This is a genomic window from Nocardia sp. NPDC006630 (assembly GCF_040611495.1).
GTDB lineage: Bacteria > Actinomycetota > Actinomycetes > Mycobacteriales > Mycobacteriaceae > Nocardia.
In genome coordinates this window covers 285,170-342,840 of record NZ_JBEXOK010000003.1, presented here as the reverse complement: position 1 = coordinate 342,840, position 57,671 = coordinate 285,170, and the positions used below count along the sequence as shown (strand labels likewise).

The window sequence follows — 57,671 nt, the reverse complement described above, 5'->3', positions numbered from 1 at the left end:
CTCCCAGGGCGGGCCCGAAGAGGTGCTGATGGCGGCCATGACCGCCTGCACGCTGCTCGGCGATATCGAAAGACACGATCTGGCAAGCCGATACGCACAGCTGCTGATCACCGAGGGCGAGGGGCACGACGAACACCGTGCCTACGGCTACTACGCCATCTGCGGCGCCATCGAACACGGCGTCGGGGGACACCTGGTCGATATGCTGCGCGGCGGCCACGACTGGCTCACCGCCCACGACAGTGAATTCGCGCGCGAGGCACTGGGATACCTGGAGAACTCCCCGACCGTGCGGAACGCGGCGTCGAGCTTCCCGCCGCCCGCCGAATTCCCGCCCCCGGTGGACCTGTTGCCGCCCGCCGGATTCCCGCAACCCGTGGACCTGCTGCCGCCCGCCGGATTCGCGCAACCCGTAGATCCGTTGCCCCCGGTGGACTTCTCTCCGCTGCTGGACCCGGCCCAGACCGCGCTGCTGCAGGTCTCCGACACCGGCATAGCAGCCGTCTCCGGCCCCAAACAGCCACCCGCCGAACAACTCGCGGGCGGCGAGACGGCGGACGCCCTGCTCGAGGCGCAGCGCCCCGCGGTCGCGGCGGCCGCCTACCGCGCCCTCATCGACGAGGCCATGTCCACCGGCAAACCCGATCCGCTGATCGTCGGCAAATCGGTGCTGGGTCTGCTCATGTCGCTCATCTTCGACAATCAGGTCGGCGAGGCGCACTCGGTGTGGATCGACGAGCAGGGGCCGACCTACCTCGGTGTGTGGGCGCTGGAGAACGGCCAGACCTCCGTGCACGACTCCATTGCCTACAACCTGGTCGCGGCCTTCCTGCACTCGCTCAGCACCGGCGATCGCAATGCCTCCAACCACGCCGTCGACACCCTCATGGGCCGCTGCGTGAACTGGGCCTTCGACAAGGACGCACAGGTGGTGCCCGCCATGCTCAATACCTGGCGCCGGCACCTGTTCGAAATCCACGAGGGCGAACCCGCGCCCGAATACCGCTGGGAGCTCACCCAGGCCGAACAGCGCTGGGGCGGGCCGCTGCCCGAATCCGGTCTGTACTGGATGCGCCCGTACCGCTGGGTCGTCGACTGGGTGTGAGGGCCGGAATCGCTAGGCTGCGTCCCATGGCAACGGAAATCTGGCACAACCAGAAGTGCTCCAAGAGTCGTGCAGCCAAGGCGGTGCTCGAGGAGTCCGGCGTCGACTACGTCGAGCGCCGCTACCTCGACAATCCGCCGAGCGCCGTCGAAATACGGGATGCGCTGGGCAAGCTCGGCCTCGAACCGTGGGAGATCACGCGTACGAGCGAGGCTGAGGCCAAGGAATTGGGCGTATCCGCGTGGGGGAGGACGGCCGCCGATCGGGAGCGCTGGATCGAGGCGCTCGCTGCACACCCGCGCTTGATTCAGCGGCCGATCGTCTTTACGGCAGACGGCAGGGCTCTGCTGGTCCGCGATGACGAAACTCTCGACACGCTGCGCTGACTGAAGTCAGTTCAGGGCGAAGACGGGGAATCCCGGTGCGATGGCGATCAATTCGGCATCGGTGGAGTTCTTGGTGATGCCCTCGAAGAAGCGCCCGACCTCCCATCCCCACCGCTCCAGGTAGGCGCGCAGCACCGGAAGCTTCTCGGCATCGGGGAGTTCGGTGGCGGTGAAGGTCTCCACCTTGCGACCCAGGCGCAGCTCACCCGAACCCGCGACCCGCAGGTTGCGCACCCACTGGGTATGCCCGCGCGGGGCGACCAGATAGCGGGTGCCGTCCGCGGTGCTGAGCAGGTTGACCATGGTGGTGCGCCATTCGCCGCTCTTGCGTCCGCGCACCGCCAGCAGTCGTGAGCCGGCGACACTGATGCCCAGCTTGGGCAGCATATTTGCGATGCGATTCATGATCGGGTCGAGGCCGGTGGGTGTGAGGTAGCGGGTGGCTGTGTCGTTCATAATCTCTTCCTAACTGGATTCGAGAGCGGTGCTCTCTGCTGAGATCAGTGTGCGCGTGAGGTCGTCGAAGTGTCAAGAGCAGTGCTCTCGAATTGAGGCGGTGCTCTGGAATATGGCAGACTGTTCCCATGAGCGTGCCGCGCACCGCCCGCGAACGGGCCCGAGTCGAGATCACCCGTGAGATCACCGATGCGGCCCGGCGTCAGCTCGCCGAATCCGGGGCGCCCGCGCTCTCACTGCGGGCCATCGCGCGGGAGCTCGGCATGGTGTCCTCGGCGCTCTACCGCTATTTCCCGAGCCGGGACGAGCTGCTGACCGCACTGATCATCGAGGCGTACAACGCCATCGGCGCCGCGGTCGAACATGCTGTCGCCGAAGGTGATTCACCCCGGGCGCGGTGGCGTGCGGCGGCAGTCGCGGTGCGGGACTGGGGGATTGCGCATCCACACGAATACGCGCTGCTGTACGGCTCTCCGGTGCCCGGCTACGTGGCCCCGCAGACCACCGTCGGCCCTGCCTCCCGGCTCCCGATCGCCATCGTCGCCATCGTCCGGGAAGCATGGGAGAGCGGGACTCTCACGGTGGCGGGCGACGTGCTGTCCGCCGAACTCATCGCGCAATCGGACGGTCTCGCGGCGCTGATCGCGCCCGGCATGCCCGCCGAGGCGATAGCGCGCAGCGTGGTGGCGTGGACACAGCTGTTCGGCATGGTGAGTTTCGAACTGACCGGGCAGCTCGTGGGCAGCATGGACCCGGCCGGTCCGTTCTTCGACTATGCCGTGGAGATGATGGCCGACGTGGTCGGCCTGCCGCGCTAGCGACTGTGAATCTCCGCCTGTTCCATGGGGAATGGCGGTGTGCCGACGCCGACGATGCGCAGGTTGCCCCACGGGTCGCGCTCCTGGAGCACGCCCCGCGCAGGTGTGCCGCCCGGCAGGGTCAGGAAGACCTGAGTCCGCCCGGGATCCGGCAACTGGACGCCCTCGGGCGCGGAAACCCTGCCGTACCAATGGAAATTGCCGTCGATCGGGTCCAGATGACCGCTCAGGCTCACCGATACGGCGAGTTCCGCACCCGGGGCATCGAGCAGGGCCGGTCCCGAATACTCCGGGGCGGGTGCGGGATCCGGATACTCGCTGTCATCGGGCAGCGGTCTGCGCGAACGCCTCACAGCAGCCCCCGACGCCGCCAGATGCGCTTGCCGAGCGGGCCGATCAGCCCCTGCTTGTCCAGGAACGCACCGAGATTCGCCGCGCCGATCCCCAGCGTGCGCTGAGCGTGCGGATTGGCGCGCGCAATGCGCCGGGCCCCGCGGCCGTCCTCGATGCCCGCGCGCACGTACATGTGCCAGTTGGTCATCAGATGCACGAACAGCGGTGCGGCAATAGCGACACAGAGACGCGTGTACGCCAGTTCCGCCTTCGACATGGTGGGCACCCGGCGCACGAGCGCATCCCGGGCGAAACCGATGTGGCGCGCCTCCTCGGTCACGTGAATCCGCATGGCGCGGGCCACCACCGGCTGCAGTTCGGGATCGTCGAGGGTCTGCCGCTGGATGGCGTCGAAGATCTCCTCGCCGACCAGCGCGCCCACCCACACCATCGATCCGCGCAGGAAGATCTGCAGCGAGCTGATGACCAGACGCTCATAGGGGTTGGGCCAGTACGGCTTTGCCTCCACCTGCTCGATGAGCTTGCCGAACATCATCATGTGCCGGCATTCGTCACCCATCTCGGTGAGCGTGTAGTGCGAATGCCGCGAGGTCGGATTGCCGGACATGAGCTCGCGCAACAGCAATCGATTGAGCAGGTTCTCGAACCAGATGCCCACGGACAGGACATTGGCCAGTTCCTGGCGCGAAAGCTCGCGCTGCTGTTCACGACTGAGCGATTCCCACAGCGGCGTGCCGTAGAGGGAGACGACCTCGGCCGGGAGGAAGAGCTTGTCCGGATCCAGCGGCGCATCCCAGTCGATATCGACGACCGGATCGTAGAACTTCTTCACATGCCCCGTCAGCAAACGCTGAGCGAAGGAATCCTGGGGAAGCAGTGTGGCGTCGTTGCCCATGTCAGCATCCTGATTCATATTACTGGTACACGCTGTTACACTCAGATTAGTGGTACAAGGTGTAACGGTCAATAAGCAGGTGGGTATCGTGAACCGGGTGACCGGAACCAGCGCACGCACACCGCCCGCGACCGCCGATGGCCGCAGCACCCGCTGGAACGGCCACAAAGCCCGCCGCCGCGCCGACATGCTGGATGCCGCACTGAGTGTCATCGAGGCCAATGGCACCGAGATCTCGGTGCAGCAGATCGCCGATCGGCTGAAGGTGCCGCGCCCGGTGGTCTACCGTCACTTCGACGGCCGCGCCGATCTGGACGAGCAGATCCGCCGTCACATCTTGGATTCGCTACTGGCCGAACTACTTCCGCGACTACACCCGGACGGCACCGTGCGTGATGCGGTACGCGGCGCGGTCGGCACCTATGTGGGATGGGTGGAGCGGCACCCGAATCTGCACCGCTTCCTGGCCGCCGGCGATCCGCACGGATCCTCCTCGAGCGCCCTGGCCGGAGCGCGCGATCGCATCGGCGCGCAATTGGCGGACCTGTTCGCCGACACCCTCACCAGTTTCGGTCTCGATCCGAATCGCGCCCGCCCCACGGCCTTCGGCATGGTCGGCTTCGTGGACGGTGTGGTGAACAGCTGGCGGGCCGACGGTGTACTCACCTCCGAGCAGGTCGAGGGCATTCTCACCGAATCCATGCTGGCGCTGATCGAGGGCAATGCGCGCAGTCTCGAGGTGCCGCTCACCCGTGACACCGTGGTCGCCGATCTGGTGGCCCGCACGGAAGCCGCCCGCGCCTGAATTTTGCCGCTGAGGAAATATTGCCATCACGGCAATAATCTGTACGCTGGGTGAGGTGAACGATGGCGACCTCGGGTTGCGGGAGCGGAAGAAGCGGGAAACCCGCCTCGCGCTGAGTCTCGCGACCATCCGGCTCAGTGTGGAGCGCGGCTGGGACAATGTGACGGTGGACGATATCGCCGCCGCGGCGAACGTCTCCGTGCGAACCTTCCGCAACTACTACTCCAGCAAGGCCGAAGCGGTGGCCTCGCGGCATCTCGAGCGCATGCAGCAGGTGGCGGAGGAACTACTGGCGCGCCCGGCGAGCGAATCCCTCTGGGAGGCAATGCCGGCCGCGGTCATCGACCGGTTCGCCCTCGGGCAGGACGTGAGTGCGGCGCCGCCGCAGGACGAGCAGTGGATGGCGGGCATTCGGCTGATGCTGAGCGCACCGGCGGTGCAGGCGGCCATCATGGAAGCCAATGCCGTTGCCCAGCAGGAACTTACGGTAGCCGTGGCCACGCGTACCGGCACCGATCCGGAGCGGGACCTGTATCCGAAGCTGGTGGCGGCGGCGGTCATCGCCGTCTGCGCCGTTGTCATCGATCACATCCAGCGCACCGATCCGCCCGGATTGCTGCTGCCGCTGCTGCTGGAGGCATTCACCGAGCTCGCGGCGGGACTGCCGGAGCCGTAATTCGAAACCTGCTGTCTGTCAGGAGAAGTCATGACCTTCGACGTGATCGTCGCCGGTGCGGGGCCGGTCGGCCTGATGCTGGCGAGCGAGCTCAGCCTGGCCGGAATCCGGCCGCTGGTGCTGGAGCGACTCGACGCACCGAGCCTCGAACCCAAGGCCAACGGCCTGGTCGGCCAGGTGGTGCCGATGATGGACCGGCGCGGTCTGAGCGAAGCGCTCAGCGGTTTTGCCGGAGCGCCGCAACCCAATTCCGCCTACTTCATGTTCGGCGCGCTGGCCCTGGATCTGAGCCTGCTCGAGCACAGCCCCGTCTACAATATGGCCGCGCCACAGCCGCGCATCGTGTCGGTACTGCGCGATCGGGCCGTCGAACTCGGTGTGGAAATCCGCTGGGGCACAGCGATCAGCGGCCTCGCGCAGGACTGTGACGGTGTCACGGTGGATGTTTCGGACTCCGGCGGCACCCATCGACTTCGCGCCCGCTACCTGGTCGGCGCGGACGGTGGGCACAGTCTCGTCCGCAAGATGTCCGGAATCGACTTTCCCGGAATCAGTTACGACCGCACCACCGGTCGCACCGCGCATGCCGCCGTGCCCGCGGACTGGCTCGATCCCGTCACCGGCGCACTGCGCGTACCCGGCTACGGCCCGATCCGGCCGTTCCTGCCGGTGCGCACCGAGCGCGGCGGCTTCGTGTACGCGCCGCTGCCCGGCAATGCGCCCCTGATCAATACCACCGAGTGGGATCAGCCCGAGCCTGCCGAGCCCATGAGCCTCGAGGAAGTGCGCGCCAGCGTCAATCGTGTACTGGGCGCGGATATCCCGATCGGACCGCCGCCGGGTCCGGGGCCGCATCTGCTGCGCCGATTGATCGGCGGCAACACCCGATTGGCCGAACGCTTCCGGGACCGGCGGGTATTGCTCGCCGGGGATGCGGCGCACGTGCTGGTCTTCGGCGGCGGCCCCGGGCTCAATCTCGGCCTGCAGGACGCCATCAATCTGGGCTGGAAGCTGGCCGCCGAGATCAACGGTGACGCACCGGCGGGACTGCTGGACACCTACGACACCGAACGGCGTGCTGCGGCAAGCAGATCCGTGGTCTCCGCGCAGGCGCAGGCGGCGGTGCTCGCACCCGGAGCCGACGTCACCGCATTGCGCGAGGTCTTCGCCGAACTCCTCACCGATCGGCAGACGGTCCAGCGCCTGGCCGATCTCATCGCGGGCTCGGATGTCCGCTACGACATGGGCGATCCGCACCCGCACCCGCTCGTCGGCTACTGCGCGCCCGAACTCGAACTGCACACCGGCGCGGGCACCGTCCGTCTCGCCGAATTGACCAGAACCGCAAGGCCTTTGCTCCTGGACCTCACCGAGGAAGGCGCACTCGCGGATGCCCTGCCGGAGTGGCGCGACCGCGTCGATATTGTCGCGGCCCGCACTTCCGGTGAGGAATCACCCCGAGCGCTGCTACTCCGGCCGGATTGCTACATCGCCTGGGCATCCGACTCAGCCCGCCCCGACGACACCGAACTCGAAACGCTGCGAACAGCTCTCACCCGCTGGTTCGGTGCGGCCTCGCGCAGCGCGACGCCGGTCGGATGATCGCTTATCCCGCTTCCCAGCGCCCCGCCGCGTCCGCGGGGCAACTCGCGCGGCTGCCACGCCTGGTCAAGGCGTGGTAGCTGGTATTCCACAGCCACTCCACCGGTCCGCGCTCGAAGCGGCGCAACCAGAAGTGCGCGAACGCGAGCATGAGGGCGGAAACGATCAAGTAGCAGGCGAGGGTGAACAGCACGCGGGTATCGGGGGAGACCAGCGCGGTGATGCCCAGACCCCAGCCGTAGCAGATGAAGCCCGCCACCAGATTCTGAAGAATGTAGCAGCTCAACGCCATTCGCCCCACCTCGGCCAAGCGGCGGCCGGCGAAGCCCGGAGCGGGGCGGCGGGCGTAGACGTGCGCGACCAGGCCCAGGATGCCCAGCGCCACGAAGGGCGCGATGCCGTAGCGGGTGAGCAGGATCAGATCCCCGCCGCGCATGCCGACGGTGAGATCCAGCGGGGTCGCTACCACGAAGCCGATGATCATGAGCCACTTGCGGATTCGCGCACCGGAGGGCTCGAAGACACCGGCCCGGAACAGGCGCGCTCCCAGCAGGAACAGGGCGATGGACAGGAAGATGATGAAGACCGGTTCCAGGCGGAACAGTGCCGCGTGCTGTACCCGGAACACCACCAGATCCCAGAACGAGCCGTCGGCATAGGGATTCGGATCCAGCGGCGGCGGTGTGGGCGAATGAGGTTTGGGGCGGCTCGATTCCATGCCGATCGCCAGGAGCGTCAGCATGCCGACGTGCACGGCGGCGGTCGCGATCAGCCAGCGCCGCTGCACCCGCGGGCTCGTCGCCAGGATGAATGCCACGATCAGGCCGGTGACCGCATAGCCCATCAGCACATCGAATTCCGCGACGAACAGGAAGTTCACCAGCCCGTCGAGCAGCAGCAGACCCGCCCGCCACGGGTAGGGGCCCGGCCAGGCCCGTCCGGCCCGCACCGCCGAGCGCTGCTGAATAGCCAGCCCGATGCCGAACATGATCGTCAACAGGCCCAGGAATTTGCCCTGCGCCACCTGCTGCAGCGTCCGCTCGACCCAGAACCACACACCCTGCGGCTCATCGTTGCGTGAGATGTAGCCCACCAGCCCGGCGCCATTGGTGAAGATCCAGATATTCGTGCCGAGCGTGCCCAGGATGGCAATGCCGCGCAGCACGTCCAGCGCGGGCAGACGTGTCGAACGCGGTTCGGCCGGAACGGGATTCGCGCTGCCGGCGAGACCGCGCGGTCGCCGCGGCTGCGATCGGGATACCGGTTCGGCCATGGCTGTCATTGTGTCTTCCGGGCAGGTCAGCGCGGATCGACCGCGAGAACGATGCCGGGTACGACCAGCGAATGACCCACCCTGATACCTGACCCGTACCCGGTCGCGCCCGATTCGCGGCCGCGTCGCCTAGGCTCGGGGCATGCAGCGCATCATCGGAATCGAGGTCGAGTACGGCATTTCGACGCCTTCGGAGCCGTCGGCCAACCCGATCCTCACGTCGACCCAGGCGGTCCTCGCCTATGCCGCAGCCGAAGGCGTGCCGCGCGCCAAACGAACCCGCTGGGACTACGAGGTGGAGTCACCGCTGCGCGATGCGCGCGGCTTCGACCTCGGACGCCTCAACGGACCCGCACCGGTCATCGACGCCGACGAGGTCGGCGCGGCCAATATGATCCTGACGAACGGGGCCCGCCTCTACGTGGACCACGCGCACCCCGAATACTCCGCCCCCGAGGTCACCGACCCCCTGGACGCGGTGATCTGGGACAAGGCCGGTGAGCGGGTCATGGAGTCCGCCGCCCGCTTCGCCTCCAGCGTGCCCGGCGCCCCGCGCATGCAGCTGTACAAGAACAACACCGACGGCAAGGGCGCCTCCTACGGCACCCACGAGAACTACCTCATGAGCCGCGATACGCCGTTCAACCAGATCATCATCGGCCTCACCCCGTTCTTCGCCTCCCGCCAGGTGATCTGCGGTTCCGGCCGCGTCGGCATCGGCCAGAACGGCGATACCGCCGGCTTCCAGCTGTCCCAGCGCGCCGATTACATCGAGGTCGAGGTCGGCCTCGAGACCACGCTCAAGCGCGGCATCATCAACACCCGTGACGAACCGCACGCCGACGCCGACAAATACCGGCGGCTGCACGTCATCATCGGCGACGCCAACCTCGCCGAATGGTCCACCTACCTGAAGGTCGGCACCAGCGCCCTGGTACTGGACCTCATCGAGGCCGGCGAGGACCTCTCGGATCTGCAACTGGCCCGGCCCGTCACCGCCGTGCACACCATCAGCCACGACCCGACGCTGCGCGCCACCGTCGCGCTCGCCGACGGCCGCGAACTGACCGGCCTTGCGCTGCAACGCATCTACCTCGACCGCGTCGAGAAGTACATGGACCGCATCGGCAATGACGACGCCCGCGTGCAGGACGTCATCGAGAAGTGGGCCCACGTCCTGGATCTGCTCGAGCGCGACCCCATGGAAACCGCGGACCTGCTCGACTGGACCGCCAAACTCCGCCTGATGGAAGGCATCCGCAACCGTGAGGGCCTGACCTGGGCGGCCCCCAAGCTGCACCTGGTCGACCTGCAGTACTCGGATGTCCGTCTCGACAAGGGCCTCTACAACCGCCTTGTGGCACGCGGGTCCATGCAGCGCCTGGTCTCCGAACAGCAGGTGCTGGACGCAATGACCAACCCGCCCACCGACACTCGCGCCTACTTCCGCGGCGAATGTCTGCGGCGTTTCGGCGCGGATATCGCCGCCGCCAGCTGGGATTCGGTGATCTTCGATCTGGGTGGCGATTCTCTGGTTCGCATCCCCACCCTGGAACCGCGCCGCGGTACCAAGTCGCATGTGGGGAAACTGCTCGACGGCGTACAAACTGCCGCTGAACTGGTGCAACAGCTCACACACTGAGGTTTTTTTCGTCGGGTTCCAGGGGCTCGCCCCTCGTTCTTCCAGGGGTCCGGGGGCGGTGCCTCCGAGGCCTCTGGGATATAGCGGGACGACGTCAATGCGGTTAATCCGGCGTGTTGTCCGTATGGCTGGGTAGTGTTGGGGGACGGGCATCGGATTTTCTCCGGTGCTCGCCGATGATCACAGAGGAGGTCGGCTGCTATGGCACAAGAGCAGACCAAGCGCGCCGGTGGTGGCGACGAGGATGAGGGTCCAGTCGAGGGCGGTGCTGCGGGGCAGGAGCGTCGCGAGAAACTGGCTGAGGAGACCGACGACCTGCTCGACGAGATCGACGATGTCCTCGAGGAGAATGCCGAGGACTTCGTGCGTGCGTATGTTCAGAAGGGCGGCCAGTGACCTCAGGCGACCCCTTGCGTCTCCAGACGGGGTACGCCCTCTCGTCCTTCTCCGAATACCTGCGGCTCAACGCGCCGGAACTGTTGCCAGGCAATAATTTCCGGACCGACGGCGCGCACCCCCTGGGGAGTGCGCCGTCGGATATCGCACCGCACGGCACCACCATCGTCGCGGTCTCCTACCGCGGCGGTGTGCTGATCGCCGGCGACCGCCGGGCCACCCAGGGCAACCTGCTGGCCAGCCGTGACATCGAGAAGGTGTACATCACCGACACCTTCTCCGCGGCGGGCATCGCGGGCACCGCGGGTATGGCCATCGAGATGATCCGGCTGTTCGCGGTGGAGCTCGAGTACTACGAGAAGATCGAGGGCGTCTCCCTCACCTTCGACGGCAAGGCAAACAAGCTCTCGAAAATGGTGCGCGACAACCTGCCTGCGGCCCTGCAGGGCCTGGTCGTGGTGCCGCTCCTGGTCGGCTACGACCCGGACGCCTCCGATCCGGACAGGTCCGGGCGCATCATCTCCTACGACGTGGTCGGTGGCCGCAGCGAAGAGCGATTCGGTTATACCGCTGTCGGTTCCGGCTCCCTGTTCGCCAGGTCCTCGCTCAAGAAGACCTACCGCCGCGGCATCGATCAGGACCAGGCCCTCAGCATCGCGGTCGAGTCCCTGTTCGACGCCGCCGACGACGACACCGCCACCGGTGGTCCCGACACCATGCGGGGCATCTATCCGACGGCGATCGTCATCGATTCCGAAGGCTCCGTTGAGGTGTCGGAGGGTCGGCTGGCCGAGATCACCCGTGAGATCGTGGCCACGCGCGCGGACGAAGAAGGGGGTGCCCGGGCATGACACTGCCGTATTACGCGTCCGCCGAACAGATCATGCGCGACAAGACCGAACTTGCGCGCAAGGGCATCGCACGAGGCCGCAGTGTTGTGGTGCTGGTGTACGACAAAGGTGTGGTGTTCGTCGCCGAGAACCCTTCGGCCACACTGCACAAGGTGAGCGAGCTGTACGACCGCGTCGGCTTCGCCGCCGTCGGCAAGTACAACGAGTTCGAAAGTCTGCGCCGCGGTGGCATTCTGCAGGCTGATCTGCGCGGTTACCAGTTCGACCGGCGCGATGTCACCGGCCGATTCCTGGCCAACCTGTACGCGCAGAGCCTCGGCACCATCTTCACCGATCAGCTCAAGCCGTTCGAGGTGGAGATCTGCATCGCCGAGGTGGGCTATCCGGGGGCAGAACCGAACTCGGTGCTGTACCGGATCAACTTCGACGGATCGATTGTCGATGAGCGCGAATTCGTGGTGATGGGCGGCAATACCGACCCGATCGTCACCGCGCTCAAGGATTCCTACCGGCCGGGCCTGGATCTGCACTCCGCAGTGACGGTGGCAATGCAGGCCCTGCAAAAGTCGGCGCCGGAAAACGCCGACAAGGACAAGAAGCCGACGGGTGGGTCGCAGCTCGAGGTGGCAACCCTCGAGCAGGCCCGGCCGCGGCGGGCGTTCCGCCGCATTACCGGCGGCGCACTGCAGGAGCTGATCACCGGTAAGGCGCAGAGCGCCACCGCGACAGCCGAGGCCGACAAGCCGTCGGCCGGAGATCCCTCGCAGGCCTAGCAAAATCCCGGAATCCCCGGTCACCCACCGCATGTGGGCGATCGGGGATTTCTTTTTCCGGCAGTATCCAGCGCCCGCTGCCACGTTGCACTCGGACCCTCCGAGTGTTTGCACTCTGTACAGCAGAGTGCAAAGGGGCCTTGCTTTTTCGCTGTCTACGGCCGGTGCGACGTTGCACTCAGTGCTAAATCGTTGTGAATACGTTTGCATCGCATGTCCGACACCACCCTTATCGGGCACTACATCGCTGTAATGTCGATAGGGTGCAGCGACGAATCATGGGGATCGAAACCGAATTCGGGGTGACGTGCACCTTCCACGGTCACCGTCGGTTGAGTCCTGACGAGGTGGCCCGGTACCTTTTCCGCCGGGTAGTTTCCTGGGGCCGTAGTTCGAACGTGTTCCTCCGCAACGGTGCCCGGCTCTACCTTGATGTCGGTTCACATCCGGAGTACGCAACGGCCGAGTGCGACAGCTTGGTGCAGCTGGTCACTCATGACCGCGCCGGTGAACGGGTCCTGGAGGATCTGCTCATCGACGCCGAACAGCGTCTTGCCGAAGAGGGCATAGGCGGTGACATCTATCTCTTCAAGAACAACACCGACTCCGCGGGCAACTCCTACGGCTGTCACGAGAACTTCCTCGTGGTGCGTGCGGGCGAGTTCTCCCGGATATCGGATGTGCTGCTGCCCTTCCTGGTGACCCGTCAGCTGATCTGCGGGGCCGGAAAGATCCTGCAGACGCCCAAGGCCGCCACGTTCTGCCTCTCGCAGCGCGCGGAGCACATCTGGGAGGGCGTCTCCTCGGCGACCACGCGGTCGCGGCCCATCATCAACACTCGTGATGAGCCGCATGCCGATGCCGAGAAGTACCGCCGCCTGCATGTGATCGTGGGCGATTCGAATATGGCCGAGCCGAGCACCATGCTCAAGGTCGGCACCGCATCGCTCGTCCTGGAGATGATCGAGGCGGGGGTCGCGTTCCGGGACTTCGCTCTGGACAACCCGATTCGCGCCATTCGTGAGGTCTCGCACGATCTCACCGGACGCCGTCCGGTGCGGTTGGCGGGCGGCCGGCAGGCCAGCGCCCTGGAAATCCAGCGCGAGTACTACGCCCGCGCCGTCGAGCATCTGCGTAATCGCGATCGCGATCCGCAGGTCGACGCGGTGGTGGATCTGTGGGGCCGCACCCTCGATGCCGTCGAGGCGCAGGATTTCGCCAAGGTGGACACCGAGATCGACTGGGTCATCAAGCGCAAGCTGTTCCAGCGCTATCAGGATCGCTACAGCATGGAGCTGTCCGATCCCAAGATCGCGCAATTGGATCTGGCCTATCACGACATCAAGCGCGGCCGCGGCGTCTTCGACCTGCTGCAGCGCAAGGGTCTGGCCAAGCGCATCACCGAGGACGAGGCGGTCGACGCCGCGGTCAATACGCCGCCGCAGACCACCCGCGCCAAACTGCGCGGCGATTTCATCACCGCCGCACAGGAAGCCGGCCGCGATTTCACGGTCGACTGGGTGCACCTCAAGCTCAATGACCAGGCGCAGCGCACCGTGCTCTGCAAGGACCCGTTCCGTTCGGTGGACGAGCGCGTGGATCGGCTCATCGCCTCGATGTAAGACCGCTATTGCGAAGGGCGGCCCGGCATGTCCGGGTCGCCCTACGCGCGCGAGGGTGGCACACACTACTCTCTAACGGGTGGCGATATCCAAGGTCGAGCGGTTGATGAATCTGGTTATCGCGCTGCTGTCCACCCGCCAATTCCTGACCGCCGAGCGGATTCGGGACAGTGTGGCCGGGTACGAGGAGTCCGCGAGTGATGAGGCTTTCAGCCGCATGTTCGAGCGCGACAAGAACGAGCTGCGCGATCTGGGCATACCCCTGGAAATCGGCCCCATCAGCCGGTATTCGGGCGCTGAGGGCTATCGCATCAATCGCGATGCCTACGAGCTACCCGATATCGATCTGACCAGCGCGGAGTCGGCTGCCGTCGCGGTGGCCGTGCAGCTGTGGGAATCCCCGGAACTGGCCGCGGCGGCCGAGGGCGGACTGCTCAAGCTGCGCGCCGCCGGCATCCATCTGGAACCCGATGCGGGTTTCGCCTCGGTGCCCGCGGTCCCCGCCCGCACCCGTGGTTCGGAACCGGTGCTGAGCAAACTGCTCGCCGCGGTCGATGCGGGCCGGTCGGTGCGCTTCCTGCACCGGCAGTCGCACGGTGACCCGATCGAGCGCGATGTGCAGCCGTGGGGTGTGGTCACCCATCACGGCCGCTGGTATCTCGTCGGCTACGACAATGCGCGCAATGCGCAGCGCACCTTCCGGGTCTCCCGGATCGGCGAGGCGGTCACCGAATACGGTCCGGCCAATGCGGTGCACAAGCCCGAGGGCGTGGATCTGCGCGCGGTGGTCGCCGAGGTCACCAGCCAGGCGCCGATCGCGGGTTCGGCGACCGTGTGGGTGGCCGACGGCCGCGGTCAGGAGATCCGCCGGCTCGGCGCGATCCTGGAGGAGCGGGCGCTCGGCGGCCGCGCCGGCGCCATTGTCGAGGTGCCCATCCGCTCGCGCGACTGGCTGGCCCGGCTCATTACCGGATTGGGCGCGGACGCCCTGGTGCTCGCACCGGAAGATCTGCGCGAGAACGTGATTGCGAGGCTCGAGTCGGTGCTGGAGCGGAACGAGGTGTCGGCATGAGCGACGGGGGCGGTGCACGCAAGGATGCCGCGGGCGGTGCGCGCAAAGATGCACAGAGTGCCGCGGACGGGGGACGCGTCTCGAACGGTTCGCGGGAACGCCGGGCCGCGGCGGCCGCCAGCACCCGGCTGTCGGTGCGGCTGTCGCGCCTGCTGAATATGGTCCCGTACTTCCAGGCGCACCCTGGGATCAGCGCCGCCGAGGCGGCCGCGGAACTGGGCGTGACCACCAAACAGCTGATGAGCGACCTGAATCAGCTGTGGATGTGCGGACTTCCGGGCTACGGCCCCGGTGATCTGATCGATCTGTCCTTCTCCGAGGAGAGCATCGAGGTCACCTTCTCCGCCGGTATCGACCGGCCGCTGCGCCTGACCTCGCTGGAGGCCACGGCGTTGCTGGTGGCGCTGCGCTCCATCGCGGACCTGCCCGGCATGGTCGATCCCAGTGCCGCGCATTCGGCCACCGCCAAAATCGAATCCGCCATCTCCGGAACGGAATTCGAGGCGGCTCCGGCTCCGGCCGAGGCGCCGTCGGTGGCGACCGTGCGCACCGCGCTGGCCAAGAATCGCGCGCTGCGCCTGGTCTACTACTCCGCCAGCCGGGACGTCGTCTCCGAACGAGTGGTCGACCCGATTCGTATTGTCCTGGTGGACAACAACAGTTATCTGCAGGCCTGGTGCCGGCAGGCCGAGGGGGTGCGCCTGTTCCGCCTCGACCGCATCGAGGAGGCCACCGAACTCGACGAACCGGCCCGCCCGCCCGCCGAGGCGGCGCTCGACGAGACCGCCGCGCTGGACCTTTTTGTCGGCGATGCGGCGGTCCCGCTGGCGCGCCTGCTGATCGGAGCCGACTACGGCTGGGTGCTCGACCAGTACCAGATGCACCGCGTCGCACTGCATCCCGACGGCAGCATCGAGGCCACCATGCGCTTCGCCACCCTGGACTGGATGGCACGCCTGCTGCTCGGCTTCGGCGGCGGGGTCACCGTACTCGGCCCGCCCGAATTGGTCACCGCGGTGCGGGAGCGTTCGGGTACCGCGCTGGCCGCGTATTCGGCGCTGGCCCAGGACGATCCGGCGGCGTTTCAACTGACCGGTCTCGAGGAGGTCGGTCCCGCTTGAGTGCAGCACAGCGGGTGATGGTGCTCGGCGCGGGCAGTATCGGCGTCTACGTCGGCGGAAAACTCGCCGCGGCGGGCGCGGATGTCACGTTCGTGGGCCGGCCGCGCATGCTCGATGAGCTCGAGATCTCGGGTCTGCGGCTCACCGATCTCGACGGCAATGACGACCGGGTCGAGCCCGCGGCGTTCCGCACGGCGACCGACCCGTCCGGGGCAGCCGACGCCGATCTGATCCTGATCACCGTGAAATCCGCCGGTACCGCCGCGGCCGCGCAGGAACTGGCCGGACTGGTCAAGCCGGGCACCGTCGTGATCAGCCTGCAGAACGGCATCGGCAACGACACCGTCATCCGGGAGATCCTGCCCGCCTGCGTGGTGCTGGCCGGAATGGTGATGTTCAATGTCGTGCATCACGAGAACGGCCGATTCCATCGCGGCACCACGGGCGGTATCGCCGTCGCCGATGACGCGGTGCTGAACCGGTTCGGGCCCACCCTGCACAAATCGGGCCTCGGCTGGAAGCGGCATCCGGACCTGCTGCCCGTGCAGTGGGCGAAGCTGCTGCTGAATCTGAACAATCCCATCAATGCCCTGTCCGGTCGTCCGCTGCGCGAGGAGCTGGGCACCCGTGACTACCGCCGCTGTCTGGCGCTGGCCCAGCACGAGGCGCTGAAGGTCATGACGGCCGCGCGCATCACACCCGCCCGGCTCACCGCGCTGCCGCCCGAGGCCATGGTGCGGTTGCTGACCGTTCCCGACGGCCTGTTCCGCCGGGTTGCCGGTCGGGTGCTGGCCATCGACCCGGTGGCCCGCTCCTCCATGGCCGACGACTTGGCGGCGGGTCGCAAGACCGAGATCCCTTGGCTCTGTGGTGAAATCGTGAGCCTGGGTGCCATGGTGGGTTTGCCCACCCCGGTGAACCAGCGCCTGATCGAACTCGTGACAGCTGCGGAGAACGGTGACCGTCGCACCTGGTCGGGGCCGGAGTTGCTGGCACAGCTGAGTGCCGTGAGCCGCTCCGGGTCTTGACGCCGCCGCCGGGCATATGCATGTCCGGTAGCATCTGAAACACCACAGTCTTTGGAGGTAGGAAATGACAGGCGCCATCAGCCCGTGGCACTTGGTGATCGTCGCGCTGATTTTCTTGCTGTTCTTCGGCTCGAAGCGCATGCCCGACGCGGCTCGTAGCCTCGGCCGGTCGATGCGGATCTTCAAGAGCGAAGTCAGCCAGATGCAGAACGAGGCCAAGACGGGCGAGGCCGCTCCCGAGGCGCCCGCCGCCCCGCAGCAGCAGCTCCCCGCGGCTGCACCCGTACAGGCGCAGCCGGTTGTCGCACCGCAGCCCGTGAACGTCGACAAGCCGCAGGTCTGACACCATTCGATGCCGGGGTGAGTTCATGCTCATCCCGGGTCAAGCGTTGTCCGGGTCCGGGGCGTTCACTCGCAGCGAGGCAGTCACACACACATGCGTATTCCGTTCGACCCCAGGCGTAGCCGCCGCCGCACCAATCCCGACGGCACCATGTCGCTCGTGGATCATCTGGCGGAGCTCCGGTATCGGTTGCTCATCGCACTGGCCGCCATCTCGGTCACCACGCTGTTCGGTTTCTACTGGTATTCGCACACCATCTTCGGGATCGAGAGTCTCGGGCATGTGCTGACCGGGCCGTACTGTGCCCTTCCGGCGGACCGCCGAGCCAATCTCAGCCCCGACGGGGCGTGCCGATTGCTGGCTACCGCACCTTTCGAGCAGTTCATGCTGCGCCTCAAGGTCGGTGCGACCGCGGGTGTCGTGCTGGCCTGCCCGGTGTGGCTGTACCAGCTGTGGGCGTTCGTCACGCCCGGGCTGTACTCGAAGGAGCGCAGGTATGCGATCACCTTCGTCACCGCCGGAGCGGCGCTGTTCGTCACCGGTGCGGTGCTCGCGTATATCGTTGTCGCCCATGCCCTGAGCTTCCTGCTGACCATCGGTGACGGCACTCAGATCACCGCGTTGAGCGGTTCGCTGTACTTCGGTTTCATCATCAAATTGCTCGTGGTGTTCGGCGTGAGTTTCGAGACGCCGCTGCTCATCGTGGGGCTGAACTTCCTCGGTGTGCTCACCTACGAGCGGCTGACCAAGTGGCGGCGCGGGCTGATCTTCGGCCTGTTCGTCTTCGCCGCGATCGTCACCCCGCAGGACCCGTTCTCCATGCTGGCGCTGGCGCTGGCGCTGACCGTGCTGTTCGAGATGGCCGTGCAGATCGCCCGCATCAATGACAAGCGCAAGGCGCGCAATGCCGAGAACTGGAGCAATCTCGCCGACGACGAGGCCTCGCCGCTCGGTGACAAGGACAACTTCGACCACGGCGTGACACCCGTCGAGACTCCACAGCCGGTTCCCACGGCCGCGCCGGAGAAAACAACGGGCAGCCTGTCGGATTACTCCGATACCCTCTGACGGTGACATCAAGGTCGCTTACTGGCGAACTGGCGGCATTCGCCGCCGAGCTGAAATTCGAGCTGGATCCGTTCCAGCTGACCTCGTGTGAGGCGCTCGCGGGCGGGCACAGTGTGCTCGTCTGCGCGCCCACCGGCGCCGGCAAGACCGTGGTGGGGGAATTCGCCGTCCACCTGGCGCTGGCCTCGGGCGGCAAATGCTTCTATACGACGCCCATCAAGGCGCTGTCGAACCAGAAGTTCGCCGATCTGACGGCCCGGTACGGGCGCGAGACGGTGGGCTTGCTCACCGGTGACCAGTCCATCAATCCGCACGCCTCCGTCGTGGTCATGACCACCGAGGTGCTGCGGAATATGATCTACGCCAGTTCCGATGCGCTACAGGGACTCTCGTATGTGGTGATGGACGAGGTGCACTACCTGGCGGACCGGTTCCGCGGTGCGGTGTGGGAGGAGGTCATCCTGCACCTGCCGCCCGAGGTGCGGCTGGCCTGCCTGTCGGCGACGGTCAGCAATGCCGAGGAATTCGGCGCGTGGATGGAGACGGTGCGCGGCGATACCGCGGTCATCGTGGACGAGACCCGGCCGGTGCCGCTCTCGCAGCACGTGCTGGTCGGGCGGCGCATGTTCGATCTGTTCGATGCGAAGTCCAGCGATAAGAAGGTGCTGGTCGACGAGGATCTGGTGCGCTTCATCAAGCAGCGCGAGGCCGCCGACCGCCAGGAGCACTTCGGGGTGCCCGGGCGCGGTCGCGGCGGGCCGCGGCGGTTCTTCCGTCCGGTGCCGCGGCCGGAGGTGATCGCCCGCCTCGACGAGGAGCGACTGCTGCCGGCCATCACCTTCATCTTCAGCCGTGCGGGCTGCGACGGTGCGCTGCAGCAGTGCGTGCGCTCGCGGCTGGACCTCACCCGTGACGACGATCGCGCGGAGGTCGACGCGATCATCGAGAAGCACACCGGTGAGCTGCCGCGCGGTGATCTCGAGGTGCTGGGCTACTGGGAGTGGCGCGAGGGGCTGCACCGCGGGTTCGCGGCGCATCACGCGGGCATGCTGCCGGCCTTCCGGCATACGGTCGAGGAGCTGTTCGTGCGCGGCCTGGTGCGCGCCGTATTCGCCACGGAGACACTGGCTCTGGGCATCAATATGCCCGCGCGCACGGTGGTGCTGGAACGGCTGGTGAAGTTCAACGGCGAGACCCATGCGGAACTGACACCGGGGGAGTACACGCAGCTCACCGGTCGTGCGGGCCGGCGTGGCATCGATGTCGAGGGCCACGCGGTGGTCATGTGGAATCCCGAACTCGACACCAGTGCGGTGGCCGGATTGGCTTCCACGCGTACCTATCCGCTCAAGAGTTCGTTCCGGCCCGGGTACAACATGTCGATCAATCTGGTCGACCGGATGGGCGCGGAGGACGCACGGCGACTGCTGGAGCGGTCCTTCGCACAGTTCCAGGCCGACCGGTCGGTCGTGGGCCTGGTGCGCGGCATCGAACGCAATGAGGCACAGCTGAGCAAGCTGCGCTCCCAACTGGGCGATGACGATTTCCTGGAGTACTTCCAACTGCGCGAACGCATTCGGGGCCGGGAACGCGCCATCGAGAACCAGGGCCGCACCGACCGCCGCTCCGCCGCCGTGTCCGCACTGGCCGGGCTGCGGCGCGGTGATGTGGTGGCGATTCCGGCGGGACGTCGCCAGGGACTTGCCGTGGTGCTGGAACCGGATCAGACGCCGGGGGATCCGCGCCCGCTGGTACTCACCGAGGACAAATGGGCGGGCCGGGTCTCGGCCGCCGATTTCCCGACCCCCGCGCAATCGCTGGGGCATCTGCGCCTGCCGCGGCACGTCGATCACCGGACCTCCCGGGTCCGCCGGGATCTGGCCTCGGCGCTGCGCAGCACCGGCATCGTGGTGCCCGGGGGCAAGCGCGGCGGCAAGAAGTCCAAGGCCGCCGACGACCATGAGCTGCAGGCACTTCGGCGTGCCCTGCGCAACCATCCGGCACACGAGCGCCCGGATCGGGAGCAGCTGGCGCGCCTGGGTGAACGCTACAACCGCACCGAACGCGAGACCGAGTCCATGCGCAAGGAAGTGGCCTCGACGACGAATTCGCTGGCCCGCACCTTCGATCGCATTCTCGGGCTGCTGGGAGAACGCGGTTATGTCGAGGACGGTGAGGTGACCGCCGACGGGCGGCGGCTGGCACGCATCTACGCCGAAGCCGATCTGGTGGTGGCCGAATGCCTGCGCGAAGGTCTGTGGCGTGGTCTGGGTCCGGCCGAATTGGCGTCGGTGGTGTCGATCCTGGTATTCGAATCGCGCCAGGAGGGTGGATATCTCGGCGCCTCCGGCCCGACCGCGCCCATTCGCCGGGCGGTCGACGCGACGATCGGGGTCTGGACGCAATTGCGGTCCGACGAATCCCGGCATCGGCTGCCCCCGACCCGGGAGCCGGACCTCGGTTTTGTCAACGGCATCCATTCCTGGGCGCGCGGTGACGACCTCGCCGACGCCCTGCTCACCAGTGGGGATCGCGGAAACCCGCTCTCCGCGGGCGATTTCGTGCGCTGGTGCCGGCAGATCATCGACATGCTGGATCAGATCCACAACACCGCCGATGACGTGGAGGTCGCGGCCACCGCGTCCAAGGCGGTCAAGGCAATTCGGCGGGGTGTCGTCGCGGTGGACGCGGCGTAGCCAATCGGTCTGTGCTTTGATTCTGTAAGACGTACCGACCGCGGTGGGCTCACGAGCGTGTTCCTGCTCGGGGGGCTAGCGTGTGTACATCGGATTGCGAGTGGAGGCAAGCAAATGAGCGGCCCGTACGGACCGAACGACGCCCCAGGCACTGGGGAGGGACGCAACGATCCGACGCAGCACTGGGGCGGCGGCCAGCCCGCGCCCGGTGGCGCCGGACCGAACTGGGGTGGTCAGCAGCCTGCGCAGCCGACCACGAATTGGGGAGACCAGCAGCAACCGCAGCAGCCGTGGGCGCAGAGCCAGCCGCAGCAGCCGCAGCCCGGGCAGGAGCCGTGGGCACAGGGTCAGCCGCAGCAGCCGCAACCCGGTCAGCAGTGGGGGCAGAGCCAGCCGCAGTGGGCGCAGCCCGGGCAGCCGGGTCAGCCGCCAGTGACCGGCCAGGAGTGGGGGCAGCAGCAGCCGCAGACCGGTCAGCAGCCGTGGGCGGGCAGTCAGCCGCAGTGGCCGCAGCAGGGCCAGCCGGGTCAGCCCGGCCAGCCGGGCTGGGATCAGCAGCAGCCGGGTCAGCAGTGGCCGCAGCCGCAGCCGCCCAAAAAGAAGAAGACCGGCCTGATCATCGGCATCGTGGTCGCCGTGGTGGTGGTGCTCGGCGCCGTCATCGGCGGTGTGCTGGTGCTGACCGCCAAGGATCAGCTGGACAATTCGGCCGTGGCGACCGGTGTCCAGAAGGTGCTCAAGGATTCCTACGGCATCGATGATGTCCAGGATGTGAGCTGCCCGTCCGGCCAGAAGGTCGAGGTCGACAAGACCTTCGACTGCTCGCTCAAGGTCGGCGGCGAAGCCAAGAAGGTCACCATCAAGGTCACCAAGTCCGATGGCACCTATGAGGTCGGCCGCCCTAGCTGACCGATAGCACGACAATCGCTGGGCCCGCGGTGATCTCACGATCACCGCGGGCCTGCGGTCTTTCCGGGGGTAGTGCCGGCCGGTTGCCGGAGTAGAGTGGCCAGTGATCTTGAAAGTGGATAGGAGTGGGGGCGTGATGAAAACTGCTGTGCGTAAGGCGTCTTGGAGCGTGACCGTGATCGCGGCGGTGGCCGCGGCCCTCGCTTCCGCGGTGGTGCATGCCGCGGGGCCCGATCCCGTGGTCAACGACTGTGCGACCTACCCGGCCAAGTCCGTGACCCGCCCGGCGAATCTACTGCTGGCCTGCGGGGACGGCGGCCTCTGGGTCAAGAACATCACCTGGAGTTCCTGGGGCCCCGATACCGCCGAGGGCGACGGCACCGAGTACCGGCGAGTCTGCGTTCCCGATTGCGCCACCGGCGGCGTCTCGACCGGTCCGACCCACATCACGCTGCGGAACCTGGACGGCGGCCGCTTCAAGCAGGCCCTGATCTCCGATCTGACCGGTAAGCCGGAGACCTGGGCGCTGTGATCAGCGCTCGGCTCTGATCAGCGCTTGGCCAGGGCGGCGATCAGCCGCTTGACCGGGCTCTCGGCGTTGTAGGCGACGCCCAGCGCCAGCAGGGCCTCCGGATCGGCGGGCTCCCGCGCCAGCTCGTCACCGCGTGAGAATTCCACTGTGGCATCGCGCACCACCCGCACGACCGTGGTGGCGGCCTTCAGATAATCTTCCGCCGCAACGAGTTTCGCGCGCACCCCCTTGGCGAGATCGGAATCGGGATCGGCGGCGGCCGCGCGCAGGGCCTCGATCGAACCGAATTTGGTGATCAGCTGGGCGGCGGATTTATCGCCGATGCCCGCGACACCGGGCAGCCCGTCGGAGGCATCGCCGCGCAGGGTGGCCATATCGGCATAGGCGATGCCCGCGTTCGCCTCCGGCACACCGTATTTCGCGGAGACCTCGGCCGGGCCCCACAGCTCGGCCTTGGCCAGTCCGCGGCCGACGTAGAAGACCTGCACCCGCGGGGCGGGGGTATCGCGCACCAGCTGCAGCAGATCGCGGTCACCGCTGACGACGATCACGTCGGTCTCGCGTTCCACCGTGGCGAGGGTGCCGATCACGTCGTCGGCCTCGAGGCCCGCCGCACCCGCGGTGGCGATGCCGGCGGCCGCGAGCACCTCCATGATCATGTCCACCTGCGGGGTCAGCGTGTCCGGAACCTCTTCGGCCACAGGGCCGATCGCCCCCGCGGGCTCGGTGTCGGCGACCCGCTGCGCCTTGTACGACGGGATCAGATCGACCCGGAACGCCGGCCGCCAATCCAGGTCCAGGCAGACCACGAGGCGGCTGGGGGAGTGCTGTTTGACGAGCGCCGCGACCATATCGGTGAAGCCGCGCACGGCATTCACCGGTTGCCCGTCGGGTGCGGTGATCTTCTCCGGAATCGCGTAGAAGGCGCGGAACCAGAGGCTGGCACCGTCGAGCAGCAGCAGGGGACCGGTGGCGGGGGCGCTCATACGCCAGACGGTACCGCGCAGCCCCGACACGGGGGCGGGTGCCGTGCCGAGCTCGATGCGGATACGCCGTGCGGCCGCTAGGGTCGCGTCTCGGGTCACGGTGGGGTTCGTCAGTGAGAAGCCGGATGGAGAGTTATGGATCGGCGTAGATTTCTGCGGAACCTCGGGACGGCCGGGACGCTGTCACTCTTGCCTCCGAGTTTGCTGGAGGCCTGGGCGGATGCGGCCCCGGCGGGTGGACTGGACCGCATCGAGCATGTGGTCGTGCTGATGCAGGAGAACCGTTCCTTCGATCACTATTACGGCACGCTGGCCGGGGTGCGCGGGTATTCGGACCTCAATGCGCTGCAATTGCCGAGCGGCCGGTCGGTCTTCCATCAACCGCAGGGCGACGGCTATGTGCTGCCCTTCCGCACCGAGCTCGAGAACCTGGCGGGCTGTGATCACACGGCCGACACCGGGCACCGGGCCGCCGCCGACGGCCGCTGGGACGGCTGGATCGAGGCCAAGGGCACGGGGACCATGGCCGGGTACGGCCGTGGATCGCTGGAGTTCTATCACCAACTGGCGGCGGCGTTCACGCTGTGTGATCGCAACCACTGCTCGGTCAACGGCCCGACCGATCCGAACCGGCACTACCTGTTTTCCGGCGTCGTGAAGAACCCGTACGCCTTGGAGAATCTCGACTCGATGCTGCAGCAGACGCTGTATGCCACACCCGAACTCACACCGTGGATCGAGAGTCAGCCGATCGGGGTGGTGGTCGATGTGATCGCCGCGGCGCTGCAGGGCGCGGCGGGCGTACCCGCGCCGCTGCTGAAGGCGCTGGAACCCATTATCGGACTGTCGGTTCCGTCGGCGCTGTTCTCCTTCGCGGCACTGCAGGCTCCCGACGGCCGGGAGTTGCTGCAGGAGGCCATTACCGGATTGCGGCCCTCGACCTATGCCGAACGCCTGCAGCAGGCAGGTGTCGGCTGGCAGGTGTATCAGGAGTGGGACAACTACGGCGACAACTCGCTCGAGTATTACGCCACCTTCCGCGCGGCGGCCCGAAATGCGTTGAAGTACACCGACACCGGCAAGGGCGGACCCTTCCGGACGTTCTACGGGTACCACCAGCAGCTGCTGGGCGCACCACAGCTCGCGGACGCCATGGATGCGGCGCTGCGGCGGGGCATGGCCGAGCTGTCGGAGCAGGAGCGGGCACTGGTGGAGCGCGGACTGCTGCGCTCACCCGCCGGGACGGTGGCGAAGGCGTTCCGCGCCGACGTCGAATCCGGGCGACTGCCGAAGGTGTCGTGGATTGTGCTGCCCGAGGCGCAATCCGAGCATCCGGTGTGGGGGCCGCGCAACGGTCAGGCGGTGGTGCGCGATCTGCTCGCCGCGATCAGCGACCATCGCGCGGTGTGGGATCGGACCGTCGTGATCATCAATTACGACGAGAACGACGGCTATTTCGACCACATCCCCGCACCGACGCCGCCGCCCGGCACGGCTGATGAATACCTGTACGGATTGAATCTCGGTCTGGGCGCACGGGTTCCGCTGCTGGTGGTGTCACCGTGGAGTAAAGGGCAGGTTTGTTCGGAACTGTTCGATCACACCTCGGTGCTGAGGCTGCTGGAGCGGGTGACCGGGGTCGAGGAACCGAATATCAGTGCGTGGCGGCGTCAGATGAGCGGGGATCTGACCTCGGTGCTCGATTTCTCCACGGCGGCGGGCCCGGCGCTACCCGATGCGCAGTCCTCCGCTCCGCAGTCGAGTCATGGTGCACCGCAACCTGTTCCGGCTGTTCAGCAGCTGCCCGCACAGGACGGCGGCAGCATCGCACGGGTGCCGCTGCCGTACCGGCTCGGTGCACGGGCGGAGGCGCAATCGGGGGCGATCACCGTCACCATGGACAACGGTGGCACGGCGGCCACGCAGTTCGCGGTGTACCCGAATGCCTTCGTGGACAACTTCACTCCCGCTCGCTTCGACGTCGGCCCAGGCGCGAGTGTCGCGGGCGATTTCACCGCCCCGGGTGGACGATACGACTACACGGTCTACGGTGCGGACGGGTTCCAGCGGCGATTCGCGGGTGATCTCACCGCACCCGGCGCAGCGCTCGAGGTGACAGCGAAGGCAGCCGTGTCCGGCGCTCGCACAGTCGAATTCGCGTTCGCGAACACAGGTCCGCAGGCGGCGAAATTCACGGTCGTGTCGATTGCGTATCGGGCCGACGGCCCGTGGCACATCGACGTCCCGGCGGGGCAGGCGCGCAGCTGGACACTCGGATTCGAGGCCGCCGCCGAGGGCGCGGGCTGGTACGACCTGTCGGTCACCGCCGATATCGATGCCGGATTCCTGCGCCGCACACGCGGTTTCGCGGAGACCGGCGCGCACGGCCGCACGGCGGACGATGCCGCGCCGTTCGATCGGCTGCTCGCGGATCGGTCCATGTACGAGACGGGCCGCGATCTGGTGGTGACGTATGCGCTGGCGGGTCCGATTACCGGGCATCGGCTGGCCGTGTACGCCGAGGGTGCGGCGGCCCGGGAGGTACCGTCTACGCCGCCGCTGTACACGCTGGACCTGCCCTCCGGCAGCACCGGCGACCAGGTGGTCATGTCCATGGGCGGGCTGGTGCACGCCGCGGGAATTCAGTTCGCCGCCGGAACTGTCGCTGCTCCGGCCGCCGGAAACTACCTGCTGCATCACCTCGATGACGCGGGCCGCAGTCTGGCGTGGCCGGTCCGGTTCCGTGTGTTGTGAGTCTCGCGGCCGAACGTCTGATCCGGCTCACTCGAGTTGCGCGGCAAGCTCTTTGAGCTCACCTCGGGAGGTGACACCGAGTTTGGGATATGCCTTGTAGAGGTGATAGCCGACGGTGCGGTGGCTCAGGAACAACTGGGCGGCGATATCGCGGTTGGACAGACTCTGGGCGGCCAGGCGCACGATCTGCAGCTCCTGCGGGGTCAGTCCGGCCACGGCGCGGTCGCGCGGCCGCTCGCCGCCATCGGACACACCGGTGGCGGTGAGCTCGTTGCGAGCCCGCTGGGCCCAGGGCGCCATACCGAGGCGCTCGAAGATCGTCAGCGCCTCGGTGAGCTGGGTGCGGGCCGGCGCCTTCCGTCGTTCCCGGCGCAGCCATTCACCGAAAAGCAGTGCGGTCCGCGCATATTCGGCCGGGCGGGCATCGATGTCGTGGGTCGCCAGGGCCTCGGTGTACAACCGCTCGGCCGCCTCGTCGTCCAGCAGTGCGCGGCAGCGCAGGACGAGGGCGTCGGTCCACGGCTGGCGCACCGATTCGGCCCAGCGTTCGAAGCGGGCCAGCGGTGCGGCGGCACGGGCGGGCGCTCCCACCCGCACCGCCGCTTCGACCAGGTCCGGAATGGATCGGAGGGAACTGAACTGGTGGTTGAACGGCTCCCGGCTCAGGCGCTCGAAGCGCAGCAGCGCGGCCTCGGCGCGGCCCAGCCCGAGGTCGAGCATGCCGAGCGCCCAGTGCGCCCACGGTGCGCCGGGTGCGCCGAGTCCCGTGGAGTCCCCGTCCATTCCGGCGGCCGCGAAGTCCCGGCAGCTCTGCTCCTGTCCGCTCAGTGCATGCAGATAGGCGACCACACTGCTGAGCTGGCTGACCCAATGCTGCTGTCCGGTATCGCGAGACAGGTCCAGGGCCTCGGTCGCGGCGGGGAGCGCGACACTGAGGCGGCCGGCGAATCCGTCTATATCGGCCGCGAAGCCCAGCACGGTGGGCAGCCTGCCTGCCGCGCCGGTATTGCGGCATTTCGCGATCAGCGTGGTCGCCAGCATATGGGCCTCGCGATCCTGGCCGCGGGCCATCGCCACCGCACACAGCATGACCTGGACCTGATCCGAAACCTCGCCTCGGGCACGGATTTCCGCGAGGGTTCCGGTCAGCGTCAGCGGTGGCGCACCGGGCCCGGAATCCAGTATCCGGGCGACGAACGCCGCCACGGGGATGAGCGGATGCTCCTGCGGCAGGTTCAGATTCCGCAGGCGGCCCTGTGCCTCGACCAGTGCGGGTTCGCCCAGATGCCATCCGGTGTGCACGGCCTGCACCAGTTGTACCGCGGCCTGGCCGGGATCGGAATCGGCGATCAGATCCGCGCCCTCGAGCAGCAGCCGGTGCGCGGATGGGAAGTCCCGCTGCCAGAAGCTGGCCAGCGCCTGTACATGAAACAGTTTGGCGCGCACGGCATGATCTTCCGTCTGGATCGCCGCGTGATCGGCCAGTCGCCGGGCGCGCTCGAGATCGCCTGCCTCCAGCGCGGATTGGGCGGCCAGCGCCTCGCGGCGCGCCCGCAGCTCGGGCTGCACACTCAGCCGGGCGGACCGCTCGTAGGCCGCGGCCGCCGCCTGATATCCGCTGCGCTCGCGGGCGCGGGCCGCGGTGCGCTCGAGTAGTTCGGCGACTTCGGCATCGGGTCCGGCGGCCGCCGCGGCCAGTTGCCAGGCGCGCCGGTCGATGTGTTCGGGGGCGAGCAGCGCCTCGGCGAGGGCACGGTGCACCGCCAGCCGCCGTCCAAGCGGCGCGCGTGCGTAGACCGCCGCGCGAATCAGCGGGTGCCGGAAGGCGATTGCCGCATTGGCGCTATCCCCACTGCCGACCGGCCGGAGCAGGCCCGCGCGTTCGGCCGGAGCCAGATCGTCGATATCGAAGCCGAGCACCTTCGCCGCGTGCAGCACCACGGCGGGTTCGCCGGTCTCCTCCGCCGCGACGATCAGCAATAGGTCCTGGGTCGCCGTGGGCAGGCGGCTGACCTGGCCGTGGAAGGCCAGTCGCAGTCGATCGGTGAGCGGTAGCGCGTTCGCGTGCAGATCCGGGGACGGCTCGGCGGCCATCGCGATCGGCAACTCCCGCAGGGCGAGTGGGTTTCCGTGCGCCTCTGCCAGTAGCCGGTATCGCACGGCGGGGCCCAGGTCGCGGCCGTCGAGCAGTGCGGCCGCCGCCTCGGGCGACAGGCCGGTCAGGCGATGCTCGGGCAGGCCGTCCGCCGGGAACGTGCCCTCGCCGTCGCGGGCGGCGAAGATCATCACCACACCCTCGGCATACAGTCGGCGGGCGGCGAACAGCAGCGCATCACGCGAGGCGTGGTCGAGCCAGTGTGCGTCGTCGATCAGCACCGCCGCGCCGGATTCGCCCGCATAATCGGCGAGCAGCGAGAGCACCGCCAGTCCGATCAGCATGGGATCCCGGCCCGCCCCCGTGCCGAATCCCAGCGCCGTCTCCAGTGCGGCGCGCTGCGGTTCCGGCAGCCGCGCGAGGCCGCCCGCGTCCGGCTGCGATCGGGGCGTTCCCAGTGCCGGGCGCAAGAGCAATTGCAGTCCGGCAAAAGGCAATTCGGCCTCGACCTCGATGCCCGCGCCCCGCAGTACTCGCAGCGATCCCGCCGACGCGGCCGCGTGGTCGAGCAGTGCCGATTTGCCGATGCCGGGCTCCCCGCGCAGCACCAGCGCCGCGCTGCCGCCCTCACGAGCGCGCTCCAGCAGTGCGCCGATCGTGCCGACCTCAGATTCCCTGCCGCGCAGCTCCACCACGGCATCATGCACGACCGTGCCAGAGTTTCACACCCGTCAATCATGAGGGCCGCTGTGGCCCGGGCAGGGCACGCGGTTCGCCGCCCGATCCCTGGCACGACCTCGGTGCCTGGCCCTGACACGACTCGGCCCCGAGACCTCGGTCTCGGGGCGAAGTGTGCTGCCGTAGTTCAGCTTTACCGCCGTGACCGCGGCAGCAACTGCACCAGCGCCGCGGTGAGCAGGCAGAGCAGGGCCATCGGCACCAGGCTCGAGACGAAGGCCGGTCCCAGCTCCGCGGTACCGCCGAGCCGGTCGTAGAACACGATCCCGACCACGGCGATGCCCACCGCACCACCGACCTGCTGTGCCGTGGCCAGCACACCACCCGCGGAGGCGGCATGCTCGGGCGGTACGCCCGCCAGCACGATGCCCGGTACCGGCACCACCGCGAAACCCATTCCCGCACCGGCGAGTACGAGCCCCGGCAGCAGCCACCCCAGGGCCACGTGCCCGGCGCCGTGCTCGATCGCCAAGGCCAGCACCACGAATCCCGCTCCCTGCACGACCGCGCCGAGCGTGATCACCTGGCGCCCGAGCCGTGCGGCGAACTTCTCGGCCACCACCGAGGTGAGCATGTACGGCCCGCCGATCGACAAGAACAGCGCACCCGAGGCCAGCGGCGACATGCCCCGTCCCTGCTGCAGATACAGCGCCAGGAACAGGAAGAACGACCCCATCGTCATCTGGTATGCCAGCGAGAGCGTCACGCCCACGGTGAACGAACGATCCCGGAACAGGCGCGGATCCACCAGCGGTGCGGCGCCGCGCGCGGCCAATCGCTGCTGGTACCAGGTGAATACGCTCAGCAGTACCGCGGCGGCGGCCAGCGACAGCCAGGTCCACAGCGGCCAGCCCTGCGCACGTCCCTGGATCAGCGGCAGCACCAGTGCGACCAGAGCAGCCAGAATCAGGCCGACTCCGGAGGGATCGAGGCGAGTGCCCGCGCTGCCGCGTGATTCGGGGACCAGTCGCCGCAGCAGCACCAGGGCGAGCAGGGCCACCGGCACATTGATCCAGTAGATGGTCCGCCAGCCGAGTCCGAAGAGGTCGGCCTGGATCAGTGCACCACCGATCAACTGGCCGAACACCGCCGCCAATCCCATGGTCAGGCCATAGGCGGCGAAGGCGCGCGCCTGCCGGGCCCCCGTGAACACCACGCTGATGATGCCGAGCACCTGCGGCATGAGCAGTGCCATGCCCGCGCCCTGGACGACCCGCGCGGCAATCAGCTCACCGGTGCCGCCGGCCATGGCGCACACGATGGAGGCGAGAGCGAAGATCGCCATGCCGAGCCCGTACATGCGGGCCCGCCCGTACATATCGCCCAGCCGCCCGCCGGTGATCAGCCCGGCCGCGACCGCCAATCCGTATCCGGCGACCACCCACTGCATGGCGGCATTGCTCGCGTGCAGATCGGCCTGGGTCCCGGGAATGGAGACATTCACGATGAAGAAATCGAGCATGGCCATGAAGATTCCGGCCAGCAGAACGAGCAGGGTGCCCCACGAGGCCTGGCCGGGCGTCGCCGGCGCCGGTGCGGTGACCGGGCTCTGGAGAGTTGATGACGACATGACAGATGTCCTAAATCTTCGAAATCAAATGCTTGCAGGTCTTTTCGTGCGGGCGCCCCGCATGCGGGGGCGCCCGCGGTCACAGCGGAAGGAATCAGAGACCGGCCGGAACCTGGTCCAGGAAGCCGTGCACCTGGCTGATGCGGCCGTCCTCGGCCAGCACCGCCACATCGAATCCGATGATCAGCGGCTCGGCGCCGGGCCGCCCGAGGTGCCAGGTGAATCGGGCGATGTTGTGGTGGGCGTCGACCGGCCCGCCGGAGCTGAATTCCAGCCCGGCGAACTGACCCTGCACCGCGGCGATGGTTGCCGCCAGCCCGTCGTGGCCGCGCACCGACACCAGCGGATCGATGTACTCGGCGTCCTCGGTGAACACCTCGGCGACCAGTGCGGCCCGGGTGCTGGGATCGGTGGCGTTCCAGGTGCTCAGGTAGCGCTCGACCAGCTCGTTGATATCGCTCATGGCTTGTCTCCCTTGTGGTTTCGATGTGTCGAACTCGACGACCACAACGTTAGGAAGATCCGGCCGGGCGGGAATCTGTCGTACTTAGGTAGTGACTACCGAATCGAATGCCGCGGATGCGCCGGGTAACGTCGGGGGCATGAGCTCTCATGACGAGTCACGGTTCGCAGCGGACGTCTACGGGGTGCGACTGGAGCGGGCGGCCGAGTTGACCCGGGCCGCCCACCTCGACGCGCTGCTCATCACCCCCGGTCCGGATCTGCAGTATCTGATCGGGTCCCGGGCGCAGTCGTTCGAGCGGCTGACCTGCCTGGTGGTTCCGGCGTCCGGGGAGACGCCGTCGGTGGTGATTCCGAAGATGGAGTTGGCGGCACTGGCCGGTTCCGCGGCCGGCGAACTGGGTTTGCAGGTCATCGACTGGGTCGACGGCGTCGATCCGTACGCGCTGGTGAAGTCGGTGCTCAATGCCGGTGCGCGCACCGCGGTCGACGATGCCATGCCCGCCCTGCATCTACTGCCGATCGCCGACCGGCTGGGCCAGCTGCCGGTCTCGGCCACCCCGGTGCTGCGCGAACTGCGAATGCTCAAGGACCCCAGCGAAATCGACGCGCTGCGGCGTGCGGGCGCGGCCATCGACCGGGTGCACGCCCGCATGGGTGAATTCCTGCGCGCCGGCCGCACCGAGGCCGAGGTGGCCGCCGATATCACCGCCGCCATCATCGAGGAGGGCCACACCGACGCCGCCTTCGTGATCGTCGGCAGCGGCCCGCACGGCGCGGATCCGCACCACGAGGTCTCCGATCGGATCATCGAGGACGGGGATGTGGTGGTCATCGATATCGGCGGGCCCGTACAGCCCGGCTACTTCTCCGACTCCACCCGCACCTATGTGCTCGGTGAGCCCTCCGAGGAAGTGGCGGCGCAGTGCGCGGAGCTCGAGCGCGCACAGGCCGCCGCCGTCGCCGCCGTGCGTCCCGGGGTGACCGCGCAGTCCATCGACGCCGCCGCACGCGATGTGCTCACCGCCGCCGAGGTGGGCGAGTACTTCGTGCACCGCACCGGCCACGGCATCGGCCTGTCGGTGCACGAGGAGCCCTACATCGTCGCGGGCAATGATCTGGTCCTGGAGGCGGGCATGGCCTTCAGCATCGAGCCGGGCATCTACTTCTCCGGCGAGTGGGGCGCGCGCATCGAGGACATCGTGGTGGTGACCGCGGACGGGTGCGAGTCGATGAACAAGCGACCGCACGGACTCACGCGGCTGTAGGACAGCCGTGCCGAACGCCGGCCCGCACTGCCGAGAGCAGTGCGAGCCGGGTGTTCACTGCTCGGCGGTTGCCGCTTTGAGCACGCTGGCCGACAGCACGCGCTGCACGGTGATGGCGATGACCACGCGGGTCGGGTTCACACGGGGCTGCCGGTACCGGCCCGCATAGCGTTCGACGGCGTCGGCGACCGATTCCGGATCGTCCAGCACGGTGGCCGGGCCCTCGAGGGTGATCCACCGGCGGCCGTCGACCGAACTCACCGCCGCGTACCCGCCGCGCCGCACATTACGCACCTTGATCGACCCGCCGTCGCAGATGATCCGCGCGATCCCGGCTTCCGGATCCCAGGTGAATCCGACCGCTGCCACGTGCGGGGTGCCGTCCGCGCGCAAGGTCGCCAGCGTCGCCAGATGCCGCTCGGTGACGAATTCGGTGGCGGCGGGCGAGAGTTCGGGGCGCGTCGAAATGCTCGGCATGGCACGACGGTAGCAATCGGGACGCCGGGTCGGTGCGGCGCGTGCGGGTCGTGCGCCTTGGCGCGCCGAGCGCTCCGCCACGGATGGCAGACTGTTTGCCATGGGATTGGGATCGCGGGACGCCGATGCGGGCGTCGTCCTCTTGCTGGGTGGACGTAGTGAGATCGGGCTCGAAGTGGCGCGTCGGCTCGCGCCGGGCCGAGTGGTGGTGCTGGCGGCGCGGCGCAGTGGCGAGTTGGGGCCGCAGGAGTCGGAATTGCGGGCGGCGGGTGCGGACGCGGTGCATCGCGTGGAGTTCGACGCGGACGATTTCGCGAGTCACCAGGGGTTGCTGGAGAAGGTGATCGCCGAACACGGACCGCTCGGGGTGACGGTGCTGGCCTTCGGCGTACTGGGCGATCAGGCTCGCGCGGAACGGGATCCGGCGCATGCGGTGGCCGTGGTGCAGACCGACTATGTGGCACAGGTGAGCGTGCTGACCAGTCTCTCGCAGCTGTTGCGCGAACAGGGATCGGGTCAGATGGTGGTCTTCAGTTCCATTGCCGGTATGCGGGTGCGCCGCGCCAACTATGTCTACGGATCGGCCAAGGCCGGACTCGACGGTTTCACCAATGGCCTGCAGGATGCCTTGCACGGCACCGGAATTCACCTGCTGCTGATTCGCTCCGGCTTTGTCATCGGCCGGATGTCGGCGGGTATGGAACCGGCTCCGCTCTCCAGCACCCCGGATCAGGTCGCCGATGCGGTGGTGCGGGGACTGTACCGGCGGTCGCGGGTGGTCAATGTGCCGCGCACCATCAAACTGCTGTTCATCGCCATTCGCTTTGTGCCGCAATCGCTCTGGCGCCGGGCGCCGCGATGACCGAGGTGCCCGCGCTGACCTGGTCCGGTGACCCGATCGTGGTCGCCGGGATCGGCGCCGACGGCTGGGACGGGCTCGGCGGCGCGAGCAGGCGGGCCATCGCCGCCGCGCAGGTGCTGTTCGGATCGGAGCGGCAGCTGGCGCTGGTGCCCGCCGCGGAGAGCGCCGCCGAGCGGGTCGCCTGGCCCTCGCCGCTGGTGCCCGCACTGCCGGGATTGCTCGAAAGATATGCGGGCGTGCGGGTGTGCGTGCTCGCCAGCGGTGATCCGATGTTCTACGGCATCGGCGTGACCCTCGCCCGGCTGGTGGGCGCACCCGCGCTGCGCGTCCTGCCGCAGCCGTCCTCGGCGGCACTGGCGTGCGCCCGGCTGGGCTGGGGACTGGCGGACACACCCGTGGTCAGCGCGGTGGGCCGTCGCTTGGAAACAGTGCTGCCCGAATTGGCCGGCGGGCGGCGGATTCTCGTACTCAGCTCCGATGAGCACACCCCCGCTCAGCTGGCGGAAATGCTGGCGCGCAACGGCTTCGGCGAATCCACCATGACCGTGCTCGAGCAGCTCGGCGGCCCGGATGAACAGCTCGCCACCGCGATCGCCGCGATATGGGAACGGCCGCCCGGTGATCCGCTGAATATCGTCGCCGTGCAGTGCGTCGCGGATCCGGCCGCCCCGCGCCGCACCCGCCTGCCCGGCCTGCCCGATGCGGTCTACGGCGGTGACGGTCAGCTCACCAAATACGAGATCCGCACGCTCAGCGTGGCCGCACTGGCTCCCGCCCCCGGCGAATTGCTGTGGGATATCGGCGGCGGCTCGGGCACCATTGCCATCGAATGGTCCCGGACCCATCCGTCGTGCCGAGCCGTAACCTTCGAGCGAATCGAGAGCCGCCGCAAGCAGATCGGTGAGAATGCCGCCGCACTCGGCGTCCCGGGAATCGAGGTGCGCGGCGCGGCGCCCGAGGCATTCGCGGATCTGCCCGCTCCGAACGCCGTATTTCTCGGTGGTGGTCTCACTCAGGACGGCATGTTCGAAGCCTGCTGGACTCGTCTGCTGCCCGGCGGCCGATTGGTCGCGAATGCGGTGACCGCCGAATCCGAGGCGCGATTGACCGGGCTGGCCGCCGAATACGGCGGCACCCTGCGCCGATTTCAGGTCTACCGCGCCGAACCGCTGGGTGGATTCACCGCCTGGCGACCGCAACTCCCCGTGACACAGTGGTCGGCGGTCAAATCCGGGTAGTGCGTCGCCGGAGCGGGCTCGGTCTCGAAAAGATCGGCTACAGGCCGGGCAGCACGCCGAGCGTGAGAATCGCTCCGGCGAGCGCGCTGCTGGCGAGCGCGACAGCGGCGGTCTGACACTGGGCCTGGAGGTAACGGCGCTGGTGAGAGCTGTTCCATGTGGCGGCAGCGGGGCCGCTGTGCACGGTTCGGAACGGGCTCACAAGGCGTTGTTCGATCGAGGTCACTCACTCCCAGTACCCGGGAATCCGGATGCCAAACCGTCAGCGGCCGGGGATTTTCCGCGCGGTCCGGCGCCCTCGATGACATGTCCTGGAACAGCGGTGCGCGCACCCTGTTTCGAGGATCGATCTCCGGGAAAGTCCGCACTGTGGGCAGCCGATCGGATAGGGCTGCCTCGGAACGAATCTCGGATCGGAAGGGGACACTCGGTGTCCATAGCTTTACAGAATATCGATGGTACGACGCTGGAAAGCGTTGCGGTCGCATTGGGTTGGGACCCGGCGGAATTCGGGGTGGTGGAACAACCCGACGGCATGCCCGTCGAGGTGTTCAGGTTCGACTTGAATTTGGCGGCACTGCTTTTCAGCGGTGACCGACTGGTGGATGTCGTCTTTCACGACCAGCTCATCTCGCAGGACGGATCGGTCCGGCACACCGGTGACAATCAGACGGGCGAGGGCCCGGGGGACAATGAGGTGATCGTTTTCGACCTGGTGCGGATGGCGCCGGAGGTGACGATGGTCATCGTCGTCGTAACCTCGTACACCGGCCAGAGTTTCGCGAATATCGACAATGCGTACTGTCGTTTCGTCGATGCCGGATCCACCGCCGAGATCAATCGTTTCGTGCTGACCGGCGGCCCGCACACCGCCCTGGTGCTGGGCCGGCTCTACCGCACGCCCGTGTCCTGGGAATTCGATGCCATCGGCGTCGGCATCCCCGCGCGGCATGTCGCCGAGGCCGTCCCGCATCTGACGCCGTATCTGTCGTAGCCCGGGCCGGCCCGTGCGATGTGGTCGCACCCCGGCCCGCGGGCACGGTAGGTTTGATCGATCAACGTTCGCCCGCCGCTCCCTGCAGCGGCGCGGGTTCACGGACACAGTGGAGGTGTACCAGTGCCGGTCAATGACGATCCTGTGTCACGCATATTGACTGTGCGGCAACGGTCTCACGGCGCGAACGTGGTGCTCGCGGTCGAGGGCGAGGTCGACATGTCCTCGGCGCCGGTGCTGAATTCGGCGCTGGAGCAGGCACTGCGTGCGCATCCGCCGGTGCTGGTGGTGGATATGTCGAAGGTGGAATTCTTCGGTTCGGCGGGTATGAGTGTGCTGATCGCCGCGTCCGACGCCCAGCCGAACACGCTCCGGGTCGTCCCCTCCCATGCCGTGCGCCGGCCCATCGAGGTCGCCGCACTGGATCAGCTGCTCGCGCTCTTCGATACCGTCGAGGCGGCGCTGGCAGCCGGCGGCACTCCGCCGATCGGCTGAATTCCGTTACAGGACAATGCCTTCGCGGCTCAGGGCTGCCGGTAGACCAGTAGCGCCACATCATCATCGGGATTGCCCTCGTCGAGCAGGGAAGCGCACAGATATTCGACGGCGGCATCGGGAGTGAGCCGCACGGCCCTGGCGAGTGCGGCCGCCGCGCGCTCGATGCCGGTGTCGATGATCTCCTGCCGCCGTTCGACGAGCCCGTCCGTATAGAGCAGCAGCAGCGAGCCCGCCGCGATACCGGTCGTCGCCTCGGGCCGTTCGCGTCCGATGCGCACGGCCAGCGGCAGCGATTGCGCATCCCGCAGCTGACGGACGGTGCCGTCCGGTGCGGCCAGCAATGCGGGCACATGCCCCGCGCTGCTGTATCGAATCTGCTGGGAGGTCGGATCGATGACCGCGCAGAATACGGTGGCGCAGTAGGCCCCCGATTGGCGCTGGGCGAAGCGGTCCAGTGCCGCGAGCACTCCGCCCGGCCCGGTGTTCTCCAGCAGCAGCGCCCGCGCGGCACTGCGCAGTTGCCCCATGGCGGTGGCCGCGGGCAGTCCGTGGCCGACCACATCACCCACGACGACGCCGTAGCGCTGCCCAGGCAGCTCCACGACGTCGTACCAGTCGCCGCCGACCTCCAGGGTCGAACTGGCGGGTTCGTAGCGCACTGCGAAGCCCGCGGGCAGGTCCGCGGGTCCCAGAATCGCCCGCTGCAGGGCGAGGGCGACCTGACGCTGTTCGTCACCGGCCCGGGCCCGCCCGAGCGCGCGCTGCAGATGTGCCGTGAGCTGCACCATCAGTGCGCGATCGGCGACGGTGAACGGGCGGGGATGCCCGAATTCGAACCACAGCAGCGCCTGATCGGTGCCGTCGTAGAGCGGAGCGCCGACCGCGGTCACCGTGGTGGCGTCGGCGCCCGGGGGAGTGACCGTGCAGAGATTTCCGGCGCGGGCCAGTTCGGCGGCCTGCCGTGGTGGCAGTTCATCGCCCGCCGGGGGAGTCGCACCCGTCCCGCCGATCACCCGCGGCGCATCGGGATCCTCGAGCTGATCGAAGTGGACCAGCGTGACGCGTTCGGCCAGCCAGAACCCCCGCAGTTCGGCCAGACCGACCTTCACCACGGTGGCACTGTCGCCGAGCCCGGTGATCCGCCCGGCCAAGCGCGCGACGGCGGCATCACGTTCGGCGGTCAGGTACTGCGTGGTGACATCACGCAGCGTGCCGACCAGCAGCCGGGTACCGCTGCGGTGGTCCTGCAGCGAATCCAGCGAGACATCGACCCAGAGCCGGTGCCCGTCCCGATGCCGCAGCGGCAGGACGAAACGCCCGCGTCCTTCGGCTTCGATGACCGCGTGCGCGGCTTCGATCAGCGCGAACCCTTCAGGGTCGTGCTCGGCGTCCGGCCACCAGGGGTGCGGTCTGCGCCACGGCAATCGCGTGGCGTCGTAACCGAGCAGCTGGGTGAAGCCGTCATTGATCTCGAGGACCGTGAAATCGGTGTCGACGACCAGGAAGCCGTCCTGCATCGCATTGACAAGCGCTGTACGCCAAGCCGATTCGTGATTTCGCAAACGCGCCAAATGCAGATTCGAACGCACCCGGGCCAGCAGATCGGTCGAGGAGAACGGTTTGGTCAGATAGTCGTCGGCGCCGGCCGCCAATCCCTCGGCGGCGGCTTCCTCACCGGCGCGCGCGGACAGGAACACCACCGGGGTTCCCGCTGTGGCCGGATCGGCGCGCAGGGCACGCAGCAGCGCGAATCCATCGAGGCCGGGCATCATGACGTCCGCGAGCACAAGATCGGGGCGAAGACTCCGCGCCTGGCGCAGCGCCTCATTGCCGTCGGCCGCCAGTGTGACCGTGTAGGCCGGTTCGAGCAGCCCCGCCAGATATCTCCGGAGATCGGCATTGTCCTCGGCGATGAGCACCGTATCGCCGTCGGAAGGGTTGCGCGCCAAGGGATTGTCCGCGTTCCCGGTGGCGGGTCCGTGCCACTGCATGGCCTCGGTGACGTAATCGTCGACAATGCTGTTGGTGGGCGTCCACCGGGCGGGGGTTTCGGTGAAGCGCGCGGGGATGCGAACGGTGAAGGTACTGCCCTTGCCGATCTCGCTCACCACGTCGGCGTAGCCGTCGTGCAGCTGGGCCAATTCCTGAACCAGGGCCAGTCCGATGCCGGAGCCCTCGTGCGAGCGTCCCTGGGTGCCGCGCACCTGCCGGAATCGCTCGAAAATATGCGGGAGGTCGGCCGGCGGTATGCCCACGCCGGTGTCGCGCACCTCCAGCTCCACGACATTGTCCACAATCCGCAGACCGACGTGGATCTCACCCGCCAAGGTGAATTTCACCGCATTGGACAGCAGATTCAGCACGATCCGCTCCCACAGCGCCGGATCGATCAGCACGGCGCGATGATTGACCGGGCAGTCGAGAACGAACCCCAGTCCCGCCCGCTCCAGCGCCGGTGCGAAGGATTCCGCGATCCCGCGCGTGAGCGCGTCCACCTCCACCGCGACCGGTTCGCAGATGAGACGCCCGTCCTCGATCCGGCTGAAATCCAGCAGGGTGTCGACCATGCGCCGCAGGCGGCCCGCATTGCGCCGGATGATCTCCACCCGGTCGCGCTGCGGGGCCGGTAGCGGAAACCGTCCGTCGGTGAGCGCGTCCTGGGCGGGCCCGGTGATCAGGGCCAGCGGTGTCCGCAGTTCGTGGCTGACACCGGTGAAGAACTGGGTTTTCGCGCGATCCAGCTCCGCGAGCTCCGCGGTGCGGCGCACCTGCGCGGCCTGCGCCTCGGCATCGGCGATCGCGGTCGCCAGGTGACCGGCCGCGAGGTTCAGGAAGCCACGGTAGGCCTCGTCGAACAGCAGATCCGGGCTGACGCCGAACACCACCACGCCCCGGGGCCGCTCGAGCGCCGTGGCCGCGAGCGGCAGTGCCACCATGGTGTAGGAGACAGTGCCCTGTGCCGCAACGGCATCCGGTGTCTGCCGAATGCTCGTGTGCGGGATGCCGGTGGTGGCGGTCTGCCAGATCCAGCCGGTGTCCGTGCGCGCGGAGATCGTATCCGGCAGCGGTGTGGTGATCGAGGAGTCCGCGCCGAAGGCAGCGACGATATCGGCGCGTTCACCGTCGTCGCCGAGCAGGTAGATGGCGCCGAACGGCACGTCCTCGCGGTGCGCGTCGAGCACCGTCGCCGCCGCGAGGCAGGCCTCGCTCACATCGGCGATCTGCGCCGAACGGGCTTCGCCCAGCTCGCGCAAGGTTTGCAGCCGCCGCGTGCCGAGCACCTGCGCGGTGGTCTCGGTGACCACGGTCAGCACTCCGCCCACCCCGCCGCCCGCGAGGCGAATCGGGCTGTAGGCGAAGGTGAAATAGACCGATTCGTCGAAGCCGTGGCGATGCAGCGTCATCGGCAGGTCCTGGTGATATGTGGGTTCACCGTGGTCCATGACCTTGCCGATCATCTCGCCGACCACCGGCCACGCATCGGACCAGACCTCGGCGCAGGGTTGTCCGAGCGCGGGATGTTTGGCGCCGAGGATCGGGACGAAGGCGTCGTTGTAGATCATGGACAGCTCCGGACCCCACATGATCAGCATGGGGAACGGGCAGTTCATGCAGGCGCCGGCCATGGTGCGCAATTCCTGGCGCCAGTCCCCGGCCGGTCCCAGTGCGGTCGCCGACCAGTCGGTATCCATCAGCAATCGATTGAGCGGACTCTCGCCGTCGATCGCGAGCACTTCAGCGGGAAAGGCCGGACGCTCGCCGGAGGCGGAGTCGCCCACAAGACCAACCACCGCGATGTCCTCTCTCCTCGTTCATGACGGTCCGTTTCGTCCGGTCTGGTCGATACCGGGCCAACGCTATCAGTGCGGATCAGCGCTGATCGGGCGTCGGCGCCGGCCTGCGCTCTCCGTCGATCGCGGCCAGTGCGGCGGCAGCGATTTCGTTTGGCGGAGGGCCGATTTCGATCGTGATGATTCCTTCGCCGGGAGTGGGAACCTCGAGGGTGCCGAGCTGCGAGTCCAGCAGGCCGGGCGGCATGAAGTGGTCCGTGCGGGTGGTGAGACGGCGTTCGAGCCGGTCCCGGGAGCCGGACAGGTACAGGAACGTGAGGTCGGCTTCGGGGTGATCGATCATGCTGTGGCGCAGCATGTCCCGATACGAGTGTTTCAGCGCGGAGCAGGTGACGATGCCCGATCGTCCCGCGGCTGTTTCGCCCGACATCCACTGCGAGATGGCCGCCAGCCAGGGCCGCCGATCGTCGTCGGTAAGCGGTTGGCCCGCCGCCATTTTCGCGATATTGGCCGCCGGATGCAGGTCGTCGCCCTCCAGGAAGTCCCAGCCCAGAGCGGTCGCGAGCGTCTGGCCGAGGGTGGACTTGCCCGATCCGGAGACGCCCATCACGACCACGATCCGCGGCCGCACCCTGTCACCGATTGCCATGAACCCTCCTATTCCCGATGTCATGACAACAGTGGCGCATCTCTCCGGGAGCGTTTCATTCGGCCCTATCCGGCAATTGCAGGTAAGACCGGCCGGATAGAGCAGGCCGGTCAGCCTAGGAAGGGACATCGATATGAGTGCGACCGACAAGGCCAAGAACAAGATCGATGATGTTGCGGGCCAGGCCAAGGAGAAGTTCGGCCAGGCGACCGGCGACAAGGAAACTCAGCACGAAGGCAAGGCCGATCAGATCAAGTCGAACCTCAAGGATGCGGGCGAGAAGGTAAAGGACGCCTTCCGCGACTGATCACCGCGATAGATCGCGGTCTCGCGACTGCTGAAGACCTACGAATTGCAGTGGTCCCGCCCGGATTATCCGGGCGGGACCACTGGCATCAAATTCGTAAAATATCGGAAACTTCGAAAATTTGCTGCGGCCGCCGGTGTTGCCGGCGACGGTGCCTGTGTCAGGCCTGCGACGGGGTCGTAGCGGCTCCGTCGGGATACATCACCTGCTCCCACCAAAGTTCCAAGGGGCTCGGCTCGGGCCAGCTGACGTCGGCGCGAGTGCCGGTGTCAGCGACCTGTCCTCTTCCCTGGATCCCACGTGTGGTCTGCATCTCTCTACTCACTCTGGCCATCTCCTGCATTGTGCGCATGATGTTCGCGCCGGACAGTCGGGCAAGACGGGACTTCCCCTTTCTATCACTTCGAAACAGTTCCGGAGATTCCGAAGCTGTTGCGGTACGCCGTTTCGGCGTGTTCTCGCCGGGTATAGCGGCTGGTGGGAGCGCCGCACCCAGAGGTGGGTAATCCGAAGAACGGAGACGGGAAAATGAGAAGCTACGCCAACGATGACTTGCGATTCCGAGGTCGAAGTCGCTCTGCAATTTCAAGTGCAGTCACACTCTTGCTGTTCGTATGGCTGATCATCGGTGCTGTCGCCGCGGGACAGCGGCACTACTACGACAATGCGCCGTCGAACTGCGCGAGCACCGGCACCATCGCAGTGACCATCATCGCCGGCCCGCTGAACTATCTGGGCGTGAACCCGAAGGTCGACAGCTGCCATGTCGATGTGCCGCAGCCGAGCCAGTGAGGCATCGGTGAGAGGGCATAGCGCCCAACGTAGCTCGCTGAGCTAGACGATTGCGGGGAAGGGGGAGTACTCACCCCTTCCCCCTTTCAGCATATAGCGCAGAGGGGGGCTTGCGGCAAGACCCCGGTACTGCCGCAGAATCGCTGGCCGAAGCCAGAAGCTGCGATTACCGGGGAGCGATATGCGCGTGACGGACACCGACGTGATCATTGTGGGGGCGGGCCCCGCGGGCCTGATGCTGGCCGGTGAGTTGTGCCTGGCGGGCGTGCGGCCGGTGGTGCTGGAGCGGCATCCGCAGCCCCGGGACACCCCGAAGGCCAGTGGCATCGGCGGCCAGATCCTGGACCTGCTGCGCTACCGCGGCATCCTGGACCGGTTCGAAGCGGCCGGTAGCGATCCGCACCCGCCGCCCCGATTCCCATTCGGCGGTGTGCATGTGGACCTGCGGGGTCTGGTGGATTCGCCGATGCGGGCGGTGGCGATCGCCCAGGTGGATACCGAACGAGTGCTCGCCGAACGCGCCGGCGAACTGGGCGCCGAGATCCGCCGCGGGCACGAGGTGGCCGGGGTGAGCCAGGACGAGACCGCGGTGACCGTGGACGTGCGCGGTCCGGACGGGCGGTACCGGGTGACCGCTCGATACCTGGTGGGCTGTGACGGCGGCCGCAGCCGGATTCGCGATCTGGCGGGAATTCCGTTCCCCGGCACCACATATCCGGACGTCAACAGGGTCGGTCACGTCGCGGTGCCCGATGCGGTGACCGTCTTCGGCAACGGTGATATCGAGGCGCCCGGCCTGGGTCGGATCCGTGCCGGTTTCACCCGGACGGATCGCGGTGTGTTCGCGTACGCGGTCGGCCCGGACGGCATGTTCCTCTCGACCACCGAGGACGAGTCCGCCGAATATGACGACGATCAGCCGATGAGCCTGACCGAACTCAGCGACAGCGTGCACCGTGTGCTCGGTGCGGAGCTGCCGCTGGGTGCGCCGATTCGGTTGTCGCGCTTCACCTTCAAGGATCGGCAGGCGCAACGGTATCGCGACGGGCGGATACTGCTGGCCGGTGACGCGGCGCATCTGCTGCCCGCCACCGGCGTCGCACTCAACCTCGGCATGCTCGATTCGGTGAACCTGGCCTGGAAGCTGGCCGCCGACCTCGAGGGCTGGGCTCCGGGCGGGCTGCTGGACACCTATCACGACGAACGTCACTTCGCCGGCGGACGTGCCCTGCTGCAGACTCGGGCGCAGGTGGCGCTGCGGCGCGGCGATGACCCTGCCGCCGAAGCACTTCGGCAGGTCTTCCAGGAACTGCTCGTCGACGAACCGGCAGTGCGCCGGGTGGGCGCTCTGATCGCCGGTACCGATATCCGTTACCCACTGTCAGGTTCCGAGGGTCATGCCCTGGCCGGAGCTTTCGCCCCGGACCTTGTGCTGCAGACCGGGGACGGCGAAACCACTGTCGCGGAACTCATGCGGCCCGCCCGCCCGGTCTTCCTCGACCTTGCCGACCGGCCGGACCTGCGTGAGATCGCCCGGGATTGGCAGCACCGCGTCGACACGGTCTCTGCCACCACCGAGCACCGACCGGCCGATGCGCTGCTGATTCGCCCGGACGCCCACATCGCCTGGGCCGCAGCGAGTGACGAACCTGCCGATACCGCCGCGCCCGCACTGCGTGATGCGCTGTCCCGCTGGTTCGGAGCGCCGGTGCGGGCGGCGGTGCCGAACATCCCCTGATCAGGGTGTCGCGCACCGTATTTGCCCGCAGGCGCTCGCTGGTAGGTGACGGGGTCAGGCAGTGTGGCACCCGCCCTGCTGCGGTATGCCGGCCAGCCGATCGCTCAGATATGCGAAGACGGTGGGCAATTCGGCGATCGCGGCCGGTGCGTGCTGCGGCACATCGGTCCGGTGATACGTCACGGTCGCACCGGCCGCGCAGTATTTGTCGATCAGGGCGTCGACCGGCGCGATCGGCAGCGCATCATCGAGGGTGCTGTGCCAGGCGTACATGGGGACCGCCGGGATGCTCTGCCCGGGATTCTGCTCGGTGGCGGCGGCCGCGATGACCGGATTGCGCGCGAGATCGGCGGTCTCCGATACGTCGGTGATCTGCCGGAAAGCGTTGTCGGTCACGACCTGCTGGACGCATTGCTGTCCGGCCGCGGCGATCGCCGCGCGGGTCGATTCGTCGACCTGTGCGGGGATATTCGACTCCGGGCTCAGGCGGTCCAGCGCCGCGAGGGCGAACACGGGCAGTCCGACATTCTTGGTGCCGTTGTCCATGGCGATCCCGGCGGCCACGTCGGCGGGTATGCCCCCCGCGGCGAAGCCCGTGAAGTTGAGTTCGGGCGCGTAGCGCGGCTGTAGCTCCATCATGGAGACGGTCGCGAACGCACCGCCGGAGTAGCCGAAGGCGGCGAGAGGCGCGCCCGGTCCGAGCTGCGCCGGCGCGAAGGCCACGGCGGCGCGAATGCCGTCCAGCGCGCTGTGCGCCTCCTGTCCGCGGTCGATGAATCGTTCCTGCGGGCCCTCGTAATCCGAGATCACCACGGCCCAATTGTGTTGCAGCAGCAGGGCGGCGATGGGCGCTTCCTGATCCTGGGCATTATTGGTCCCCGCCTGCAGCCCGGCCCGCAGGACATAGGAGGACGCACACTGGATTCCGAGGCCGTCCTCGGCGATCTGATAGCTCACCAGCGGCCGGGGCCCGGCGCCGGTCCACGGGGCGTCCGGCACCAGCACGGTGGCGACACCCGTGGTGGGACGGCCTTCGGCATCGGTCGACTTGTACTGGACCTGCCACACCTTGATGGGCAGGGCGACGCCGAAGAGCGCCGATTCCCGGGACCGCAGAATCGCTCCGTTCGCATAGCCGCCCAGATCGGCGGGCGGCGTGTAGAACGGGTCCACGTCCGGTGTGGAGACCGATTCCGCCCCAGCGGGTTCCGCATGGACGGCGCCCCCGAGGGAGAGGGCCGCGACGACGACTGTCGCGGTGCACAGCCCCCGGAGGGCTGAACGATACGGCCCCCGGAGGGCTGAAAGATGCTGTGGCCGATAGATCTTGCGCATGATCAAACTCGTTCCCAGGAAGTGACGGCGTTGTCGTGGACGAGAGCGACGATGTCGCTCCAGAGTGCTTGCGGGAGTTCGTGTCCCATGCCCGGGAAGAGCGTGAGGGTGGAGCCCGCGATGGCCCGGTGCAGCGCCGTGGCGGCTGCCGGGCTGATCAGTCGATCGCCGTCACCGTGCATGATCGTTGCCGGAACAGTGATCTGCCGCAGCCGCGCCGTGTTGTCGGGCGAGGCGGTGATGGCATTCCTCTGCCGGGCGGCGCCGTCCGGGTCGTAGTCGCGGTCGTACATGAGTCCGCCGAGCACGCGGAGCCAGTCCAGATCGGCGGGATAGCCGGGTGATGCGCAGGGCGCCTCATTGCGGACGTACAGTTCGGCGGCCTCGGCGCGATTGCGGGCACGGGGCAGCGCCATGCGCTCCTCGACCAGATCGACGCCGGCGAAGTACTCGTAGTTGTTCGGCGTGGTATAGATCAGCGCGAGCGACCGGACCCGCTCGGGATGGTGAATCACCAACTCCTGAGCGATGATTCCGCCCATCGACTGCGCCATGATGTGCGCCGAAGCGATGCCCAGCGCACTGAGCAGACCCGCGGTATCGGCCGCCATATCGCCCAGCAGATAACCGCCCGCCGGGAATTTCTGGGACAGCCCGACATCGCGATTGTCGAACCGAATGACGTGGAATCCCGCACGCGCGAGCGCCTCGCACAGTTCGGCGCGCCAGCCGAGCAGGTGCGCGCCCAGCCCCTGAATGAGCAGGAGCGGTGGGGCTTCCGGATGCCCGAAAGTGTCATAACAGAGGCGAACTCCCTCGGGAGTGCTGACATACGGCATGTGGCTACCTTTCGACGGTGGAAGGTCAGCGGACCGAACGGATCCGCATGATGACGAGCCCGGCGACGAGCGCACAGGCCGCGCCGAAGCAGAAGAGGGCGATATAGCTGCCGAACAGGGTGAGCAGCGCACCGGCGATGACCGAGGACAGCACCTGGGGGAGTCCGGTCGCGACCGCGAGCAGGCCGAAGTCCCGGCCTTCGTTGTGCTTGTCCGGCAGCACAAGTGACATGACGGCGAGATCGACGGCGAAGTAGGTGCCGATGAACGCCCCGGACAGGAAGGCGTAGACCACCATCCCTGTCCAGGTCGGACTCAGGATCGGTACCAGCATCGATACCGCCAGTCCGGCCGCGCTGATCCCCACGAACAGTTTGCGCCGGTCGAGCCGATCGGCGAGCCAGCCGGTGAACATGGCCACGACCGACCAGGTCGCCACAGAGATCGTGGACAGCGTCGCGACCGCGACGGCCACATCACCGCCGGGAATATTGCCCGCGCCGATGTAGTCCTGCATCGAGTAGAACAGGTAGCCGCTGACGGTGAAGTAGGCCAGCGACAGACTCGCCCGGCTCAGGAAGGCGAGACGGAAATCGGTACTGCGGAATGCCGCGAAGAACGCGCGCACAACCTCTGATTGCCGCCGCGCGCGCCGGGCCGGTGCGATCGCGCCTTCCGACGACGCCTCCCGGGCGCCGAATACCAGTGCGGCACTGGCGATGACGAAGATGACGGCCAGGATCGCATAACCCCAGAGCTGGCTGACCCGGCTGGCCACATTCACCCCGAGCAGAATGCCGACCGGTGTGCCCAGCCCGATCACCGACGAGGCGAGGCCGCGTCGTGCCACCGGCACCCGGTCAGGCAGGATCGCCGCGAAGGCGCCCTGATAGAAGTTCGCCGTAAACCACAGGGCCACAACGGTAATCGTCAGCACGACGAGGTCGGTGGCGCTGCCGATGGCAATCAGCAGCACCGCCGACAGCACGGCCGTCACCGCGATCCAAGGTGACCGCCGGCCGAACGGTGACCGGGTACGGTCCGACACCGCTCCGCCGATCGGCAGCGCCACCATCGAGGCGATGGCGGCCAGTGCGGTGATCAAGGCCAGATTGCCCACCTTGGCGGCGGGGTCGAGGGCCTCGACCTGTGCGGGCAGCAGAATCTGCTGCACACCGTTGAAGGCGGCGTACATGGCTGTCGCCGCCGGGAACATGAAGGTCAGGAGCTGGCCGAGTCCTGCGGGGCGAGCGAGTTCGGTCGGAACCTCGGCGTCGAGCATGGTTGTCCCTTGATTCGTGAAGTGATGCGGGGCACATCCCGCGAAAGGTGATCCCCGTTACTAATTCGTATTAGTGGAAGGTAGACGCACAACCCGGCAAGCGCAATAGCCCCTGTCGGGCAACCTCTCGGCGTCTCGGTAGGGGCTGGGAAGGTGGCTGGCTCCGCTATCTGCGGAAGCGCACCAAAGCTATTGTCTGGCTAGTGAAATCGGCGTGGCGTAAATACGGCCGACCAGATCCCTGACCGGCGGCGAATTCTGGCATAAATCCCAGTACCGGGATGTGCACAGGGTGGGCTCCCCGGCGTGCCATGATCTTCCGATGTCTAGATTCGTCACCTTTTCGGCGATTGCTGCCGTAATGCTGTTCGGCGCCGCGTGCTCGCACGACACCGACAAAACCACCACCACGACCACCGCGGTGGCTCCGACCACTGTGCAGTCGACACCGCCGACCTCGACGACAGTGATTGCCCCGCAACCGCAAAGCCCGGTGGTTCAGCCCCAGCCGCCGCGCCCGCCCGCAACCACCGTCCCGGTCGCCCCGCACCCGGCGCCGACCACCGCACCGTGCGAGGGCACGATCTGCACCAACCCCAACCACGGCGCCGGCCCGGATCCCCAGGAGAACGGCGGCAATGTCATGCCCAACCCCAATGGTGACGGCTCGGTCGTCCCGTGCGAGGGCACGATCTGCACCAACCCGAATCACGGTGCCGGCACCGATCCGCAGGACAACGGCGGCAGCGTCATGCCCAACCCGAACGGCGACGGCTCCACGGTTCCGTGCGAAGGCACGATCTGCACGAACCCGAACAACGGCGCGGGTAACTGATTCACCGCCGTGAACCCGCACTGCGCGTCCGAGAACCGGGCTCGCAGTGCGGCTTTCAGAATCAGGCGACAACCTCGGCATTCGAGGCGAGCCACGCCGTGCGCAGCGCCCGGCGGCCGCTGGACCGTCTCGCTACCGGAGCTCGGCCCGAGTAGCCTCGCTGACAAGGTGATTGGAGTCGATCGGAATGCGGTTGGTGATCTTGGGGCCCAATGGTTCCGGCAAAGGCACGCAGGCGAAGATGCTGAAGCGGGAACTCGGGGTGCCGCACATCTCGACCGGCGAATTGTTCCGCGCCGCCATGCGGGACGGGACCCCGGTCGGTCTGCAGGCCGCGGCCATGGTGGCGGCCGGTGAGCTGGTGCCCGATGACCTGGTCCTGCGGATACTCGGCGAACGTCTGGCCGAATCCGATGCGGCCGGCGGCTATATCCTCGACGGCTATCCGCGTACCGGCGCGCAGGCGGCGGCGCTGGACGAACTGCTGGCCGGCGCCGACCGTGCCGTCGACTCCGTCATCGAGCTCGCCGTGCCCGATGCGGTGATCATCGAGCGCTGCGAAATCCGTTTCGCCGCCCAGCACCGCAGTGATGACGACCCCGCCGTGGTCCGCGAGCGATTGGCCCTGTACCGCAGCCACATTCCCGCGATCACCGGCCACTACGCCGACCGCGGCATCATGACCACGATCGACGGCATCGGAGACGCCACGGCGGTCCTGCACCGCATCCTCGCGGCGCTGCCCCGCTGATCCGGGTTTCGCTGCACCGCACGGCTGATCACCGTGCGCGCCGGTGATATCGCCCAGAATGCCGGGTCGCACGGCTGTGACATGTCCGGTGGAAATCGAGATCGGGGTGGGGACTCGGAGTGGGTCCTACTGTCGGGTAATGAGGCACAGCGTCGAAGTCATGGCAGCCGAGTACGTAGCGGATGCGCTGACTCACCGCGTCCTGGTCTGCTTCGAACGGCCGGACCGGCCACTGGTGCTGGAGTACGCCGCAACCCGTTCGGAGGCTTGGGAATTCGCGACTGCCGCGGCACAGGTCGGTTTGACGGTCCGGGTGGATCGCCGGGTTCGAAAAGAATTGCGGCAGTTGCCGTGTCGTCGCCTCTGGCACTGATGTGTCAGGCGGTCGGAGGCTCGGCCAGGGCCCCGATGAGGAGTCGTTTGAGGACCTTGCCCGTTTCGCCGCGGGGGAGGGCGGGCAGGAAGACGATATCGCGGGGGACGCTGAAGCGGCTGAGGCGATGGCGGATATAGGTGCGGACCATATCCGGATCCAGGCCTGAGCCTTCACGTTTGACGATGTAGGCCGCCAGGCGCTGGCCGAATTCGTGATCGGGAACACCGACCACGGCCACCTCGCTGATCTGCGGCAGATGGGCCAGGGCCTCCTCGACCGGGCGCGGGAAGACGTTCTCCCCGCCGGAGATGATCATCTCGTCATCCCGCCCGGCGATGAACAGGCGGCCGGTGATATCGAGATATCCGAGATCGCCGGTGTCGAGCAGTCCGCCGGCCTCCTCGGGCGGCGGGCAGTTCACATAACCGTCGAAGAGCATATGGTTGCCGACGTAGATCCGGCCGATCGCGCCGATCGCGACGGGTTTGCGCTCTCCGTCCAGCACCGCGACCCGGGTGCCGAGCGGCGGCCGCCCGGCCGTGGTCGGGGATACCCGCAGATCCTCCGGTGTGGCGATGGTGGCCCAGGAGACCTCGGTGGACCCGTAGGTGTTGTAGAGGATGTCACCGAAGGCGTCCAGGAAGCGCAGCACGGTCGTACCGGTCAGCGGCGCACCGCAACTCGCGACCACGCGCAGGCTCGAGGTGTCGTAGCGGGCGCGCACCGCGACGGGCAGATCGAGAATGCGCTGCACCATGGTCGGCACCACGATGAGGGAACTCACCCGGTGCTCGGCGATCAGCCGCAGGCAGTCCTCGGCGTCGAATCGTTCGGGCAGGACGACGGTGGCGCGCAGCGCGGTGCTCAATTGCAGCGCCGCCAGCCCCCAGGTGTGGAACAGCGGTGCGGGAATGAGCATGGTCTCGTTCATGCGCAGCGGGATTCGCGACAGCAGCGCGGCGATGGTGGCGAATCCCCGGGCATGCGGTCGCCGGGCGCCCTTCGGGGTGCCGCTGGTTCCGGAGGTGAGAACGATCAGCCGCCCCTTCCGGGCGGGTGCGCGGAACCTGTTGTGGCCCTGTGCTATCAGATCGTCCGTCGTGGTGTGCCCGTGCGCCGGTGAATCGGTCCGGTAGCGGTGGATATCGGCGTGCAGGTAGTCGACGAGCGGTTCGAGATCGCCGTCCACGAACAGTGTCGTGAGCCGGTGCCGCTGCACAATGTCCTCGATCCGCCGTGCCGACAGCCCGGCATTCAGCAGAATGACATCGACGCCGAGTTTGCCTGCGGCGACCATGGTTTCGATCATTCCGGCGTGATTGCGCGCGAGCAGGCCCACCGCGTCACCGGGTCCGAGTCCGAGGGTCGCCATCGCGCCCGCCAGTGCCCGGCTGCGTTCATGCATCTCCCGGAAGTTCCGGGACCCGTGACCATCGATCACGGCGATCCGGTCGGGTGCGTATGCGGCCGCCGCCGCATACCCGCCGGCCAGATTGAATCCCCATCTGGCCAGGCCGCCGATCTGTTTCACCGCGCGCACCGGCCGCAGCGGGCGCACCACACCGGTCGCCGCGATCTGCCCGGCCACCTGGGCGCGCCGCCGTAGCGGACGGTCCTCGCCATTGACCACGACCGAAGTCTGCGCACCGGAGATCAATTCGAGCAGCCGCGCGAATCCGGCCTCGGTCCACTCGATCACCTCGGCGTTCGACAGCGCCGCCACCGCGGGATGAATGCGGCCGACGCCGAAGAAGGAGATAGTGAGGCGGGTCAGTTCCTCCCGCCTGCGCAGCCGCACGCTCACCAGGGCGCCGGTCTCGGTGCACCGCAGTTGCATGCCGCCGTGCCGATCGGGGTGGAAGGTGGCCCTGCGGGTGTGCACCCCGGCGGTTATGGTGCCGATGCGGATCAACCAGGACAGCCCCGCACCGAGGGTGTCCACCTGCTCGCAGGCGCCCACACCCGCGAAGATTCTCGGATACAACTGCGGATCGATCAGCAGACCGCGGATCACTTCCGGTGCGACCGGCAAATCCACTGTCGTATCGAAGATTTCGGTAACCAATGTGCTTGCCGTTCTGACAACTGCCGATATGAAGATCGGGACCGTGGCGGCCGCGTGCTTCGGCACGACGGGATACGACATCGGATCCGAATCTGCACGCTAACAGCGCAATTCGGTGGCCAGGGCGAATCGCGGGCAAGTTTGTGGTGAATACCAGTGCCGATGCGGTTGAGCTGGTCGGTTCTCCAGAGACTTCCGATCGGGCTGCGGCGCGGCAATTTCCGGGCCTAGGTTCGCCCGCATGGTTCGCGTGACCGTATTGCTGCTCACCGCTGTGCTGTTCGGCATGAACGGATCCGCCGCGGCCGAACCGCCGCCCGGGACCGACATTCCGAGATCGGTGCGAGCCATGTCCGCCGGCCGTCCCGCCTCCGACGGTGCGCGGCTCGTCGTCGCGGCACCGGGACCGGGCCGGATCCTCGACCTGAGTGTGTACTCGGCCGCAATGGATCGCCTCATTTCGGTGGAAGTGCTGCCCGCTCCGGATGATTCACGTCCCGCACCCACCCTCTATCTGCTCAACGGTGTGGACGGCGGCACCGATACCGGGCGGTGGAGCGACGGCGGCAATTGGCTGACCAAGACCGATATCGAGGACTTCTTCGCCGACAAACAGGTCACCGTGGTGATCCCGATCGGCGGCGCGGGCAGTTTCTTCGCCGACTGGCGGGCCGACGATCCGGTCCTGGGCAGACAGCGCTGGAGCACCTTCCTCACTCAGGAACTGCCGCCCATCATGGACACCGCCTTCGGCGGCAGCGGCCGGAACGCACTGGCGGGCCCGTCCATGGCGAGCTCGGCGGTATTCCGATTGGCGCTGGCCGCACCGGGACGCTACCGCGCGATCGGCTCCTACAGCGGCTGCGTGCGCACCGGTGATGCGGCGGGCCAGCTCATGGTGGATGCCATTGTGGCGTCCCAGCGCGGAGATCCGCGCAATCTGTGGGGGCCGCCCGCCGATCCGGCCTGGTCCGCCAATGATCCGTATCTGCACGCGGCCGGGCTGCGCGGTACGGCGATCTACGTCTCCTCGGGCACCGGCGCGCCGGGTCCGCTCGATTCGCTGGCCGGTCCCGGTATCGACGGCAGTCCGGTGAAGCTGGCCGATCAGCTCGTCATCGGCGGCATTCTCGACGCCGTCACCGCGGTGTGCACCGGGCAGCTGCGGGATCGCCTCCGGGACTTGGACATTCCCGCGACCTTCGATCTGCGGCCGACCGGCACCCACTCCTGGGGTTACTGGCAGGAGGACTTGCACAATTCCTGGCCGATGTTCGCCGCCGCGCTCGGTCAGTGACCGGCGGCCTCGAGGAATACCGACTTCATCACGGCCACATAGCGATCCACCGATTCGTGCGCCACCGGCGTATCGGGATAGATCACGCTCAGCGATGTCCCCGCGGGCAGCCGGTTGATCCAGATGAGGACCTCCTCGCTGGCCGCGCGATTGGCGTACACGCCGCCGCGCAGCTCGTCGTAGAGCTCGCTACCGGCGAATTCGCGGGCGTCCACATACGAGATCATCGGCGTCACCCAGCCGGGCGGCACCGCGATCCCGGTGTGGTCGGCCGCGAGTTCCAGTACCCGATGGAACGATACGGAGGTCAGCCGCAGACCGCTGTCGTAGGCCCGCTGTGCACGGGTGACCGTGCGGGCGAACGCCGCGTTCGCGGCGACGGGGAACGCGACGGGGACCAGCGTCACGTACCACCCGACCGAGGCCATTTCCGCTACGGATCCGCGCGTGCTGATGGGGGTCATGCCGAAGTAGTAGTCACCGCCGGTGAGTTCACGCTCGGTGAGCGCGGCCACCGCAAAAATGCCTCCGGCGAATTCCGCGCCGCCCGCCTGGCAGGCCTGTTCGAAGCGCCGCGCCTCCTGCTCGTCGAACAGGGCGACGGTGCGGTGCGCGCTGCGGTTGTAGCCGTCCAGCCGTTTCCCGAGATCCAAAGGGAACGAGGGCAATTCGCCGTCATTGCCGCGCACGAGTTCCAGCCACTTCCGCACGCCGGGCGTCGCGGCCGTCAGCCGGTCCGAATGTTCCCGCTCGCGGGCGCAGTAGTCGAGGAACCTGGCCGGCTGTACCGGTAGTTCGATATCCGTACCGGTCTCGCGGGCGTACAGCTGCGCCAGATCGAAGCACGAGATGTATTGCGCGACACCGTCGGTATGCAGATGATCGACCGCCAGATACAGCGTTGTCGACCCGCTGTGCTCGATCGCCCCGAAGCTGAAGCAGTCCCATTGGAACGGGCCGGGAGTCGTCTTCTGAATGTGCTGGCGAATGGCCTCGGCATTGTCGATTTCGCCATTGTCCACCGGAACGAATTCGACGGCCTCCGCCGGAACCAGATGCCGCACCACAGCGCCGGAGGCCGAGATGTCGAACCAGGTCCGAAAGGTGTCGTGCCGCAGCAGGAAAGCATTGATCGCCCGTGTCATGGCCTCCCGGTCGAGGAGTTCGGGCACCTCGGCGGTCACCAGGCACAGTCCGGAGTACCGGAAGTCGGCTGCCGCATTGCGGTCCGCGGCGCGCAGATACTGCTCCTGCTGATGGGACGGCGGCGCGGGATGGACAGGGGCCTGCGCCGCCCGCGCAATCGATTCCGGTGCCGCGACCCAGCTCAGCAGCCGCCCCGGAGCAGGCTCCCACTCGTCGATCAAACCGAAACTCACCACGGTGCCACCCCTTTTCGCTCCGGCAGTGCGAGGGCCAGCGCTCCCAGGCACAGGGCCACCACCGCGATTGCCGCGAATACGGTGACGCTGCCGGCCAATGTGTGTACGCGGAAGAAGACCGCGCTGAGCACCGCGAGTCCCAGCCCGTTGCCGATCTGCTCGATGGTCGGCAGCAGTCCCGAGGCGGCGTCCATCTGCTGCTGATCCAGCCTCGACAGCATGAGCGGTGGCAGCTGGACGCCGAACAATCCGACGCCCAACCCGGACAGGAAGATCGGACCCACCGCCAAGGGGAGGGAAATGACGCCGGAGCACACGTGCAGATAACCGGCCCCGATCGCGACACACACGCCGTACGCGGTGATCCCGGCGGCGAGCGTTCGAACTCCCCACCGCCGCAGCAGTATCGGCGAAACGAGCGCACCCGCACCCGCACCCAGTGCGAACGGCGTCATCATCAGGCCGGTGCGCCACGGTGAGAACCGCAGCTCGTCCTGCAGCGTGATCGATACGGCGAAGACGAAAGCCGTGAACAGGCCGAAGAATACGGTGATCAGCACCGAGCCGATCGCGAAACCGCGATCGGCGAACAGATCGAATCGCAGCAGCGGATTGCCGCCCTGCCGGGCCTTCCCGCGCTGCTGGGCGAAGAACACCGCCGCCCACAGCAGCGCCGCCACGAGCATGACGACCGTGCCCGCGCGCCAGCCGTTCTGCTGGGCGTCGGCGAGCGCGGCGAGCAGCCCGAACAGCGCGACACTCGACAGCACCGCCCCGCCCGGATCGAGTCGGGTCCGCGTCGGCGGGCGGCCGAGTCGCAGATAGCGCAGTGCCAGCACGAATGCGAGTACGCCGAGGGGCAGATTGAGCAGGAACACCGAATGCCAGCCCAGCCCCCAGGGATTGAGGGTCAGCAGCGCCCCGCCCAGAATCGGCCCGAGCATCCCGGCGAATCCGGCGGTCGCGCCGTACAGCGCGAACACCTGCCCGTGCCGGTCGCGCGGGAAGGTGGCCGTCAGGATGGCGATGGTCTGTGCCGCCATGCCCGCGCCCGCAATGCCCTGCACCACCCGCGCGGCGACGAGTTCGCCTGCGCTGCCGGAGATTCCGCACCACACCGAGGCTGCGGTGAATGCCGCCACCGAGACCAGGAATACCACGCGCCGACCGGCCAGTTCACCGATGCGGGCCGCGGTCAGCAGTGTGCAGGCGAAGGCCAGCGAATACGCCGACACCACCAGTAATTGCGCCTGCCGGGACGCGCCCAGGTCCGCGGTCAGGCTCGGCAGCGCGGTGTTCACGATGGTCACGTCGATCATCTGCATGAAGACCGCGATCAGGCAGCCGCCGAAGGCGATCCACGCGCCCGCCGCACCATCCGCCCGTTCCTCCGGCGGGCGCGCGGCGGTCTCGGTCACAGCCGGGCCCCGATCGGCTCGCCGGCGGCGAGAATCAGTTCGGCCACCTTCGGCCCGGCCTGCTGCAGGCTGAACGACCGCCCCATCTGCAATGCCATCAGCTCGATGCCGAGCTGCTTGCCCACCCGGGCCCCGAATTCGACGGCCATGAGCGAATCGAGGCCGAGTTCGGGCACCGGAACGGTCAGATCGATCGACTCCGGCGCCACGCCCATCACCACCGCCAGCTGATCGGCGAGCATGCGCGCCACGGCCTGCCCGCGCTTGCCCTCCTCGAGGGCATGGAGTTCGGACTTCAATTGGGCCAGTGCCGAATTGTCCTGCACCGAGGACGCCACCAGCGCGGCCAGCCGTCCGGTCCGGGCCATCTGCGGGAAGGCGGCGGTGAGCTTGCCCCAATCGGTGGGAATGATCGCCGCCCGGGTCACCCCCAGTCGCAGCGACTGCTCCAGATACGCGGTGCCGTCCGCCATGTCGATCGGTGCGAAGCCGACCAGGTCGAGATATTTCGACACCTTGTCCTCGGCCGCCATGCCGCCGGTCGCCCCGGACATATGACCCCAGCCGATGCACATCGCCGGTATGCCCGCACGGGCCCACCGCTCGGCCAGCGCCTCCACCGCCACATTGGCCGCGCAGTAGTTGTACTGGCCGAAGATGCCGAACATGGAGCCGCCGGAGGAGTACAGCACGAACATGTCCAGTGCGATGCCCGCCTCGGTCACCGCCTGATGCAGGGCGCGTGCCCCGTAAACCTTCGGCCGGTACACCCGGGTCAACTGATCGAGGTCCATCGCCGCAATCCTGTTGTCCGACACCGCACCTGCCGTATGGAAGATGCCCCGCAGCGGATACTCGGCGGTGTGCGCCCGGGCGACGACCGCCGCGACCGCGTCGGTATCGGTGACGTCCGCCAATTCCTCGGCGACCCGCACCCCCAGTGCCCGCCAGGCCGCGATCTGCTGGCGGGCGGCCGCGGTGGCGGCGCCGCTGCGCCCGACCAGGACCAGCCGCTGCGCGCCCTTGCTGACCAGCCAGCGTCCGGTGGCCAGGCCGAATCCGCCGAAGCCGCCGGTAATGAGATACGTTGCCGCGGCGCCGATCTCGACCTCCGGCAGCAGTGGCCGCACCGGCGGGGCGGGCGAATCCATCCGCAGGGCCACGCGCGCCGACCGCGTGGATCGGATGACCTCGTCGAAAGCCTGTGCCACCTCGTGGGTTTCGAACAGCTCGTACGGCAGGGCCTGGTAGACGCCGGTCTCCATCTTGTCGTAGACCCGGCGCAGCAGCTCCGCCAGCTGCAGCGGGCGCACAGCGCACATGCGATCCAGATCGACGGAGAAGTAGCTCAGATTCTTGTCGAAATTGGCCAGTTCCAGCAGTCCGCCGGTGTAGATGTCGGCCTTGCCGATCTCGACTATGCGGCCGAATTCGGCCACGGCCTTGAAGTTCTGCCGCAGCATCTCACCGGGTGCGGTGCTGAGCACCACCTCGGCGCCCGCGCCGCCGGTGAGCGCGAGGACATCGTCGGCGAAGTTCAGTGAGCGCGAGGGGAGGGCATGATCCGCACCGAGGGCGAGGATATGGGCCCGCCGCTCATCGGTGCTCGCCGTGCCGATAATGCGCGCCCCCAGTGCCTTCGCGACCTGGATGGCGGCCGAGCCCACCCCGCCCGCCGCGCCGTGGATCAGCACCGTCTCGCCCTTCAGTAGCCGCGCCAGATCGTGCAGCGCGTACTCGGCGGTGCCGAATGACGTGGTACTGGTGCACAATTCGGGCTGCGCACCGAGCGGCAGCCGGATCGCAAGGCGCTCGTTCACGACCCGGAAGCGGCGCATCATGTCTTTGGCGGCGACAGCCACTTGATCCCCGACAACCAGTCCCGTGACTCCCGGGCCGACTCGCTCGACGGTGCCCACGCCCTCCATGCCCGGCTTGGTGCCGAAAAATGTTGCGGCCAGCTCCCTTTCCCCGAGGATGCCCATCACCTTGAGCGGATCCTTGTAGTTGAGCCCGATCACCCGCATGCGCACCTCGACCTCGCCGGGCCCCGGATCCGGGCGCGGACGGCCGCGCCAGGCCAGTGCCGACAACAGCCGCGACCTCGGCACCTCCAGCCCGAACGCAGCCTCCGGATCATTCAGTGGCGCAGCGGTATCCAGGGCGTCGACGCGCTGCTGCAATGGGCGAGTCACGACGGGAGCCCAGCGTTTTCCGGCGCGCAGGATCACCTCGTCGGAGTCGTCGAGTGTGAACGCGCCCGGAACCGACAGCTCGGTAATCAAATCGATGAGCGGAATGCCGGGCTCGGTATCGATCAGCCGCCAGCGCAGCCGCAGCTGCTCGTTGAGCAGAACCCGGCGCGCCCCGGCGAGCGCGGCATGTGCCGAATTCGGCGGCACCGGGCCGGCGGGCAGTGCGAACGCGCTCTCGGTGACCAGGGTGGCGT

51 protein-coding genes (2 of these 51 running past the window's edge) are annotated in these 57,671 nt (G+C 67.7%); 32 read left to right on the top strand and 19 right to left on the bottom strand.

Annotated elements, in window-relative coordinates; translation table 11 throughout:
- Together ABZX86_RS09705 and ABZX86_RS09700 are read left to right on the top strand one after the other, a co-directional pair.
- Positions 1-1,105, top strand: the 3' portion of a protein-coding gene (locus tag ABZX86_RS09705; protein WP_355121855.1) for a hypothetical protein. It extends 371 nt beyond the left edge of the window; 1,105 of the gene's 1,476 nt are visible here — the last part of the coding sequence; its start codon lies beyond the left edge, outside the window; the stop codon is at positions 1,103-1,105.
- A 26-nt stretch (positions 1,106-1,131) separates the two neighbouring features.
- The gene (locus ABZX86_RS09700; RefSeq protein ID WP_355121853.1) at positions 1,132-1,491 is read left to right on the top strand and encodes an arsenate reductase family protein; all 360 of its coding nucleotides are present in this window, start codon (positions 1,132-1,134) and stop codon (positions 1,489-1,491) included.
- Between the two features lie 6 nt (positions 1,492-1,497).
- Here ABZX86_RS09700 and ABZX86_RS09695 read toward each other — a convergent pair whose 3' ends face one another.
- Complete coding sequence (locus ABZX86_RS09695) at positions 1,498-1,947, bottom strand: nitroreductase family deazaflavin-dependent oxidoreductase (protein WP_355121851.1); 450 nt, start codon at positions 1,945-1,947, stop codon at positions 1,498-1,500.
- A gap of 128 nt (positions 1,948-2,075) precedes the next feature.
- Between ABZX86_RS09695 and ABZX86_RS09690 the strand changes: the two genes are divergently transcribed.
- The gene (locus tag ABZX86_RS09690) at positions 2,076-2,765 is read left to right on the top strand and encodes a TetR/AcrR family transcriptional regulator (RefSeq protein ID WP_355121849.1); all 690 of its coding nucleotides are present in this window, start codon (positions 2,076-2,078) and stop codon (positions 2,763-2,765) included.
- Here ABZX86_RS09690 and ABZX86_RS09685 read toward each other — a convergent pair.
- A complete protein-coding gene (locus ABZX86_RS09685) occupies positions 2,762-3,118 on the bottom strand; it encodes a DUF4873 domain-containing protein (RefSeq protein WP_355121847.1) in 357 nt (118 codons plus the stop codon). The two genes, ABZX86_RS09690 and ABZX86_RS09685, sit on opposite strands and share 4 nt — an antisense overlap.
- On the bottom strand, positions 3,115-4,014 hold the full coding sequence (locus ABZX86_RS09680) for a diiron oxygenase (protein ID WP_355121845.1): 900 nt from the start codon (positions 4,012-4,014) through the stop codon (positions 3,115-3,117). Before ABZX86_RS09680 ends, ABZX86_RS09685 begins: the two co-directional genes overlap by 4 nt.
- A 49-nt stretch (positions 4,015-4,063) precedes the next feature.
- Between ABZX86_RS09680 and ABZX86_RS09675 the strand changes: the two genes are divergently transcribed.
- From ABZX86_RS09675 to ABZX86_RS09665, 3 genes are read left to right on the top strand one after another with little or no spacing between them, the layout of a single operon-like run.
- The gene (locus ABZX86_RS09675; protein WP_355121843.1) at positions 4,064-4,819 is read left to right on the top strand and encodes a TetR/AcrR family transcriptional regulator; all 756 of its coding nucleotides are present in this window, start codon (positions 4,064-4,066) and stop codon (positions 4,817-4,819) included.
- A 55-nt stretch (positions 4,820-4,874) separates the two neighbouring features.
- A complete protein-coding gene (locus ABZX86_RS09670; protein ID WP_355121841.1) occupies positions 4,875-5,495 on the top strand; it encodes a TetR family transcriptional regulator in 621 nt (206 codons plus the stop codon).
- Positions 5,496-5,525: 30 nt separating this feature from the next.
- A complete protein-coding gene (locus ABZX86_RS09665; RefSeq protein WP_355121839.1) occupies positions 5,526-7,097 on the top strand; it encodes an FAD-dependent monooxygenase in 1,572 nt (523 codons plus the stop codon).
- A 4-nt stretch (positions 7,098-7,101) separates the two neighbouring features.
- Here the strand turns inward: ABZX86_RS09665 and ABZX86_RS09660 are convergent, their stop codons facing one another.
- Complete coding sequence (locus ABZX86_RS09660) at positions 7,102-8,370, bottom strand: DUF418 domain-containing protein (RefSeq protein WP_355121837.1); 1,269 nt, start codon at positions 8,368-8,370, stop codon at positions 7,102-7,104.
- 142 nt (positions 8,371-8,512) lie between these two features.
- Between ABZX86_RS09660 and dop the strand changes: the two genes are divergently transcribed.
- The 13 genes from dop (at position 8,513) to ABZX86_RS09595 (ending at position 22,423) form a co-directional block, all read left to right on the top strand.
- A complete protein-coding gene (gene dop, locus ABZX86_RS09655; protein WP_355121835.1) occupies positions 8,513-10,012 on the top strand; it encodes a depupylase/deamidase Dop in 1,500 nt (499 codons plus the stop codon).
- 201 nt (positions 10,013-10,213) lie between these two features.
- Positions 10,214-10,408, top strand: coding sequence for a ubiquitin-like protein Pup (locus tag ABZX86_RS09650; protein ID WP_297615508.1), 195 nt, complete (start codon positions 10,214-10,216; stop codon positions 10,406-10,408).
- Positions 10,405-11,259 (top strand): proteasome subunit beta, encoded by an 855-nt coding sequence (gene prcB, locus ABZX86_RS09645; protein WP_327139832.1) that lies wholly within the window; start codon positions 10,405-10,407, stop codon positions 11,257-11,259. Before ABZX86_RS09650 ends, prcB begins: the two co-directional genes overlap by 4 nt.
- Complete coding sequence (gene prcA, locus ABZX86_RS09640; protein ID WP_355121832.1) at positions 11,256-12,032, top strand: proteasome subunit alpha; 777 nt, start codon at positions 11,256-11,258, stop codon at positions 12,030-12,032. Before prcB ends, prcA begins: the two co-directional genes overlap by 4 nt.
- Positions 12,033-12,295: 263 nt before the next feature.
- On the top strand, positions 12,296-13,654 hold the full coding sequence (gene pafA / locus ABZX86_RS09635) for a Pup--protein ligase (protein ID WP_327139830.1): 1,359 nt from the start codon (positions 12,296-12,298) through the stop codon (positions 13,652-13,654).
- A gap of 79 nt (positions 13,655-13,733) precedes the next feature.
- Positions 13,734-14,726, top strand: coding sequence for a YafY family protein (locus tag ABZX86_RS09630; RefSeq protein WP_355121830.1), 993 nt, complete (start codon positions 13,734-13,736; stop codon positions 14,724-14,726).
- 128 nt (positions 14,727-14,854) lie between these two features.
- Entirely contained in the window at positions 14,855-15,847 is a 993-nt protein-coding gene (locus ABZX86_RS09625; RefSeq protein ID WP_355122595.1) for a YafY family protein, read from the top strand.
- 17 nt (positions 15,848-15,864) lie between these two features.
- A complete protein-coding gene (locus ABZX86_RS09620; RefSeq protein ID WP_355122594.1) occupies positions 15,865-16,875 on the top strand; it encodes a 2-dehydropantoate 2-reductase in 1,011 nt (336 codons plus the stop codon).
- A gap of 64 nt (positions 16,876-16,939) precedes the next feature.
- Positions 16,940-17,218: a Sec-independent protein translocase subunit TatA gene (gene tatA / locus ABZX86_RS09615; protein WP_355121828.1), complete on the top strand. Its 279-nt coding sequence runs from the start codon at positions 16,940-16,942 to the stop codon at positions 17,216-17,218.
- A gap of 93 nt (positions 17,219-17,311) precedes the next feature.
- Positions 17,312-18,286 carry a twin-arginine translocase subunit TatC gene (tatC, locus tag ABZX86_RS09610; RefSeq protein ID WP_355121826.1) on the top strand — a complete coding sequence of 325 codons (975 nt, stop codon included), beginning with the start codon at positions 17,312-17,314 and terminating at the stop codon, positions 18,284-18,286.
- Positions 18,287-18,288: 2 nt separating this feature from the next.
- The gene (locus ABZX86_RS09605; protein WP_327139826.1) at positions 18,289-20,982 is read left to right on the top strand and encodes an RNA helicase; all 2,694 of its coding nucleotides are present in this window, start codon (positions 18,289-18,291) and stop codon (positions 20,980-20,982) included.
- 114 nt (positions 20,983-21,096) lie between these two features.
- Positions 21,097-21,891, top strand: a complete 795-nt coding sequence (locus ABZX86_RS09600) for a DUF4333 domain-containing protein (protein ID WP_355121824.1) — start codon at positions 21,097-21,099, stop codon at positions 21,889-21,891.
- A 133-nt stretch (positions 21,892-22,024) separates the two neighbouring features.
- A complete protein-coding gene (locus ABZX86_RS09595; protein WP_355121822.1) occupies positions 22,025-22,423 on the top strand; it encodes a hypothetical protein in 399 nt (132 codons plus the stop codon).
- Between the two features lie 17 nt (positions 22,424-22,440).
- Here ABZX86_RS09595 and ABZX86_RS09590 read toward each other — a convergent pair whose 3' ends face one another.
- A complete protein-coding gene (locus ABZX86_RS09590; protein ID WP_355121820.1) occupies positions 22,441-23,409 on the bottom strand; it encodes a 5'-3' exonuclease in 969 nt (322 codons plus the stop codon).
- A gap of 189 nt (positions 23,410-23,598) precedes the next feature.
- On the opposite strand from ABZX86_RS09590, the gene ABZX86_RS09585 reads away from it, so the two are divergent.
- Positions 23,599-26,163 carry an alkaline phosphatase family protein gene (locus ABZX86_RS09585; protein WP_355121818.1) on the top strand — a complete coding sequence of 855 codons (2,565 nt, stop codon included), beginning with the start codon at positions 23,599-23,601 and terminating at the stop codon, positions 26,161-26,163.
- 27 nt (positions 26,164-26,190) lie between these two features.
- Here the strand turns inward: ABZX86_RS09585 and ABZX86_RS09580 are convergent, their stop codons facing one another.
- The 3 genes from ABZX86_RS09580 to ABZX86_RS09570 all read right to left on the bottom strand — a co-directional run bounded on the left by ABZX86_RS09580 (position 26,191) and on the right by ABZX86_RS09570 (position 31,029).
- The gene (locus ABZX86_RS09580; protein WP_355121816.1) at positions 26,191-28,965 is read right to left on the bottom strand and encodes an AAA family ATPase; all 2,775 of its coding nucleotides are present in this window, start codon (positions 28,963-28,965) and stop codon (positions 26,191-26,193) included.
- 164 nt (positions 28,966-29,129) lie between these two features.
- Positions 29,130-30,566 (bottom strand): MFS transporter, encoded by a 1,437-nt coding sequence (locus ABZX86_RS09575; protein WP_355121814.1) that lies wholly within the window; start codon positions 30,564-30,566, stop codon positions 29,130-29,132.
- 94 nt (positions 30,567-30,660) lie between these two features.
- Positions 30,661-31,029 (bottom strand): nuclear transport factor 2 family protein, encoded by a 369-nt coding sequence (locus tag ABZX86_RS09570; protein WP_355121812.1) that lies wholly within the window; start codon positions 31,027-31,029, stop codon positions 30,661-30,663.
- 139 nt (positions 31,030-31,168) lie between these two features.
- Between ABZX86_RS09570 and ABZX86_RS09565 the strand changes: the two genes are divergently transcribed.
- Positions 31,169-32,296: a Xaa-Pro peptidase family protein gene (locus ABZX86_RS09565; RefSeq protein WP_355121810.1), complete on the top strand. Its 1,128-nt coding sequence runs from the start codon at positions 31,169-31,171 to the stop codon at positions 32,294-32,296.
- 54 nt (positions 32,297-32,350) lie between these two features.
- Here the strand turns inward: ABZX86_RS09565 and ABZX86_RS09560 are convergent, their stop codons facing one another.
- Positions 32,351-32,773, bottom strand: a complete 423-nt coding sequence (locus ABZX86_RS09560; protein ID WP_355121808.1) for a PPOX class F420-dependent oxidoreductase — start codon at positions 32,771-32,773, stop codon at positions 32,351-32,353.
- Positions 32,774-32,873: 100 nt separating this feature from the next.
- Between ABZX86_RS09560 and ABZX86_RS09555 the strand changes: the two genes are divergently transcribed.
- The gene (locus tag ABZX86_RS09555; protein ID WP_355121806.1) at positions 32,874-33,635 is read left to right on the top strand and encodes an SDR family NAD(P)-dependent oxidoreductase; all 762 of its coding nucleotides are present in this window, start codon (positions 32,874-32,876) and stop codon (positions 33,633-33,635) included.
- Positions 33,632-34,873, top strand: coding sequence for a precorrin-6y C5,15-methyltransferase (decarboxylating) subunit CbiE (cbiE, locus tag ABZX86_RS09550; protein WP_355121804.1), 1,242 nt, complete (start codon positions 33,632-33,634; stop codon positions 34,871-34,873). Before ABZX86_RS09555 ends, cbiE begins: the two co-directional genes overlap by 4 nt.
- 37 nt (positions 34,874-34,910) lie before the next feature.
- Here the strand turns inward: cbiE and ABZX86_RS09545 are convergent, their stop codons facing one another.
- Positions 34,911-35,099 (bottom strand): hypothetical protein, encoded by a 189-nt coding sequence (locus ABZX86_RS09545; protein ID WP_355121802.1) that lies wholly within the window; start codon positions 35,097-35,099, stop codon positions 34,911-34,913.
- A 204-nt stretch (positions 35,100-35,303) separates the two neighbouring features.
- Here ABZX86_RS09545 and ABZX86_RS09540 point away from each other — a divergent pair, with 204 nt between their 5' ends.
- Together ABZX86_RS09540 and ABZX86_RS09535 are read left to right on the top strand one after the other, a co-directional pair.
- A complete protein-coding gene (locus ABZX86_RS09540) occupies positions 35,304-35,867 on the top strand; it encodes a TerD family protein (RefSeq protein ID WP_355121800.1) in 564 nt (187 codons plus the stop codon).
- Positions 35,868-36,029: 162 nt separating this feature from the next.
- Positions 36,030-36,362, top strand: a complete 333-nt coding sequence (locus ABZX86_RS09535; RefSeq protein ID WP_355121798.1) for an STAS domain-containing protein — start codon at positions 36,030-36,032, stop codon at positions 36,360-36,362.
- 29 nt (positions 36,363-36,391) lie between these two features.
- Here ABZX86_RS09535 and ABZX86_RS09530 read toward each other — a convergent pair whose 3' ends face one another.
- Positions 36,392-40,156 carry a SpoIIE family protein phosphatase gene (locus tag ABZX86_RS09530; RefSeq protein ID WP_355121796.1) on the bottom strand — a complete coding sequence of 1,255 codons (3,765 nt, stop codon included), beginning with the start codon at positions 40,154-40,156 and terminating at the stop codon, positions 36,392-36,394.
- A gap of 79 nt (positions 40,157-40,235) precedes the next feature.
- Positions 40,236-40,805 (bottom strand): gluconokinase, encoded by a 570-nt coding sequence (locus ABZX86_RS09525; protein ID WP_355121794.1) that lies wholly within the window; start codon positions 40,803-40,805, stop codon positions 40,236-40,238.
- A 133-nt stretch (positions 40,806-40,938) separates the two neighbouring features.
- Between ABZX86_RS09525 and ABZX86_RS09520 the strand changes: the two genes are divergently transcribed.
- From ABZX86_RS09520 to ABZX86_RS09510, 3 genes are all read left to right on the top strand, one after another.
- Positions 40,939-41,112 (top strand): CsbD family protein, encoded by a 174-nt coding sequence (locus ABZX86_RS09520; protein ID WP_355121792.1) that lies wholly within the window; start codon positions 40,939-40,941, stop codon positions 41,110-41,112.
- A gap of 606 nt (positions 41,113-41,718) precedes the next feature.
- Positions 41,719-41,904 (top strand): hypothetical protein, encoded by a 186-nt coding sequence (locus ABZX86_RS09515; protein ID WP_355122592.1) that lies wholly within the window; start codon positions 41,719-41,721, stop codon positions 41,902-41,904.
- 187 nt (positions 41,905-42,091) lie between these two features.
- Positions 42,092-43,642, top strand: coding sequence for an FAD-dependent monooxygenase (locus tag ABZX86_RS09510; protein WP_355121790.1), 1,551 nt, complete (start codon positions 42,092-42,094; stop codon positions 43,640-43,642).
- A 54-nt stretch (positions 43,643-43,696) separates the two neighbouring features.
- Here ABZX86_RS09510 and ABZX86_RS09505 read toward each other — a convergent pair whose 3' ends face one another.
- Genes ABZX86_RS09505 through ABZX86_RS09495 form a run of 3 tightly spaced genes read right to left on the bottom strand, consistent with a single transcriptional unit; the run spans position 43,697 to position 47,098 of the window.
- The gene (locus ABZX86_RS09505) at positions 43,697-44,977 is read right to left on the bottom strand and encodes a lipase family protein (RefSeq protein ID WP_355121788.1); all 1,281 of its coding nucleotides are present in this window, start codon (positions 44,975-44,977) and stop codon (positions 43,697-43,699) included.
- Between the two features lie 2 nt (positions 44,978-44,979).
- Complete coding sequence (locus tag ABZX86_RS09500; protein ID WP_355121786.1) at positions 44,980-45,816, bottom strand: alpha/beta hydrolase; 837 nt, start codon at positions 45,814-45,816, stop codon at positions 44,980-44,982.
- 25 nt (positions 45,817-45,841) lie between these two features.
- Positions 45,842-47,098, bottom strand: coding sequence for an MFS transporter (locus ABZX86_RS09495; protein WP_355121784.1), 1,257 nt, complete (start codon positions 47,096-47,098; stop codon positions 45,842-45,844).
- Between the two features lie 322 nt (positions 47,099-47,420).
- On the opposite strand from ABZX86_RS09495, the gene ABZX86_RS09490 reads away from it, so the two are divergent.
- From ABZX86_RS09490 to ABZX86_RS09480, 3 genes are all read left to right on the top strand, one after another.
- Entirely contained in the window at positions 47,421-47,933 is a 513-nt protein-coding gene (locus ABZX86_RS09490; RefSeq protein WP_355121782.1) for a hypothetical protein, read from the top strand.
- A 187-nt stretch (positions 47,934-48,120) separates the two neighbouring features.
- Entirely contained in the window at positions 48,121-48,684 is a 564-nt protein-coding gene (locus ABZX86_RS09485; RefSeq protein ID WP_355121780.1) for an adenylate kinase, read from the top strand.
- A gap of 139 nt (positions 48,685-48,823) precedes the next feature.
- Positions 48,824-49,057, top strand: a complete 234-nt coding sequence (locus tag ABZX86_RS09480; RefSeq protein ID WP_355121778.1) for a hypothetical protein — start codon at positions 48,824-48,826, stop codon at positions 49,055-49,057.
- A gap of 4 nt (positions 49,058-49,061) precedes the next feature.
- Here the strand turns inward: ABZX86_RS09480 and ABZX86_RS09475 are convergent, their stop codons facing one another.
- On the bottom strand, positions 49,062-51,098 hold the full coding sequence (locus ABZX86_RS09475; RefSeq protein ID WP_355121777.1) for an AMP-binding protein: 2,037 nt from the start codon (positions 51,096-51,098) through the stop codon (positions 49,062-49,064).
- A gap of 268 nt (positions 51,099-51,366) precedes the next feature.
- On the opposite strand from ABZX86_RS09475, the gene ABZX86_RS09470 reads away from it, so the two are divergent.
- A complete protein-coding gene (locus ABZX86_RS09470; protein ID WP_355121775.1) occupies positions 51,367-52,422 on the top strand; it encodes an alpha/beta hydrolase family protein in 1,056 nt (351 codons plus the stop codon).
- Here the strand turns inward: ABZX86_RS09470 and ABZX86_RS09465 are convergent.
- The 3 genes in view from ABZX86_RS09465 to ABZX86_RS09455 are tightly spaced (each overlapping or abutting the next) and all read right to left on the bottom strand, a layout consistent with a single transcriptional unit that may run on beyond the window.
- Positions 52,416-53,801 (bottom strand): condensation domain-containing protein, encoded by a 1,386-nt coding sequence (locus ABZX86_RS09465; protein WP_355121773.1) that lies wholly within the window; start codon positions 53,799-53,801, stop codon positions 52,416-52,418. The genes ABZX86_RS09470 and ABZX86_RS09465 overlap by 7 nt on opposite strands.
- On the bottom strand, positions 53,798-55,222 hold the full coding sequence (locus ABZX86_RS09460) for an MFS transporter (protein WP_355121771.1): 1,425 nt from the start codon (positions 55,220-55,222) through the stop codon (positions 53,798-53,800). The genes ABZX86_RS09465 and ABZX86_RS09460 overlap by 4 nt, the downstream gene beginning before the upstream one ends.
- Positions 55,219-57,671 carry the end of an SDR family NAD(P)-dependent oxidoreductase gene (locus ABZX86_RS09455; protein WP_355121769.1) on the bottom strand. Its footprint extends 3,865 nt past the window's final position, so 2,453 of the gene's 6,318 nt are visible here — the last part of the coding sequence; the start codon falls outside the window, past its right edge; it ends in the stop codon at positions 55,219-55,221. Before ABZX86_RS09455 ends, ABZX86_RS09460 begins: the two co-directional genes overlap by 4 nt.

Excerpts from the sequence above, each read along its gene's own strand:
- ABZX86_RS09700 (WP_355121853.1), top strand. The coding sequence starts at position 1,132 with ATGGCAACGGAAATCTGGCACAACCAGAAGTGCTCCAAGAGTCGTGCA.
- ABZX86_RS09695 (WP_355121851.1), bottom strand. The coding sequence starts at position 1,947 with ATGAACGACACAGCCACCCGCTACCTCACACCCACCGGCCTCGACCCG.
- ABZX86_RS09690 (WP_355121849.1), top strand. The coding sequence starts at position 2,076 with ATGAGCGTGCCGCGCACCGCCCGCGAACGGGCCCGAGTCGAGATCACC.
- ABZX86_RS09680 (WP_355121845.1), bottom strand. The coding sequence starts at position 4,014 with ATGGGCAACGACGCCACACTGCTTCCCCAGGATTCCTTCGCTCAGCGT.
- ABZX86_RS09665 (WP_355121839.1), top strand. The coding sequence starts at position 5,526 with ATGACCTTCGACGTGATCGTCGCCGGTGCGGGGCCGGTCGGCCTGATG.
- ABZX86_RS09660 (WP_355121837.1), bottom strand. The coding sequence starts at position 8,370 with ATGGCCGAACCGGTATCCCGATCGCAGCCGCGGCGACCGCGCGGTCTC.
- dop (WP_355121835.1), top strand. The coding sequence starts at position 8,513 with ATGCAGCGCATCATCGGAATCGAGGTCGAGTACGGCATTTCGACGCCT.
- ABZX86_RS09650 (WP_297615508.1), top strand. The coding sequence starts at position 10,214 with ATGGCACAAGAGCAGACCAAGCGCGCCGGTGGTGGCGACGAGGATGAG.
- prcA (WP_355121832.1), top strand. The coding sequence starts at position 11,256 with ATGACACTGCCGTATTACGCGTCCGCCGAACAGATCATGCGCGACAAG.
- ABZX86_RS09620 (WP_355122594.1), top strand. The coding sequence starts at position 15,865 with ATGGTGCTCGGCGCGGGCAGTATCGGCGTCTACGTCGGCGGAAAACTC.
- tatA (WP_355121828.1), top strand. The coding sequence starts at position 16,940 with ATGACAGGCGCCATCAGCCCGTGGCACTTGGTGATCGTCGCGCTGATT.
- tatC (WP_355121826.1), top strand. The coding sequence starts at position 17,312 with ATGCGTATTCCGTTCGACCCCAGGCGTAGCCGCCGCCGCACCAATCCC.
- ABZX86_RS09600 (WP_355121824.1), top strand. The coding sequence starts at position 21,097 with ATGAGCGGCCCGTACGGACCGAACGACGCCCCAGGCACTGGGGAGGGA.
- ABZX86_RS09590 (WP_355121820.1), bottom strand. The coding sequence starts at position 23,409 with ATGAGCGCCCCCGCCACCGGTCCCCTGCTGCTGCTCGACGGTGCCAGC.
- ABZX86_RS09575 (WP_355121814.1), bottom strand. The coding sequence starts at position 30,566 with ATGTCGTCATCAACTCTCCAGAGCCCGGTCACCGCACCGGCGCCGGCG.
- ABZX86_RS09570 (WP_355121812.1), bottom strand. The coding sequence starts at position 31,029 with ATGAGCGATATCAACGAGCTGGTCGAGCGCTACCTGAGCACCTGGAAC.
- ABZX86_RS09565 (WP_355121810.1), top strand. The coding sequence starts at position 31,169 with ATGAGCTCTCATGACGAGTCACGGTTCGCAGCGGACGTCTACGGGGTG.
- ABZX86_RS09560 (WP_355121808.1), bottom strand. The coding sequence starts at position 32,773 with ATGCCGAGCATTTCGACGCGCCCCGAACTCTCGCCCGCCGCCACCGAA.
- ABZX86_RS09555 (WP_355121806.1), top strand. The coding sequence starts at position 32,874 with ATGGGATTGGGATCGCGGGACGCCGATGCGGGCGTCGTCCTCTTGCTG.
- cbiE (WP_355121804.1), top strand. The coding sequence starts at position 33,632 with ATGACCGAGGTGCCCGCGCTGACCTGGTCCGGTGACCCGATCGTGGTC.
- ABZX86_RS09525 (WP_355121794.1), bottom strand. The coding sequence starts at position 40,805 with ATGGCAATCGGTGACAGGGTGCGGCCGCGGATCGTGGTCGTGATGGGC.
- ABZX86_RS09520 (WP_355121792.1), top strand. The coding sequence starts at position 40,939 with ATGAGTGCGACCGACAAGGCCAAGAACAAGATCGATGATGTTGCGGGC.
- ABZX86_RS09505 (WP_355121788.1), bottom strand. The coding sequence starts at position 44,977 with ATGCGCAAGATCTATCGGCCACAGCATCTTTCAGCCCTCCGGGGGCCG.
- ABZX86_RS09500 (WP_355121786.1), bottom strand. The coding sequence starts at position 45,816 with ATGCCGTATGTCAGCACTCCCGAGGGAGTTCGCCTCTGTTATGACACT.
- ABZX86_RS09495 (WP_355121784.1), bottom strand. The coding sequence starts at position 47,098 with ATGCTCGACGCCGAGGTTCCGACCGAACTCGCTCGCCCCGCAGGACTC.
- ABZX86_RS09490 (WP_355121782.1), top strand. The coding sequence starts at position 47,421 with ATGTCTAGATTCGTCACCTTTTCGGCGATTGCTGCCGTAATGCTGTTC.
- ABZX86_RS09485 (WP_355121780.1), top strand. The coding sequence starts at position 48,121 with ATGCGGTTGGTGATCTTGGGGCCCAATGGTTCCGGCAAAGGCACGCAG.
- ABZX86_RS09480 (WP_355121778.1), top strand. The coding sequence starts at position 48,824 with ATGAGGCACAGCGTCGAAGTCATGGCAGCCGAGTACGTAGCGGATGCG.
- ABZX86_RS09470 (WP_355121775.1), top strand. The coding sequence starts at position 51,367 with ATGGTTCGCGTGACCGTATTGCTGCTCACCGCTGTGCTGTTCGGCATG.